Raw genomic sequence first — 57,671 nt, forward strand, 5'->3', positions numbered from 1 at the left:
GCTAGTAGTGGAAGTCAAAAGTAGTTTAAGTGTAGATGATGTCAAAGAATTAATCAAGAATCTAACAGAATTTAGGCAATTTTTTCCCGAATATAACCACAAACAATTATATGGGGCAGTAGCAGGCATTGAAATCGAAGAAGGAGCGGATAAATATGCTTATCGTCAAGGTTTATTTGTCTTGGCACAAAGGGGGGAAAATGTAGCGATTCTTAACGATACTGAGTTTCAACCAAAAACATGGTATAATCCTTAAACTTGTCTTTGGGAAAGTCCAGTGCAATTCTGGTACTGTGCCGCAGCTGTAATCAAGTAAAAAGTAAAAAGAGTACATCTTCCCTTTTTCCTTGCGAGTCAGAATACCAATTACAAGCTTTTGATCGGTAGTATAGACAACTAATTTTCTAACTACTTCTCTGCGTCGCATGGAGAACAAACAACGGTGAATTGGTTAGTTAAAGCAAATGCTTGTCCCGGTTTATTTTATGGAACTGCTGCCCAGGATGGGTTTTTAATTCGTCTCCGCACCCCCGGTGGATGGCTCAATTCTCCACAGGGAAAAGCGATCGCCACTTGGCTCGAACAATGGCAGAGTACAATACAAGTTACCAATCGGGCAAATCTGCAAATTCGCGGACTGCAAAAATCCCCCAGTTTAGAAGAATTTCAAACCCTGCAAAAATTAGGGTTAGCTGCCCATAATCCCAGTATCGATCATCTGCGTAATATAATGTCCAGTCCCACGGCTGGAATTGACTGCCAAGAATTGATCGATACTCGTCCATTAGTCCAAGAATTAGATAATTTTATCCAAAATTATCCATCAATTGCCCAACTAAGTCCTAAATTTAGTATCGGGATCGATGGCGGTGGTGCAGTGGGAATTGGCACTGGTTCAACTATGGCCTGGCAACACCGCTATAACGAGATTCATCTATCAGCAATTGCCCTCAATAATCCGACAAATTTAACTTCTATTGTTTGCTTTCGATTAGCACTTGCAGGAGATAAACAGTTATATGAAACGGACTTATTAATTGAGCCAGAAAACTGTTTAGCTGTGGTCAAAGCTTTAGTAACGGTTTATCTCGATTATGTTCAACAAACCCCTAACATCAAGGGGAAAAAACCGCGGATGAAACACCTACTCAAAGATTGGGGATTGACAAAATATCTCGAACAAGTTAACTCCCAATTACATCGGAATTATACTGGAATAATAGACTGGCAAGAATGCCAGCAAACTGCCCATTCTACTCAACCCTATTTTCATCTGGGAATTCATCCTCAAAAGCAACCCGGATTGTCTTATATTGGTCTATCATTAAGATTAGGACAATTGACGGCTAATCAACTATGGGGATTAGCGACACTATCAGAAACTTTTGGCAGTGGTCAGTTACGATTAACCCCTTGGCAGACTGTTATATTACCCGATATTCCCGATGAAAAAGTGTCAGAATTGTTGCCAAAACTGGCATCACTAGGATTATCCGCTTCTCCCGGATGGGATGCGGGGATAGTTGCCTGTAGCGGTAAACCGGGTTGTGCAGCAGCGGCCACTGCAACTCAAATTCATGCTTCTCTCCTAGCAGATTATTTGCAGGAACACTTAACCTGCAATTCTCCTGTTAATATTCACTTGACAGGTTGTGCTAAATCCTGCGCTCAACCAGGTCCAGCCGAAATTACCCTTTTAGGAACTACCATCGAGGAAAATGGCCAAATAATGGAAGCTTATCAAGTCTATATGGGTGATAGTCAAAAATTATTAGAAACACCCATATTTGAGGGAGAATTTACCAAGATTACCCCGCTCATAGCCCAAATTTTAAGCTCCCAAAAATCGAAAAATTTAGATGAATAGAATGGAATACATTAAGAATGGTGAAGAAATTTACCGCAAATCTTTTGCTATTATTCGGGCTGAAACTAACTGGAAAAATCTCCCCGATGATTTAGCTCATGTGGCAGTTCGTCTAATTCATTCCTGCGGGATGACAGACATAACAGAAGATTTAGAAGCATCACCAGACGCGGTTAAAATCGGACGAAATGCCCTCGCTGGGGGTGCAGCAATTCTCTGTGATTCTCAAATGGTCGCTAATGGCATTACCAAAGCCCGTTTACCTAAAAATAATCCGATTATTTGTACCCTCAATCATCCAGAAGTAACCCAGTTAGCACGGCAAATTAATAATACCCGGTCCGCTGCCGCTTTAGAACTTTGGCGACCTCATTTAACTGGAGCAGTGGTAGCCATTGGTAATGCACCGACCGCACTTTTTCACCTACTAGAATTGCTCGATCAAAATGTAGATAAACCGGCTTTGATTTTAGGCTTTCCCGTGGGATTTGTAGGAGCGGCAGAGTCGAAATTAGAATTAGCAACTAATAGTCGTGGCGTGCCATTTATTACCCTGCACGGACGTAGGGGAGGCAGCGCAATCGCAGCAGCAGCAGTCAATGCTTTAGCAAAAGAGAACGAATTATGAATAAATTAGGCAAACTTTATGGATTAGGAATCGGTCCCGGTGATCCCGAATTGTTGACGCTAAAAGCACACCGGATTCTCACAACTGTTCCAGTAATTGCTTATCCTACCTTAGAAAGTGGCAAAGTTTTGGCACGGGCAATTGTCTCGGATTTTATCCGTCCCGAGCAGATAGAAATTCCCATGCCTTTGCCTTTTAGTGTCGAGCGCAGTTCTCAACCTCATTATGATATTGCCGCCGAAAATATCGCCGAACAGTTAAACTTAGGTCGAGATGTGGCGGTTTTATGTGTGGGCGATCCGATGTTGTATGGCACATTTATGTATATCTTTAATCGCTTGTGCGATCGCTTTTCCATTGAAGTCGTGCCGGGTATTTCTTCAGTGATGGCAAGTGCAGCAATGCTGGGTGTACCTATCACTTATCGAAATGACGTATTTAGTATTATGCCCGCTACTTTAGAGGCGGAAATATTGCGGGATCGCCTAGCATTTATCGATGCAGCAGCGATTATTAAATTAGGCAGACATTTCGCTAAAGTTCGTGATATTCTCCAGGAATTAGGATTATTAGAACGCGCCCTCTACATCGAACGAGCAACCCTACCCAATCAGCAAATTATTCCGATTACCGAAATCGATCCAGAGGCTGTCACCTACTGGTCATTAATTCTGATTCCTAGTAAAACTAAACCCCAATAACTCTATAGACATAGTTAAATCTTCTATCCCCTACCTGACAGAACCCATCGGGTTTAGATGATATGATGAAAATGTCTTTTCTTCATTGCTTTTTTGTTCCACAGGAGGTTATATATCGCGTTTCTCGGATTGATAAGGTAATCTATTTTCTTCTCCCTTCTCTGTCACCTAAAAATAACTACCATGTCCGATTCTCCTGCTTGTAAATTGCGTTACCCAACGTACCTTTTTTTCTGAATTATGATTTTTATAAAAACTCAACATTTTTATACATATAATCAGGCTCTAAACATTCCCAAATTAAAACTAAATCACTAATAATTTTGCCAATAGATTGACGTTGATGTGAATAAATAATCCCCCAATGCTCTAATCCCATTGAAGACAAAACCAGAAAATCATCATCAAAAGTAAAAATGACTCGGCCTTGCGATAAAGCATATGCTAATTGTTCCTCATCGGAAGACCCCATCAGTCCTTTTTCTGGAGAAGTTGTAACATCAATCCCTCGCATTCTTAAACCTTTAGTGATCGCATTAGAGACGCTTTCATCTAGGTTAAACTTAAGCTTATTGGCCATTATTTCCCTTTAAAAGTTTTTCGACCAATGAAGGTTTATCCCCTTGTAACTGTTTAGCAAAATTTTCGCTGGATTCAATATCTTGGCGAATTTCTTCTCGATGCTCATGGTAATAAGCTAAAGCTGCATAAACATCAGCTAAAGTAATCGTTGGATAATTATAAACAATTTCATCAGGACACATCGCCATTCTTTCATGCCAAATAACAATGTCTTGTACCTTAATCCGATGTCCAGCAATACGAGGTTTATCGCCACAAACACCAGGTGTTACTTCAATATGCTGTTTAAGCACTAAAGATGACATAATAACTCATTTACTCTACTTCTAGATATCATAGCATTTTTCTTGAAAAAACGCAACCACCGATCTTTTAGGATACGTTACCTAACGTGCCTTTTAATGTGAAACATTTTATACATTTTCATATTATTATCCGTTACGCTATGCTAACATATTCTACTGTTACTGCTACAATTGGCTCCAAAGACCACTATAACCAACTAAAACCATGACTCAAGCCACTTTTGCAGAAATACTAGAAGCAACCGAACAACTTACCCCAGAAGATCAAGAACAACTTATTCACCTGTTAAAAAAGTGAAAGACATGGACGAGGCTCAACAATACCTCAACAACTAATGGAAAGTATTCCGGCAAGATTAAAATAAATTAAGGTCATCTGGCCGCAGTCAGTTTTAACCGACTGAAAATATTACTTGGTTTGAGGAGCTTTTTAAATTGACAGACGAGCGCGTTTATTGGTTAGCATGGTCAAGTATTGCTGGAGTTGGGGCAATTTCCCTGAAACGACTCTATCAGCATTTCGGCAGTGTCGCTGTGGCCTGGAATGCCACCGATACTGCGATCGCAGAAGTGGCAGGATTCGGCAAAAAGTCAATGGCAGCGGTACGGGAAGGGCGATCGCAAATTGACCCAGAAGCTCTTTTCGCCGAACATATCCAGAAAAACCCCCTTTTTTGGACTCCTAGCGACCCAGAATATCCCCGCTTTCTCTGGGAAATTCCCAGTCCTCCCCCCTTACTTTACTATCAAGGAAAGGTCAATTTAGAGGAAAATCAGGGAAATATCCCCACCGTCGCCATTGTGGGTACTCGTAACCCCACGGATCACGGCCGGCGCTGGGCGCGGCGCTTAAGTACCCTTTTGGCCCAACAGGGATTTACTATTGTTTCTGGCATGGCCGAAGGAATTGATGGCGAGGCACACCAAAGCTGTTTAAAAGCAGGGGGAAGAACGATAGCCGTCTTGGGAACAGGGGTCGATGTGGTTTATCCTAGTCGTCATCGGCAGCTACAGGCGGACATCCAAAAGCAGGGTTTAGTCATTAGTGAACATCCTGCGGCAACGCAGCCGAATAAAGCCCATTTTCCCAGTCGTAATCGCATTATCGCCGGTTTAAGTCGCGCCACGATTGTTATCGAGGCCCCCGAAAGGTCAGGCTCCCTGATTACGGCCAGTTATGCTAACGAATTTGGCGGCGATATCTATGCTTTACCCAATTCTCCCGATATTGCCGCCGCTAGGGGTTGTTTACAACTGATTCATCAGGGAGCAGAAATTATCGTTTCTGAGGAGAAATTATTAGAAATGTTGGGGGCAATTCCCACCACGAACCAATCCGCACCAGTGAATCCCTCCCCTTCACTCCCTCCAGAGACATCCCCGGTCGTTAATGCTGCTCCTCCAGTCAATCTAGAACCTAGACTAGCACAAGTGTATCAGTTATTTAACCGAGATCCCCTGTTGTTTGACATTATTGTTGAAAAAATGCAAATCCCCACCTCAGAAGTGGCGGGGATATTATTGGAATTAGAATTAATGGGTTTAGTGACTCAGTTACCCGGTATGCGTTACCAGAAAACCTAGTCAACCCCCAAATGCTTATTTAGGGTATTAGCTAAAGTAGTTTTCGGTGCAGCCCCAACCACCAGATCAACTTTTTGACCCCTTTTGCGGATCATCAGATTCCAGGTATTTATTTAAGGTATTGGCTAAAGTGGTTTTAGGTACAGCCCCGACCACCATATCGACTTTTTGACCTCCTTTGAAGATCATCAGAGTAGGAATACTGCGAATCCCGTACTGACTAGCGATATTGGGGTTTTCGTCGGTGTTGAGTTTCACCACCTTGACTTCCCCTTCGAACTGTTTGGCAATTTCCTCGACAACGGGAGCCACCATTCGACAAGGGCCGCACCAAGGAGCCCAGAAATCCACTAGGACAGGGTCGGCACTATCTAAAACTTCGTCTTTAAAGGTGGCATCTGTAACGGCAGTAACCTCTGACATACTTAAGAAATCCTCTAGTAATCACGGTTATCTAGAATACGCAAAAAATCCGTTCTAGAGATTCGTGGTGCGATGTTGACATTCCACTGGTGAAAAGGACGAGAACTAGCTCTAAATCCAATGTAAAGGCCTTAACTTGCATCAGAGGTAGCTTCTTGGATCAATTTCACAAGGGGCATTCTTGTATTTTATAACCCTAGAGGCTCTATTTTGACTTTTTTTTGATAAAGTTTTGTAATATTGCCCGAGTCAAGCATGGGTGATGACAGCCGGATAAAATTTTCTTGAAGAAAAACCCGAAAAGTCAGCGATTTTATCTAGGCTTAACCTGAGTTTGATTATGATCGGCATAGCCCACTTCCTAATTGAGCTTTTTTATGAAAATTCTGGTCTTAAATGCGGGATCGAGCAGTCAAAAAAGTTGTTTATACGATTTAGATTTTTTCCCCTCCCATCCTCCCCAACCAATTTGGGCAGCGGGGATCGATTGGACGGTTAACCCTGATTACGGGGTTTTAACGGTAAAAGCCAAGGGAATTAAACAGGAAATTAATCTTTCTAGTCAGGATCGTCCGGCGGCAATTGCTCGGATGTTAGATACCTTAGTCACTGGCGAAACTAAGGTACTGGCTAATTTCGCCGACATTAGTATCGTCGGTCATCGAGTTGTCCATGGTGGCACGGAATATTCCCAGGCAACTATGATCACTCCCCAAGTCAAAGAAACGATTAAAAAGCTGATTCCCCTTGCTCCTAGCCATAATCCCGCTCATTTAGAAGGAATTGAAGCGATCGAGCAAGTTTTAGGCGATGTTCCTCAAGTAGCAGTGTTTGACACCGCTTTTCATCGTTCTATCCCTCCTGAGTCTTCTCTTTATCCCATTCCCTACCAATGGAGTGAACTGGGAATCCGTCGCTATGGTTTTCATGGCACCAGTCATCAATACTGCTCCCAACGGGCCGCCGAATTGTTAGGAAAACCCCTAGAATCCTTGAAAATGGTCATCTGTCATCTAGGCAATGGCGCTTCCCTATCGGCAGTCAAGGGGGGTAAAAGTATCGATACTACTATGGGATTTACTCCCCTAGAGGGATTGATGATGGGAACCCGCAGCGGTTCGATCGATCCAGGGATTCTGATTTATCTAGAGCGAGAATATCAATATAATCCCGATAGTTTAAATAGCTTACTCAATAAAGAATCGGGTTTAAAGGGAATTTCGGGTATTTCTGGGGATATGCGGGCAATTACCACGGCGATGGCCGAAGGGAACGAGAGGGCAAAATTAGCATTTGAGATGTATATTCATCGCCTGAAAAGTTTAATCGGATCGATGATCGCTTCTCTAGAGGGGTTAGATGTCTTGGTATTTACGGCAGGAATCGGCGAAAATTCAGCTTTAGTACGGGAAAAAGCCAGTCAAGGCTGGTCTTTTTTGGGTTTAGAGTTAGATTTGGCTAAAAATGCCGCTCGTCCCCAGGATGAGGATATCGCCACCGACACATCTAAAGTACGAGTGATGGTAATTGCTACGGCGGAAGATTGGGCGATCGCACGAGAATGCTGGCATTTATCTCCATAGACCTTACCTTTGGCCATTCTCTTTTGGCTGTTCCGTTGTGGGAATCTCCATAATTGGATGGTTAAGAGCAATCATCAAATTGTCTCCCTCTTGGCTAATACTGCTCGGACTGCTCGCCATTTGGGAGAGGGGAGCATTGCGTCCCGAGACGAAGTAGGAGCCAACAGCGATCGCCATAGCGGTGAAAATTGCGCCACCATAAACATAATATTGCCGACGACGCTGACCATCGACTTTTCTGAACACCTGTTCTGCTAATCGGTCGCTGGCCATAGTAGCCGGTACGGGAATTTGCTTTAAATTAGTTTGTAATCCCAAGAGCTGCCGATAGAGTTTTTTAGCGGCAGCATCATGGTCTAACCAATGCTGAACTAGCTTCCTTTCCTCTACCGTTACTTCGTTATCAATATAGGCGCTAATTAAATCGAAACGATGAGCTTCTTCGTTATCCTCATCTAAGAATAAAATATCCTCGGCTGCGGAGTCGGAATCGCTGTCATCGTGACGTAACAAAGACTTTATCCATTGAACATCTTCGGGTTGATAATTATTCATGGTTGACCTCGACCAGAAGCGATCGGTATGCAATCACTTTTCACCAGCACGGAGCTAGTTAAATTTAACGACTCCTCACTTCGGCCGTTAGTGCCGAATCACCACAATATTCTTTAGCCTTCTGTAAAATAGGGCTGTAAAACAGATTGTAATTTAGCGCGAGCGCGAGCAATGCGAGATTTAACAGTTCCTAAAGAAACTCCCGTCATCTCGGCAATTTCTTCGTAGGCCATGCCTTCAATTTCTCGCAGAATAATAGTTGTCCGAAAAGCTTCTGGTAAACCAGCGATCGCCGCCTGCAATTGATCGTAGAATTCGTGGGTGGTGAGATGTTCATCGGGACTGGGGTAATCGGACTCGATATCCCAATCGATTTCGCCATCTTCCACGCGCCGGGGAGCATCGAGAGAAATGGGGTGATTAACCCGCTTGCGTTTCCGCAATTCGTCGTAAAAAAGATTAGTAGCAATGCGACTTAACCAACCGCGAAACTTGAGGGGTTCATGGAGACGGTTAATATTGCGATAGACGCGAATCCAGACCTCTTGAGCCAAATCAGCGCGATCTTGCCAATCGGGAGCCAAATGATAGAGTAATTTATCAATATGAGCTTGATAGCGCCGCAGCAGTTCCGCAAAAGCTGCTCGATCTGGCTGACACCCTTCCTGACAGCGTGCAATTAGATCGTAGTTGGAGAGTTTGTCAGGGGACACGGGGTTTTGAGACTGTTTGGACTCAAGTGACCAAGATGCTGGAATCGATTGACTCATGGGATTTCCTCTAAGGATATAAACTCCTCACTCAGAGCTTGAGGACGGGAGAAGTCAGTAAAGGTTCCCGAAAATAAATAATTTTTTTCCCATATTTTGATTCTAACCGATCGGGGCATTCATCTGGGGGAGCAAGTGGGGTGTCCGGTGTCGGGTGTGGGGAGTATTTTCAGTGAACAGTAAACAGTAAGCCCTAATTAGTGAACTGAAAACTCACATCTGATCAGTGATCACTGATCACTGATACAAGCCTGACTCCTGACGGCTCTGAAGTTAGGTTTTTTCCTTAGCGAGAATAAAGACGCTGCCTTCGCTGCCGCGGCCGATGCGGAGATATTCATCGAGATAGGTGATATCGAGCCAACCTGTTTGTTGGCGATTATTGACAGAAAAATCGAGGGGAGGGAATTTTTGGCCACTCTCGATCGCATCGATAAATTCTTGGGGAGAATGATAATTGAGAAGACGTTGCAGACCGAGGATCGATCGCTCAAATTTGACCATTATCCGACGCTCGGATGTGGGTTCAAAGGTAGCGGAGACGATTACTACCCCTTCTAGCCAAGCTAGGCCGATAATTTCGGCGATATTGTAGAGTTTGGCCTTGTTCAGGTCGAGATATTGATAAATTTGCCCTAATTGAAAAAAAGGTAGGCGATCTATTCCCAGAATGTTGCGGCTGCTGGTGAATAGCAAACGCCAATTGCCCCCTAATAGTTGTTTAACTTCGAGGGGATGGGGATGGGGATTGTGATCCTCCAATTGTTCGATCGCCGCTAAAATCCGCACGCGGTCGCTTTCCGTGGCCAGGAGTCCGCGATTTCTACCAGCGATCAATTCCAGTAATTTCGCTTTGGCATCCATAGAATAGACCTCTTGTAAAAATCAAAAATTGTTGTTAGGGTTAGGAGTCAGTAGCCAGGACAATTAAAAATGAATAATAATCAATTAAATGGTCTATTTACAGATTTTATGCAATTTAATCCTTATTTGTGCCGTTTTTGAACCCTCAAAAATTAATTATGCAAGAGGTTTAATCTCCCTTACTTTTATAAACTGCCTCGATCCGCTAGGTACTCGATCGAGGTTTTTGGTGGTCCCAAGAGGTTTACTTGCGCTGATGATTTGAGAGTTTCAACGGAGTTTTAACCTCGGTGAGCGGCATTTTTAACTGTTGGCCTCACTATTTTAACACAGATTAAATGCCTAGGTTTTAAAACTTTTTCATAACCGTAATTAAGTGATCGAAATAGGGAGTAATTGCGTTTTTTTCTGAGTTGCTAAAATACTCTAAGCTGTATTGTTTTAAGGCTTCTAACCCCGAAATCATTGCCCGATCGTTATCAACGATAAAAGTAGCATTATCCCGCAGTTTTCGAGCTTGTTGACTAGAAACAAGTAAATCAGGCTCTAAATTGACGATAGTATCTAAATCGCTATCACTGAGATAGCAAGTTTGCTCATCCGCTTGTTGCCAAATAGCGATCGCTGCTTGCTGATAGGGCCAATCAGCGAAACTGATGATTTTTGCTTTTGGGATTAATTGCTGGGCGCGCTCACTCAAAGGCATCGATCGCTCTCCTTCGGGTCAGATTAGGCAGTTAAGATCACTTTTAGCATAAGTAGCTGGTTATAATTAAATTAAAAATGGATTTTAGGTTCGATCCCCCCTGCCCCCCTTGATAAGGGGGGTGCCGATAGGCGGGGGGATCTGATAATTTTTAACGCCTACCTACTTAAATAATCGAAAAATTAGCGATAACTCAAGATTTTTTGCAATCTGTTGGGGAGGATCGCTTACAATAAACAAAAGCTAAGTCATTATATTTTGATCATCATGTCAGTTTTAATAGCGATCGGTGTACTTGCCCTATTAATTGTCGTTCACGAATTAGGTCATTTTGCCGCTGCTCGTTGGCAATCTATCCATGTTAATCGCTTCTCCATCGGTTTTGGTCCAGCTTTAGCTAAATATCAAGGCAAAGAAACAGAATACGCCCTCCGCGCCATTCCTTTAGGGGGTTACGTTGGTTTTCCTGATGACGATCCCGATAGTCAAATTCCCAATAACGATCCTGATTTATTACGCAATCGTCCTGTTTTTGATCGAGCTATCGTCATTAGTGCCGGGGTAATTGCTAATTTAATTTTTGCCTATTTTTTGCTTGTTACCCAAGTCGCTACCGTGGGGTTTCCCCAAATTAACTATCAAGAAGGGGTAATTATTCCTGAAGTTTTTACGGCTGAAAATTCTGTCGCTAAACAAGCGGGAATACAAGCAGGGGATATCGTTCTCGCTATCAATGATCAGCCCCTTGGTGCTTCTCAAAATGCCATTATTGACTTCCGTGACATTATTCAATCTTCCCCCGATCAACCCCTAAAATTAACCATCAAACGCCCGACAGAAACTCTCAATTTAATCGTTACTCCTGAATTGGGAAGTGATGGTCAGGGTAAAATTGGGGTTAGATTGGCTCCTAACGGTGAAGAAACTCGCCTGAAAGCCGATAATTTTGGGCAAGCTTTTAGCTTGGGTGCGGGTGAATTTCAACGATTAACCCTATTAACCGTTCAAGGTTTTGGGCAGTTAGTTAGTAACTTTAAAGACAGTGTTCAACAGGTAGCAGGACCGGTTAAAATTGTCGAATACGGAGCAGCGATCGCTCGTAATGATGCGGGTAATCTTTTTCAATTTGCCGCCCTAATTAGTATTAACTTAGCGGTGATTAATATTCTGCCTTTACCTGCTCTTGATGGTGGTCAATTAGTATTTTTATTAATCGAGGCTTTGGTAGGTAAACCTCTCCCAACTAAACTGCAAGATAACATCATGCAAACAGGTCTAGTTTTACTCTTAGGATTGGGAGTTTTCTTAATCGTGCGCGACACGGCTAACCTAGCAGTTTTTCAGGATTTATTCCAGTGATGGCCTCTCGAAAAAAAACTGAAGTTCAACTGCGCGCCCTAGAGATTTTAAGCAACTTAAAGCAATTATATCCAGAGGCAACCTGTAGCTTAAATTATCAAACTCCCGTGCAGTTATTGGTGGCAGTTATTCTCTCGGCACAATGCACTGATGAGCGGGTAAATAAGGTGACTCCTGCTTTATTCGCTCGTTTTCCCGATGCTAAATCCTTAGCTTTTGCCGAGCGAGAGGAGTTAGAAACTCTCATTCGTTCCACGGGATTCTATCGCAATAAAGCTAAAAATATTCAGGGTGCTTGTCAAAAAATCCTCAAGGATTTTCAGGGAGAAGTACCCAAGACAATGGCGGAATTATTAACTTTACCCGGGGTAGCTAGAAAAACCGCTAATGTGGTACTTGCTCACGCTTACGGGATGATTGAGGGGGTGACAGTAGATACCCACGTTAAGCGCTTAAGTAATCGTTTGGGTTTAACTACTAATAACGATCCGGTGAAAATTGAACGGGATTTAATGGCTTTACTACCTCAACCAGATTGGGAAACTTTTTCTATTAGTATTATTTACCACGGCCGGGCGGTTTGTAAAGCGAGAAATCCCGCTTGTTTTTCCTGTCAATTAGCCTCTCTTTGTCCCACAGCAAACAGTAAACAGTAAACTAATAACTCACACCTGATAAGTAGGGAGGCACAATTATTTGTAGGATGGGTTAGCGGTAGCGTAACCCATGCAGGCGTTGGGTTTCATGCTTCAACCCAACCTACGTTTATCTTATATTTAATTCCACCCACCTACTTAACTGGTAACTGAATCACTGATAACTGATAACTGATAACTGATAACTGATAACTGATGTGGGGGGCTATAATGGGAAAAAATAGCTCATCCATCAATCTTATGAGTCAAGGATCACGGCAAGAAATAAAAACCCAAGCAATAATCCTCGCTACCTTTGTGGCGATTTTTTGGCTGTTAGAGATTTTAGATCAATTTGTTTTTCGGGGCAGTTTAGACTATTTCGGGATTATTCCCCATCAAGTCATCGGATTGCGGGGTATTCTTTTCGCACCTTTCCTACACGGTGACTTTCCCCATCTTATCGCTAATACGGTTCCTTTCCTGATTCTCGGTTGGTTGGTGATGTTACAGGAAACCAGTGACTTTTTTATTGTGACTGGGTTAACTATGCTGGTGGGGGGGTTAGGAGTCTGGTTATTTGCTACTCCTGGATCCATCCATATCGGGGCAAGTATCTTGATTTTTGGCTATTTAGGTTTTTTATTACTGCGAGGCTATTTCCAGAGAAATATTCCTTCTATACTCTTGTCAATTCTAGTCTTCTTACTCTACGGTGGCACAATTTGGGGCGTTTTGCCTTCCCGTCCGGGGATTTCTTGGCAAGGACATTTATTTGGCTTTCTAGGCGGGGTTTTAGCCGCCAAATTAATCGCCACCGAAAAGAAACATTATCCCTAAATGGGGGAACCTTCTATCTCGCTACATACTTCGTAAAAATCGGTGACAGGAGGTTTCGCAAACAGAGGAGCCATGGATTTCAGCAATAATTCATGGGCTTCGCTTTTATTTGCCTCCATATCATCGATTTTATCCCAGATGATTACGGCAATTCCTTCGTCGGTTCCGGGTTTTTGCAACAGAAAAGCCCCCTGGAATCCCGTAGAATAGGTGGAAACGGCCTTTTCGTAGAGTTTTTGGGCCTCGGAAAAACACCCCGGTTTAAATTCACCAATAGCCACATAGGCGTATTTATGTTTGAGAAAATCGAGAAATTCTGGCATGGCAATCAGGGGAAATGGAATAAATCTTTCTTTCTATTCTCATTAAAACTTAGATCGATCGCTCCCCCCGCCCCATCGACATATTTTTTTAACTAAGCTTCCCCAATTGTCTCTTTTTTTGTTAGCTTATATGTAGTCGTTATGAGTTCGTATAAATTCTATGATCAAAATTGTTGGTATTAATGGCAGTTTACGCCCGGGATCCTATAGTGCGATGGCGTTAGAAGTTGCTATCAGTCGAGTAGGGGCGTTAGGAGTAGAAACGGAGATAATTGACCTGAGAAAACTCTCTTTACCCTTCTGTAACGGGGGAGATGACTATTCTGACTATCCCGATGTGGCCAAAATGCAGCAAACGGTTAAATCGGCAGCGGGATTAATTTTGGCGACACCAGAGTATCATGGCAGTGTCAGTGGTGTGATGAAGAATGCCCTAGATTTAATGAGTTTTGAGGAGTTATCGGGAAAGGTTGCTGGGTTAATCAGTGTTTTAGGCGGCCAATCCAATAGTAACGCCCTAAATGACTTAAGAATCATTCTCCGTTGGGTTCACGCTTGGGTAATTCCGGAACAAATTGGCTTAGGACAAGCGTGGAAAGTCTTCAACGAAGAAGGAGAAATCCTTGACGAGAAGCTTTCCCAACGTTTTGACGCTTTTGCGCGAAGTTTAGTCGATAATACCCGTAAACTCAACGATATCTAGTAATATCGATGGTGATTTTACCGGTGAAATGGGGAATTGGGGCGGCAGGTTTCGATAATTGTACTCTTACCTGTCGCACTCGATCGAGTTGTAGGATATCCTCAGCGATAACCGTGGCCAATTTTTCCACTAGGGCAAATTTGCTGGTTTCAATCTGGTGTTTGACAATTTCGATCGCCTGTCGATAATCTAGAGTATCTTCAATTGCGTCACTTTTGCCAGCAATGCTGATATCAACTTCTAGGGATAAATCCACCTCAAACCATTGACCTAAAACCTGTTCTTCGGCCAGATATCCTGTGTAACCGTAGGCACGAATTCCTGTAACATGAATAGTATCCATAGATAGTTAATTTTTAAAACTGGTAGCGTTGGTCACAAAAATGAAGTGTAACCTAATTTGGTATCGACATAAGATAACTGCTATAAATTATAGTTTATACAGATCTCACCTGTTCGGCGTAATCTTTGGGGCGTAGTTGACGGAAACCTTGAAAAGCTAATTGTCTCAAGTTCAGAGGTAAATAGGAAAGCAGTAAACCTAGTCTGGCCCGTCGGGATTTTCCTGACAATTGCGAGGCTTTTTCTATTAAAACTCGCCCAGCTTCGGTTTCTCCCTTTTCAATTAACTTTATTCCCAAAGATTCCTGTAAAAAAGCCGCCTTTTTCACTCTTTCTTCCTCTAATTTTACATCATTAAATTGATAACTTTCTGTACAAAACAATTTTGCTTGCAAAAAGTGAACTGCTTGTTTTAAGCTAGTTTGACCGCCATGGAAACGATATTCCATTAATAATTCTGGCAGAAAATAAGCTTGTTTTCCCGCTAAAGCTAAACGCACTAATAAATCAAAATCTTCACAACCATCCGCTTGAGAGCGCATATAATCCACATCGACTAAAGATTGATAACGAAAAAGAGTCGAACCCACCTGTAAACTTTGATAGGAAAAAGTTTGTCTTTGTAAATCAGGAATAATCCCTTGTTGTAATCTGTCTTTGCCCCATTTAGCTGAATTTGCTTGGGTTGCTGAGGCAACTTTTTGTCCAAATTTATCAATAATCCAGTGATCGGTACAGACAAAATCAACGTTTTTTTCTTGATCTAAAATAGGGACAGTTTTCGCTAAAAATTCAGGAGTTAGTCCATCATCATCATCGAATTTAATAAAATATTCTCCCCGAGCAGCCGTAAAACCCGATCGCATATTTAAACTTCTACCAAGATTTTGGGGATGACGCAGATAAATTATTCTCGAATCCAGAAATGCTGCCACCACTTCTGGGGTATGATCAGAAGAACCATCATCACAAACAATTAACTCAAAATCTTCATAAGTCTGCCGCAAGACACTATTAATCGAATAGCTGAGATAATCGGCGCGGTTATAGGTGGGAATACAAATAGTTACTTTCGGCATAATATTTTCAGTTATCAGTTATCAGTTATCAGTTATCAGTGGAGAGTGTTATAGCAGTTATCTTCATGGTGAGATAGGAAGTTTTCCTTTTGGGGAGTCGGTCGTCAATACCAAATTAGGTTATACTTCATCTTGACGAGAAACTCTATAAGTAAAAAGCAATCTCCTGTCTCCTGTGTCCTGTCTCGGAGTCTCCTCAAGCATTTTTACATTTTTGCAAAGGAATGTTAAGTTTTAGGGTATTGAATGAGTAACCTTGATAGCCATGGCTCCTAAAATAGCAGGGATTATCTGTACCCACAACCGCGATCACTACCTAGCAGCAGCGATCGATAGTCTTTTAGCGCAAACCTGCCCAGATTGTGAGATTTTAGTCGTTGATAACGCATCCACCGATAAAACCCGTCAAGTGGCCGAGTCACGTCTGGGAGATGGGCGGCTAAAATACGTTTACGAACCTATTTTAGGGCTATCTACCGCCAGAAATCGCGGGGCGAAGGAAACTAGAGCGCCGATTTTAGCTTATTTGGATGACGATGCGATCGCTAGTCCTCAATGGTTGCAAATTCTGTTAAATGCTTACGAAAATAACGAAAAACTGGCAGTAGCAGGGGGAAAAGTCACCTTAATTTGGCCGCAAGGCTACAGTCAACCCAATTGGTTATCCGATGAGTTAGCAGGGGGTTTAGGGGCTTTCGATTTGGGCGACAATGTGGTATATATCAGCCAAGCGAATTTAACTCCGCGAGGGGTTAATTACTCAATTCGGCGAGATTTCTTGGAGAAGATTGGCGGTTTTGACCCTAATTTGGGAAGAATTGGCAAAAAACTTCTATCTAACGAGGAATTATACACCACAGAACTGGCACTGGCCCAGGGATGGCAAGTGGGCTATTTTCCCGCAGCACTGGTGGAACACAATGTTGCCCCAGAAAGAATCAATCGTCAATGGTTTATGCGTCGCAGTTGGTGGCAAGGCATCAGCGAACACTACCGGGAAGAAGTGGCAGGAAAGACGGGATTGGCTCAATTTGGGCGAGGAGGTGAGCGTTTAGTGAGAGGATTGATTAAATCTGTCAAATTTATCAATGATCCTGCTAAAAGCTTTGATAATCTGCTCTATGCCTATGGACAAATCGGTTATTTAAGCGAAGCCGCCAAGGCGATGTTAAACCCTCAAAAGTAAATTATTGTAAATAAATGAGTAAAAAAGCGTTAATTTGTGGTATATCGGGGCAGGATGGAGCCTACCTAGCCGAATTACTGTTAAAAGCAGGCTATACAGTTTGTGGCACCTCCCGGGATGCCCAAATGTCATCTTTTAGTAACCTGAAACGTTTGGGAATCAAGGAACAGGTAAAACTAGAATCGATGGCACTGAACGACTTTCGCAGTGTCCTACAGGTCTTAATTAAAATTCAGCCCGATGAGGTCTATAATTTGGCTGGACAAAGTTCTGTGGGTTTATCCTTCGAGCAGCCAGTGGAAACCTTAGAAAGTATTGCCACGGGAACCTTAAATCTCTTAGAAGCAATTCGATTTACCAGAGCAAAAATTAAATTATATAATGCAGGATCGAGTGAATGTTTCGGGGATATCGGCGATAATTCTGCCGACGAAAATACCCCTTTTCGTCCTCGCAGTCCCTACGCTGTGGCCAAATCGGCGGCTTTTTGGGAAGTGGCTAATTATCGAGAAGCCTACGGAATTTTTGCCTGTTCAGGCATACTTTTCAATCATGAATCTCCCCTGCGTCCCGAGCGCTTTGTTACCCAAAAAATTATTGCTGCCGTGGCTAGAATTGCCCAAGGAAGTCCCGAGAATTTACACTTAGGAAATATGGATATTCAAAGGGATTGGGGTTGGGCACCGGAGTACGTTGAAGCGATGTATTTAATGCTGCAACAGGAGCAACCCGATGATTACGTCATTGCCACGGGAGAAAGTTCAAAACTGGAGGATTTTGTGGCCACAGCTTTTGCTACTGTTGGCTTAAATTGGCAAGATCATGTAATTTCCGATCGAAGTTTATTAAGACCAACAGATTTAGCCATTAGTCGCGGCAATCCCAACAAAGCTAAGGAAAAATTAGGTTGGCAAGCACAATACAAAATGACTGATATTGTCCGCATGATGGTAGAAAATCGTTTAGAGAAATAGCCATGAATATCTTAATGATTAGTTCCACCTTTCCCTATCCACCCAGCAAAGGAGGAACTCAGGGCAGAACTTTTAATTTACTCAAGTATCTCAGCAAAAATCATGATATTACTCTCATCGGTCAGCGTACTGCTGATGTCAGCGATGAGGAGGTAGAAAAGTTAGGTAACTTTGTTAGTGAATTGGTAGTTTTTCCCCGTCCTCAAGATGCCACAACTGGAATAATTGCTAAACTGCAAAGATTAGCTCAATTCCTGAAAACGGGAACCCCTCCCAATGTACTTTTTGGCTATTCTCAAGAGATGCAGAACTGGATAGATAGGGCAGTTAAGAGTCAAAAATTCTCAGTCATTACCAGTGAACATAGCGTTAATGAAATTTATATTCGTTCCGAATGGCAACGGCAAATTAGGACAGTAATTGATGTGCATAGTTCCCTCTATCAAACCTGCAAAAGTCAATTAGAAATTGGGATTTCTAGTCAAAAATTACGGGATCGTCTCTACCTTCCTCTCCTGCGTCGCTACGAACAAAAAACTGTGCAGAAATTCTCAAAAATTGTCGTCACCACCGATGATGATCAAAAACAAATGCGAGAATTCGCTCCTAAGAAAGAGATTTATTTAATTCCTAATGCAGTCGATTTAGATTTATTTCCCTATCGTACCGAGGAGCCTGCTGGACATAATTTAGTGTTTATCGGTGGGTTAGATTATTGGGTTAATATCGATGCGGCCTGTTTTTTAGCTAGGGAAATTTTACCTCGTATTCAAATTACTTACCCCGATACTACTTTAACTCTAGTCGGTGCTAATCCATCCCTAGAAGTGCAAGAATTAACTAAGTTAAAAGGAGTGATTGTGACGGGACGAGTACCATCAATGACCACCTATCTTCATCAGGCAACTGTGGCAGTTATTCCCCTAAGAACGGGTTTTGGAATGAAGTTTAAAACCCTAGAATCTATGGCTGCGGGAGTGCCGGTGGTGGCCAGCGATCGAGGTTTAGAAGGGTTAACAGTGGAAGGAAATAATGTTCCTTTAGCAGCCTTAAGGGCTAATAGTATTGAGGAATATTGTACGGCGATTAGTAGTCTTTTTGAATCGGCAGAGTTACGAGAAAAATTATCTAGAAACGCTCGCAAGTTAATCGAAGATAATTATACTTGGCAGCAAGCATCCACTAAGTACGAACAAGTTTTGACTGCTGATATTTGTTAGACAATTTCTCTAGTTTTTTGTCAATTAATATGCTATCAAATCAAATACCGGTGAAAATCTCTGTTGTTGTTCCTCTGTATAACGAAGAAGAAAATATCGATGCTCTCTTTAGGCGACTTTTAGCGGTTTTAGAGACAGTAAATACCAGTTATGAGGTCGTTTGCGTCAATGATGGTAGTCGTGACAATACTCTCAAAAATCTCCTGGAATATCATCAACTTTACCGACAAATTAAAGTGGTTAATTTATCCCGTAATTTTGGTAAAGATATTGCCATGTCAGCAGGAATTGATTACAGTCAAGGGATGGCAGTAATTCCTATTGATGCTGATTTACAAGATCCCCCCGAATTAATTGCCGAAATGATCGAAAAATGGCAGCAGGGTTATGATGTGGTTTATGCGTCCCGTCGGGTTAGAATTGGCGAAAGTTGGTTGAAACGTTTTACAGCAGAAGGTTTCTATCAAGTCATTAATAAATTAAGTCGGGTTCCTATTCCCCCTAATACGGGAGATTTTCGCTTGATTGATCGCCGAGTGGTAGAATCAATTAAAAAGATGCCCGAACGTCAAAGATTTATGAAAGGAATATTTGCTTGGGTGGGATATAAACAGACATCAATTTTATTCGATCGAGAACCCCGGTATCAAGGACAAACTAAATGGAATTACTGGAAATTATGGAATTTTGCCATCGATGGTATTACCTCTTTTAGTTTTTTACCTCTAAAAGTCTGGACCTATGTAGGATTTATCATTGCACTTGTTAGTCTTGTTTATGCTAGTTTTTTAATGCTCAGGACTATTATTTTAGGAATCGATGTACCCGGGTACGCTTCTCTGATGGTTGCTATCTTATTTTTAGGAGGAATTCAATTACTGACTCTTGGTATTATTGGCGAATATATTGGCAGGGTTTATGAGGAAGTAAAGGGCCGGCCACTTTATCTTGTTCGAGATTGTTATGGTTTTGAAAATCGGGAACAAGTTACTGATAAAATAACTCAAAATTAAAATACTGACAAGAGGAGAATTAAGTCTATGAATCCTGAAGTTTTTCAGCAATTTTTTGTCTATTGTGTCGGTAGTTGGCAAACGGAAAGAACCTATCATTATCTAGCTGCTCAAGAAGTGGAACGTTCCCGTACTGAATTCCTCATTCAACCCCTGACTAGGGAGATTAAACAGAAAGTTCTGACAGATAATAACTATCCTGATATTGCGGATTTAGAAAGTATCCCCGGGTTTAATTTAGGTTTCTATACCATCTCGGAAAAAGGGGAAGAAGTGCGACAAAATCTTAATCTTTTATTTGTGGTTAAAGCAGAAAATAACGGTTATTTAGAAGGGGATTATCTTCGTGATCGCGCCTACGAAGAAGCAAGACCAATTATCTCCGCTTTTCGCTTTGATTCCACTACCAGAGAGTTATTAATGACCACCAATTATACTCGCAGTGTTTCCGTGGATTCAATTACTTTAATCAATCCAGACCTGCGAATTCGCAAAATTATTAACTATCAACGTCCCAAGGAGGGGGAACCCTTGGAAAAAGTTCTCTTGGTCGGTTTTGGAGTTGAGTGTAAAGTCAGTTAAAAAAATATTTCTTTCCCCCCCCCTTGATTCTCCAGTCAGGGGGAGATTTTATAATAGGGTAACGATAGGATTAAGTAGCAAAAATAATGCTCAGAATCGGTCAACTTTCCCTAGAAAGTGGTGTTTCGATTAAAACGATTCGTTATTATGAGGAATTAGGACTAATTCAGTCCCCTGAGAGAACAGAGGGAAAATTTCGCCTATTTACTCCCGATACTGTCCATCGCTTGCTATTTGTCAAGAGATTACAATCTTTGGGTTTAAGTCTGCAAGAAATCCGCGAATGTTTAATAATTCATGACCATGGTGAGTTACCCTGTGGAGATATTCAGGAAAAATTAATTAAACATATTGCTGAGATCGATCAACAAGTGGAACAATTGCTTTTATTGCGTCAACAATTAACCGAAACCCTGCAAGAATGGACGGATACACCTGTAAAAGACGATCAATTTATTTGCCCTAATCTCAAGGTTTAACTATCATGAAAAAGTTGATTTTATTGGTAACTGTAGCACTGATTTCTACTCCTGTAATTGCTCAACATTTACATCTTGATTTACCTCAAACTCAGACTTTACAAGCAATTACTGACAATATACCAGCTTGGATGTATAACAAGCAACGTAATCATATTTATCCCCAAAGAGGGGTTTATAACAATGCAATTTATAATGTCAGAGATTTAGCTTTAGACTTGAATGCGATCGCTGTTGGTCATGCCTTTGCTTACGAAGATATCGTAACGGGAAAAGCGAAAGATTTAGAAACTAAGACATACCAAAAAATTAATTGGGTTTTAAAAAATCCGCCTAAATTTATGCCCGACGAGGGTAATATTTCCCCAACTTTTGGCAGAAAATACGGTGTTTTAGAACAGGTTTTCGAGTGGGCGCATATTTTCCATGCTCAAACCGTTGATGTTTTAGCCAGCAGCAAATTAACCAACAAGGAAAAAGAGGCGGAAATTGAAAAATTATATCAATTTTACTTGACAAAAGTTCCCTATGCGATTACGGGATTACCGATGAATATGGGTTATCTGGATTCCCAGCCTTATTCTAAAGCCTTTCGCCAGAAATATCCGAAAGTTAATGGCTTATTTTGGGGCTACCATTGGTTACAAGGAACAATGTATGACTTGCTCTATGAGAAGACGCTAGAAGAACAAAAACAAGCTTATAAACAGGTAGGAAAACAATACCATAGTCAGGAATTGTATCGCACCGATCGAGCTTTTATGCCGATGTTTGCCGAACTTAGTCCCAAGTTTGCCCGACGTTTTCCCGAAATATCTAACACCTTCGATAACCTGCATATGTTGCACGATATGGTTAATGATATTCTGGCATCAGCTTGGCTAACTCCCCAACAAAAAGACGAACAAATTACCCGCGCTATTTGGTTAGTAATGGCCGCTAATCATCAAGGAATGGCAGCAGGAAAAAATTATGGTGGTGAAGGACTACATGATCATCGTTTTGAGTCAGGAATTCCGGGGATGGGATTAATGCCAGCAGATATTTCTCACGAAGGTCATAATCACGACAATCCTCATAATTCTGAGAAAAAACCTGATAATTCTCAGGGAGATGAGGGGGGAGATCACCAACACCATAATCACGAAAATTACTCTCCAGAAAACCCTCCTAATACAGAGAAAAAACCTGACGACAGCAATGATCAAGAGGAACTGAAAAAATGAGAAGATTTTTATTAATTGCTGTGGGTTTAGTTGCCAGTTTTACTAATCCAGTTTTTGCCAACGATCATAACAATCTTGATTCCGGTCGTCCCCTTTCTTTTGATGATGCTGAAAGTCTTGGTTTTGGGGAAAAATCGATAGAATTTGGAGGAAGTCTAGTCTTTCCTGAAAATAGTAATCTTGGGGGTGATTTTGATATTGAATACCTCAACGGTATTATTCGCAATGGTCATATTATTATCGGCATCGATCCGCAGGTGGGAGGTCGAGTTAATAGTGATGATACGGATTTTGATGTGGGAAATTTATCTGTAGGTTTTTTCTATAATTTCAATCGTGAATACGATAATGTTCCCGCTTTTGCCATTCGTACCGATTTAGGATTACCGACGGGAAATAATGCTAGGGGATTAGATTTTCGTCTGCGGGGAATTGCCAGTAAAACTGTTGGTCAATTCCATCGCTTGCATCTTAATCTCGATTTAAACATAAAAACCGATCCCGATGACGGCGATCAATCTTTTTTACCGGCAGCAATTCTCGGTTACTCGCGACCAATTGGTTATCCGAAACGTTTTGATCGCACTTTTTTAGCAGAATTGGGCGTAATTACCAGCGATAATAGTCATGGTGGGGTTTTAATTCGCACTGGTATGGGAATTCGTCAGCAAATTAATCGCCAAGGTGTGATCGATTGGGGTATCGAGGGATATATTGCCACTAATGGCCATGCTCAAAGTCAATTAAAGTTAAAAATCGGTTATTCTTTCGGATTTTAGGATTTTTCCCTAGCCTGCTATTAAAAGCTAAAATAGATGAAGTATAACTTAAATTTTGGTTTGACTGGGAGTATGAGGGGGTTTGGAAGTCCACATCTTCTCATCCCTGAAAACAACAGGGATATCTTACCAGTTGTCCGCAGGTAGCGACTCCCTATCCTCAGTTTCGTACCTCATCATTAAGATAACTGCTATAGGAGAAAGGCTGTAAATCTGTTCTCATCCCCTTTTAAGCCGCAAAAAAGCTCTTTAACCGTTGTCGCAGCCAAGAGACGGGATTTTTCAGGTCTTCCGAGTCTAAAAGCCCCATTTCTCGCAATTTCTGCTGACATTCGCCCAATTCCTCCTGACGTTGGGCGATTGCCTGAGTGAATTCCTCCGCTAGAGCCGGATAAGTAGTGATAAGATGCTGAAACCCCTGACGATCGAGCAAAAATAACAAGGTTTCCCCCACTGCTTGCATAGTGGTGGGATAGGGAACCTCTAACATTAACGGTAATTCCCCAAAATATTGACCTTTATTAAAAGTAAAAATCTTACGACTGATTTTATCGTTTTCATAAAAAGCATCCATTTGTCCCTGCAAAACAATACAGAAATAATTAGTTCTTTCTCCCTGTCTAATTAAAATATCCCCGTCATGCAGATGTTTACGACAACCCATTTCAATTAATACACGCAATTGCAGATCGTTAAAATGTTTAAAGTAACTCACCTCCAATAACATTTCTTTTAACGATAGCGGTTTTGAAGGTTTAACTATCTCCTGATCCTGTTCCTTAACTGCCTCAAAACTGTCGGTATTATGCAACCATAACTCTCGCTGGGGAAAAGGAATCGTTATGCCCCGATGACGCAGATTATGCTCGATAATGAAGTGTAGGGAACTTCTCATAAAAACGGCCCGTTCGACTTTTTCCACCCATACCCACAACTCAAAATTTAAAGCACTATCACCAAAACCGTTAAAAATCACCTTGGGAAGCGGATTAAAGGCAATTTCTACCGACATATAGGCTGATTGCAGCAGAATTTCCGTCACTATCAAAGGATCTGTACCGTAGGCAACTCCCACCGGCACAATGACTCGAATGCGCGAGTCGGGATAATGCCAATTCTGGACGCGATTGCTAGTTAAGATTGTGTTAGGAACGATTAACTCTGCACCATCAACAGTGCGAATGGTGGTAGAACGAATCGATATTTCCCGGATATAACCCTTTGTTTGCTCAAATTCGATAAAATCGCCCACTTTTAACTTGCGTTCCACCAACAAAGTTAAACCACTGGTGAGATTTTTGGTTAACTCCTGCAAACCGAAACCGATACCCACCCCCAAACCACCGGCTAAAACAGCGATCGAAGCGAGATTGAATCCAGTCAATTGTAGGGCGATAATATAACCAAAAGCCCCAAAAGCGAAACTAGCCAGAGTTGCGATCGCTTCTCGATTACCTTCATCAAAACCGATACTTTTCAGCAGACGATTTTTTAGTAAACTTTTAAAAGCGATCGTCAGACAGGTGACAAGAACAAACAGTACAAGAATACCAATAGTCCAACCAAGAGTGATCGACACTCCCCCAGCGCGCCAAAGGGGAGTGTTAAAAAAGGGCGTTAACCAAGCTGAGGGAGAGAAAGTCATCGCTAAAGTTTAGATTTGATAGGGATTACCCAAGCGATCCACAAAAACATTGTAATCTAAGGGTAAACGCCCCGGATTAAGCCGTGGTTCCGCCGCGTAACCGATGGGAACGACAACAGCGATCGCCAGATCGGGATGATCGGCAGCACCAATCACAGCTTTTACCTTGTCCTCGATCCAACCGTTGAGAAAACAACTAGATAAACCGAGACTTTCGGCAGCTAAAACCAGATGAGTGGCGGCGATCATGGCATCTTTAATCGCGTATTCCCGGGTTTTTTCGCCTAAATTCTTTTGAAATCCCGGGATTGCCTGTTGAAAATATTTTACCGTGCCTTCGCCCCAGGCACCTGTACTGAGAGCCTGTTCATAGATGGGAGTTAGATCTCCCCCTCCTGCGGCAGCATCGGCAGCGAAAACAAAAGTAACCGGCGCTTGGATAATTTGCTTTTGTCCCCAAGCGGCCTCGGCTAAAGCGGCCTTTTGTGCCTCATCTTGTACTAAAATAATTCGCCAATCTTGGATGTTGAAACTACTAGGTGCGGCAACGGTTAATTCTACTAGGGTTTTCAGCAGTTCCGGGGCGATGGGATCGGTGGTAAAAGTTTTAATGGAACGACGTTGATTAATCGCCGTGGGAACATCGAGAGGCAAGGTCATAAAGTCAATGGATTGAGTTACATATTCCTAACTATTATAAGGTCAAGCTATCAGCCTCAGACTTCGGTGTGACAAAACAGAAATGGGGTGCATCTCACATTTGCAGAAATACCGACAATCAGCAATTATCAGTGACTTTTAAATGATGACAAATGTATCAGCAGCTGTCTGTAAGCATCCCACCGAAAAACTAATGCGCTCCAGGGTTTGGGGGGTAGAACCCCCCAAAAGCTGGGATTGAGTGATAAAATCGAAAGTAATGCCCAATTTTAAAAGAGAGTTTCCCCTGAAAAATCCCAACTTAGTAGATTGACAAAAATGAGATGCACCCACAGAAATAGTAAAACATCAGGGTTAAATTGTGGCAGTCAGGAAAAGATCCACTATACTGTTAGACTTAAACAGGTCATAACCCAATGACCATCTAGCTATAATCATGTCACCGCCACAAAAATCATTTTATGCTTTCTGAGCCGGAACCGAGCGACACTCTCACCACTGCCACCGTCAATATGGGCGATCAAAATACCGATATCAAGCCAATTTTAGCTTTAAAAGAGTTGGTAGCCAGTTTATATCGTGAACAAAACAAAGTTCAAAATCTTTTAAGTTCCCTCGGTTTTGCCCTGCGGAGTTTCAATAATTTAAACCAATTCCTCGATCTTACCCCCTTGATGGCCGCACGAGTGGCAGATGCAGAAGGAGGGGCGTTGATTTTGAGCAAAAATAACGGTCAAGTGGCGCTCGATCAACTCCATTGCCAAGATAATCAAATTAATGGGGAACTACGCCGACAATTAGAGGCAATTATCCGACAATTAAACCAAGAAGCGGCACTTGAGAATAAAAATAATCGATCGCTTCTCGATAGTCTCGACCATAAAATCCGGCAAACTCTCGGACAGGGTACGCAGGTTTATAGTACACCTGTTTTGGTAAAAAATAGTGAGCGGGGACGTTTATACGTTTTCAGTCGCGATCCCGATTATGGTTGGACCCCCACCCGTCGTAAACTGCTGCAGCTAGTGGCCGATCAAACGGCGGTGGCTATAGCTAATAATGAATTAACGATCGAATTACGGGCCAAGGAACGTCAGGATCGAGAGTTAGAAATCGCTTCCGAAATCCAAAATCGTCTTTTACCCCGGCAATGTCCGAAAATTCAGGGGGTAGAATTGGCAGCCCACTGCAAAACGGCTAATCGCGTTGGTGGCGACTATTATGATTTTATCCCCTGCAACTACGATCAATTTAAACCGGCAACGGAGGCGGAAAGGGAAGCCAGTACCGCTCCTTGGAGTATAGTGATCGGTGATGTCATGGGTAAAGGTGTCCCGGCAGGATTATTGATGACCATGACCCGGGGAATGTTGCGAGCGGAAGTGTTAAATCGTCACTCCCCGGCCCAGATTTTGCGTCATCTCAATCGGGTTATGTATGCCGATCTCGATAATTCTCATCGTTTCGTGACATTATTTTATTCCGAGTATGATCCCCTGACGCGCCGTCTTGGCTACAGTAATGCTGCCCATTATCCCACCCTCTGGTGGCGGGCTAAAACGGGAGAGTTAGAGCCTCTCGACACGGAAGGGACATTAGTTGGTTTAGAGGCCGATTCTATCTATGATGATGCCCAAGTGCAATTAGAAGCGGGAGATACGCTGATTTATTATACCGATGGCTTTACCGATGCAGTTAACTCGCAAGGGGAAAGATTTGATCAGAAAAATTGGCTATCGGCAGTTAAAGAAGCCTGTCAACAGTACACCGATCCCGAACAGATTCTAGAATATTTATTTGGAAAAGTGGCCGCTTTTACCGGGTTGGGAAATGACAGTAGCGACGATATGACTTTAGTAGTTATGCGAGTGAAATCGGAAGAATAAATCATCAATTAGCTCAATTCTCCTCTTGCCAAGGAGCAAATAAAGGCAATAAAGCTAACCCGGGTAAAGCGGCAATTACCGTGATTAAAAAGAACCACTGCCAACCGATTGCCTCGGCTAAAACTCCGGAGGGAGCCACCAAAATATCGCGACTAAAGGCCATTAAACTCGATAAAAGGGCGAACTGAGTAGCGGTAAAACGAGCATTGCAAAGACTCATTAAAAAAGCCACAAAAGCGGCAGTGCCTAAGCCGCCGCAGAAGTTTTCAATATTAATAGCTAAGACCATAAAAGGATAATTTTGCCCTAAATTTGCTAAAATAAAATAGGCTAAATTACTAATAGCTTGCAAGCCGCCAAAAATCCAGAGTGATCGATTAATTCCCCAACGACTTAACAGGGAACCACCTAATAAAACTCCCACCATAGTTGCTATCATGCCCAGGCCCCCTTGGATCGCTCCGATATCGGTTTGACTGAAACCAGTTTTTAAGAGAAAAGGAGTCACCATATTATTAACTAAAGCATCCCCTAAACGATAGAGAACAATAAAGGCGAGAATGCCGATTCCTTGACCGAATCGATAGCGTTGAAAAAACTCTTGGAAAGGCAACCAAACCGCCTCTAAAAGGGTTTGGGGAGTATCATCCCTAGGGGGAGTAGCCGGGGCGAAAAAAGACCAAATAATCGTTAAAGCCATCAGTGCAGCTAGGAAAAGATAGACGAGGGGCCAGGGAAAGTGATCGGCTAAAATTAAAGCGATCGAACCAGTTAAAATTAAAGCCAAACGATAACCTAAAACCCCGATCGCTACCCCAGCACCCATCTCCCATTTTTCTAAAATATCTGTGCGATAGGCATCGTAGGCAATATCTTGAGTGGCACTAAAAAAAGCGATCAGTAGAGCATTAATTGCCAATAATTCCAAAGATTGTTTTGGTTGTTGAAAAGCCATGAAACCAATCGCTAAAGTTAAACAAATTTGAGCGATTAAAATCCAACCGCGACGACGACCAAGAAAAGGAGGAACATAGCGATCGAGTAAGGGAGACCAAAGAAATTTGAGAGAGTAGGGGAGAGCGACTAAACTAAATAAACCGATCGATTTCAGATCAACTCCTTCGGTGGTCATCCAAGCTTGCAGGGTGCGACTGGTGAGAAATAAGGGTAATCCAGAAGCGAAACCTAAGAATAACAAAGCCGCCATTTTTTGACTGCGGAACACTTGCAAATAAGCGGAAATTTCTTTGATCATAGAGGGGGATAGGAGGATAGATTAGATTAAAGAATATAGTTAATTGACCCAAAAAGAAAGAAATTAGTTCTGACTGGCATCGTCCCATCTTAACCATGGCCCAGCGATCAAAAAAAATTCCCGAAAAATAGCGGTCTTTCCCCCAACTGGGGCTATAGGCAGTAGAATGGATGAGATTTTGATTCAGTAGTCTTGAAAAATTGCGGTCTTCTCCCTAAGATAGATGCTTGATTCTCCCAACTAGCTCCCACCCCTATTTACCTTTCCCGGATAAGGACTGCCATCCCCACCTTCCCTGCCGACTCCTGTGATTAAAGTGGACTCCTGTTTTATCTCATACCTATTGTCTAATCCCTCCGACTCGGAAGCGACCGGTGACACTGCCGCCATTACCATCGAGGTGCGTTTGGCCCAAAGCCAAGATCTCAAAAGCTTGGCGGAAATTCTCACCGATAGTTTTTTCCCCACGGCCAATTATTGGTCTTTTCTGCGTCCTATCTTTAAATTGGGCATTTACGAGGACTTACGGGGACGATTGCGCGCCGATACCCCCTACTATCACTGTCTGGTAGTCAGTCAAACCAGCGTCACCGCCACGGGTCCTCAGGAAGTTATTGTCGCTACCGCGGAAATCTGCTTAAAATCCAGTTCTTTTTTAGCCGTTCCCATTCCTTATATCTCTAATTTAGCCGTTAGTCCCGATCGCCGGCGTGCCGGTCTGGCCCGGAGATTGCTGCTCAAGTGTGAACAGATCGCTAGAGAATGGGGTTTTGAGGAACTTTCCCTCCATGTTCTCGATAATAATCTAGCGGCCCAGTCACTCTACTTAAGTAGCGGTTATCGTCTGCAAAAAACCGACGGTTGGTTGAGCAATTGGTTATTTAATCGACCACAAAAGTTATTTCTGCACAAGAAAATCAGCCAATGAGGAGATAGGAGATAGGAGATAGGAGACTCCGAGACAGGTTTTAGGTGTTGGGGGTTGGAGTTTTGGGGTTTTGGGGTTTTGGGGTTTTAGTTCAATTTCCCCACTTCCCCACTTCCCCACTTCCCCACTTCCCCACTTCCCCACTTCCCCATTCCCCACTTCCCCACCAGCAAACCCTAGATATTTCGACAAAATTGCGATGCAGAACAATTATAAGGAAAAATTCTGCTATATTATCTGCTAACTCTCTAGAAAACCCGATTAGTTTCATAATCTTTTCCGGGTATCTGAGAAAAAAAATAGTTCATCTCTTTAAAATATGGTTTTAGGGAGATATTTAGTGACCGTGTGAGGCAATTTGTGGTTAATAAGACAAAATCAAGGCTTAAAAGCGGAAAATCAAGCAAATTAGCGGCTAAACCTGTTAAAAAGCGGCGATTGTCCGGTAAATGGTTCCTGACAGCCCTAGGCTTAACCGGCTGCGCCCTAGTTTCCGCTACGGCGGGCGCTATGTTGGCTGTGTCTCTCTCCTCCACACCTTTGCGACAAGCTGCTCTTAGTCCCGAAGAAGCCGCCGCTTTTAACAATCAGCAGGCCATATCCTATCAAAATCTGCAACTTCCCGCCCTCAACCGTCCCGTTAATATTCTGGTAGTTGGGGCTAAAGTGTTGACATCCGATGTCAAGGAGGCACAAACCCCAGATTTGGGTTATCATGCCCCGGTTAATTCCTTAGATGGTTTAACCGATACCATGCTGTTACTGCGTTTTGACCCCCAAAGACAGAAGTTAACCATGCTTTCCATCCCCCGGGATACCCGCACCGATATCGAGGGTTATGGGGAGAAAAAAATCAATGAAGCTAACGCCCTCGGTGGACCTGCTTTAACGGCGGAAACGGTTAGTCATCTTTTGGACGGAGTCGCTATCGATCGCTATATTCGCATTAATGTGCAGGGTGTGGAAAAATTAATTGATGCTTTGGGGGGGGTGACGGTATATGTTCCCAAAGACATGAAGTATAAAGATTTTAGTCAACACCTCTACATTGACCTGAAAAAAGGGGAACAACACCTCAACGGCGAGAAATTCCTCCAGTTTGCCCGTTTTCGTTACGATGCTAACGGCGATATCGGTCGTATCCAACGACAACAGCAATTAATGCGGTCTTTAGTGGAACAAACCCTAAAACCAGCAACTTTATTGAAAATTCCCGATATTATTAAGGTTATCCGCACTCATATCGATACTAATCTCAGTTTAGAGGAGTTACTCGCCCTAGCCGGTTTTGCCTCCAAAACTCAGCGCGCTGATGTGCAAATGCTACTGCTACCCGGAGACTTTAATGGTGATGGTCGGCAAGGGATCAGTTATTGGCTACCCAATCAAAGTAAAATTCAAGAGCTAGTGGCTCAACATTTTAACCACGGCTCTTTTATGGCTGACATCGAAGAAACCACGCAACCGACTCGCATAGCTGTGGAAGATAGCACCGATAATCCAGAAGCGGTGCAAACTCTAGTCAGATATCTGCGCTCATTGGGTTATGAAAATGTTTTTGTCTCTAAGTCTTCATCGCCAATTCTAGAAACTACCAAAATTATTGCTCAAAAAGGGGATAATTCCCTCGCTGCTGCCCTGCATAATAGCCTTGGTGTCGGGGAAGTTTTGGTGGAAAGTACGGGTAATCTCGCTTCTGATGTGACGATTAAAATCGGTCAAGATTGGCAAGAAAAATCAGCTAATCTTTCTGAGCCATCTCTGGGCAACTAAGAAAAAAATCAAGTTTATCTGGGTTATTTATTAGCGTTGGGTTTCCTGCTGCAACCCAACCTACGTTCTCAGAGAAAAATCAAGTTTATCTGGGTTATTTATTAGCCAAAGTTTGACAAAAATCTTGGTGTTCTTGACTAACTATTCCTTGCTGTAACATTGCCAAAACTTCGGCTAAATTACCCGATAATAAAGCATTTTTATCTAGCCATAATCCAGGGAAGACTTGGGAGCAAAAGATGTTATTTTGATTAGATTCTAGGGGCAAATATTCCCCATCAGTTAAGCGAAACCAATCCAATTGAACATCATAAACTCGCCAGATAATATACTCTTGCACTTCATGGCGACGATAAACTTTGAGTTTTTCGTGTAAATCGTAGGAAGCAGTAGAAGCGGCAATTTCTACGATTAATTCCGGCGCGCCTTCTACATAATCATCTTCACTAATGCTTGATTGTCCACTGGTTTCTATTCTTAATAAAGCATCTGGTTGTGGTTGATTATCCCCATCCAGTCGCACAGTAGTATTATCCAGTGTTTCTACTCCCGGTGTCGCCACTTCGTAGGCAGTTAACCAACCGATAATATTAGCGTGGGGTTTACCGTGGTTTTTGGCTCTCACCGCGGCTGCCATATAAACAACTCCTGCGATTAATTCAGCTTTTTTTAGCTGTGTCATTGCTTGATAACGGCGCTCGAATTCGGGACGAGTTAATCTATCGCCATTTTCGAGAGGGGGAATAATATGGGGGGAAACTGTGTTAGTCGATAGCATAATTTTTGGCTCATCAAGAAACTACTATCAAGGCTTAAGTTTTCTTACCAAACTCAGTTAATTTATCGATTAGGTTAAGCTGGGTATCGAGAGCATCGAAGATATCCTATACTTATTTTACAGCGTTTCTCATCATTTACCTGGAACCTTGCGCCATGTTTGCCTTAGTTTCACCAGATAAAATCGAGCTACCAGCGGGAGCCTTAGTGAGATTACCTGCCACTTGGCTAGATTATCAAACTTTGTCTCGGCAAAGGGGCGACAATTCTCGACCTAAAATCAAATATCACAATGGAGAAGTCTTGCTTATGTCTCCACTTCCCAAGCATGGACGTGATGCCCATTTAATTGCTAATATCATCACCACCTTATTGGATTATCTGGGGCGTGAGTACGAGGCTTTTACTCCCGTAACCATGGCATTACCAGAAACAAGTGGTATTGAACCAGATTATAGTTTTTATATTGACCATTGGCCAGCTATAGCAGGGAAAGCCAGAATTGACTGGGTAAATGATCCTCCCCCCGATTTAGTATTAGAAATTGATGTCACCAGTTACTCGAATGTGGATGATTATCTGCCTTATAAAGTGCCTGAAATTTGGTTGTATCGTCAGAAAAATCTCTATATTTATTGGCTAGATAATCAAGAGTATATCCCGCGCCATCAAAGTCAATATTTTCCTAACTTTAACCTACAAAATTTAGTTTCTTTCTGTGGAGAAATTGCCGACAATCGCAATAGTAGTATGGCAATTCGTCAACTAAAACAACATCTCGAAGATTTTTATAAGTAGGGAGGCACAATTATTTGTAGGATGGGTTAGCGGTAGCGTAACATGAGCGGGCGTTGGGTTTCATGCTTCAACCCAACCTACGTTCATCTTATATTTAATTCCACTTTGTACCTCATCATTAAGATAACTGCTATAACCATGAATAATTTTAAAATACTGCTCATCGGCTACGGTAATACTTTAAGAAATGATGACGGAGTGGGAGTGAGAATAGCCGAAATTATTGCCGGGGAGAATTGGCCTCATGTGCAAGTTATCGCTACCCATCAATTGACTCCTGAGTTAGCAGCCGATATAGCTGATGCTTCCCTAGTTATTTTTGTTGATGCGGTCTTATCTAGTCAAACCGATATCCGGATAGAAAAATTAGCGGCAGTTACCGAATGGAATAATTTCGGTCATGCAGAAAGTCCCGCTTCTTTATTAGCATTAACTCAAGCAATTTATCAACAAACTCCCAGGGCCTGGGGAATATTTATTCCTGCTATTAACTGTGAATTTGGTGAAGAATTATCAACAATAACTCAAAAGGGCTTGACAAAAGCGATTAAAGCTATTAGGAAAATTATTACTTCTGAGGATTTGACTGAATACCAAAAGCAGGACTTTGATAATCTTCCGGCAGATAATTTTCAGGAATAGTGCTGTGATTGCCATCCCGGAGAGCCTTGTAGTGAGGAGACATAATTTCGATACCGACTTCGTTACATTTATCCTGAACATTTTGATGTAATTCAGAATAAATATACACCATTTTGTTAGGATGATCGGTGTAGGCATTTAGCTGATAGCTGACATAAAAATCATCGAGACTGGTTTGCAAGACAAAAGGAGCAGGTTCTGAGACAATAAATTGGGTTGCTAAGGCTGCTTCTTTCAGGGTTGCGTGAACCTTACGCCAAGGTAAATCATAACCGAGAGTGACCGTGGTTTGCAAAATTAAAGGCTCTTTGAATTCCCTTTGAGAGACGCTAAAGTTAATCACATTGGTGTTTAACAGCGATGAATTAGGAATCGTGATAATTTTATTAGCCGGTGTGCGAATACGGGTGACTAATAATCCTTTTTCAATCACATCCCCAATAACATCACCAATAGAAATTTTATCTCCTAGTTGAAAAGAGCGGGTATAGATGAGGATAATTCCCCCCACCACGTTAGCAATAGCAGAGGTAGAACCCAAGGAAAATAGTACCCCTAAAAATACCGACACCCCCTGAAAAGCAGGAGAATTAAATCCGGGTAGATAGGGAAAAGCGATGACTATAGCTAAGGCAATTATCAGCAGTGACAGTAAATTATAGGTTGGTTTTGCCCAATCGGGATAGAAACCATGAATTACTAAATTTTCTCTTTCCAATGCCGTGAAAAATGGTCTAATTGCCCTCAACAGATAGTGAGTTATAAAAACAACTAGCAGTATGATAAAAATATTGGGTAAATATTTTGCTATCTCTTGGGAAAAAACTTCTAAAGCACTAAAAAAGTATTGCAGAAAACCATCACCAAATTTTCTAGTCCAGGGAAAAAGACGAAGGATAAAAGTTAAATAAAAATAGAGAATAGTTAAAATAATCAGAGTGCGGATAAATTGCAAAACTCTTAGGGAAAAAATTCCTATTGTCCTGGAACTAATAATCTCAAAATTTTGGAATCCAACCCCAGGAACTAGGGAGGTGATTAATCTCTGAATCTGGGGAAAAACCCGCGAAGATATAAAAATCATCGCCCAGAAAATTAAAACCGTGGACAAGGTGGCACTTACCGTCAAAGCTGCATCTTTTAAGAGTTTATCTGGTTGACGTTCTTGACGATAACGGACAATGGCTGCTTTAATCTTTGCTAAAGCTCGTTCGGCTAATACTTCTTGACTCACTGCGTGTAATTTAGCATCTCTAGAAGTAATAGTAGCGATAACCGTATCTCCCAAAATAATCGAAGGGTTTTTGTCTTCAGGATCGATTTTTATGGTTAAATCTTCAGGAGAAAGAGCATCGTCATCGGCAATTTTTTCGATTCTAGCTGTAATTGATTTCGCTCTTTCTTGCGCTGAAAAAGAACCTATTCCTTGCCGAATCTTAAAAAGTTCTTGATTATCAAGCATTACGGGAAAAACTTCTCCCAAAGTTTCCAGGGGTATTTCCTGTCCCTGTTTAGCAGGATTATTCTGGGCTGCTATCCTCAAGATAGGGGATAGAGTCAGTAACAAAACTAAACAAAACAGTCCTAGGTAACGCCAGATTTTTTTCATCTTCTAAGCTACAATTTCACAGGAGCGATCGAGTTTAATACCTCTTTTTTTCATCGTAGCATGGAATAGTTCTGTGGATAACACTTGTTCCACGGGATAAATCCCAGCTTTTTGGAGTTTTGCCCCTAAGATTAATTCTGCCACGCTGCCAGTTCCCCAGCCAGCTGCTTGAGCAGTGTTCTCGTGAACCATAGTTGCTTGATAAACTGCTTTTTGCTGCCCTTGCCATCCGGCGACTTTTGCTAACATTGCTACCCCAATTCCCGAAAATTTATCGGTTACTTCTGTCATGCGATAACTAACTTGGGAAAAAAACTCAATTCCCCGAGAACTTTCTACCCAAGCATCGGGAAAAATATGGGCAGTAATCCAGGTTAAGTGATTATAAAAATCGGGAATAGAACCAAATTTTGTGATCACATTTTGCACTGGAAAAGATTCGGCAAAAGTATAGGTTTCTGGCATATCAAACCAATAAACACCAGTTTTACCCAAAGGAGCGGGAAAGTCAATTACTTCTCTAGCAGTATAGGGTTTAATCTCTTGCCATTTTCCCTCAATCCAAGCTAAAAAAGGCTTTTTTAAGCCGAGAAAAGTTGTCCGCATCACAGTTAATCCCGCACCTCCTGAACCGGCTACGGCATAATTTAAACGGATCGTTTCTACCCTATCTAACTGTTCCACTCCCTCCCGCACTATACTATTAGAAATACCGGGAAAAATTCCCGTATTAACCACGGCAGTTATTCCCGCTTTTATCGCTAATTCTCGATAGGGTATTAACTTTTGATAAAAAGAACGATGATCACTAACATCAATATAATTGACTTTTTCTTCAATGCAAATTTTTACTACCCTGCCATCGCGATAATGAAAGGGACCGGCACAATGAATAACTAAATCACTCTTTTTAATTGCCTGTCTAAGCTTGTCTATTTCTTCTAAATCTAAAGCCAAAAACTGCATTCTTGGCAGTAATTTAATCGCTTTTTTCTTCCGTCCGGTGACAATAATTTTAGCTGCAGTATGATTAATAATATCTAGGGCGACACTTTGACCAATGCGACCAGTGCCACCTAAAATTAAAACAGTTTTTTCCATGGCAACTATCAATAATATTTGTTGCCCTAGTATAGCATACTCTTGGCAAATTTGCCTATTTTCCAAGATGAAAATTTTAGAATAATCCCAACTTATTTAATGCGTCCGAGGGGCAAGAAAATAGTTAAAATCTCACCTTCTTCGGGTTTTTCACGCACAATAAATTTACCTCCCAAAGCTTGAAAAAGGTTTTTAGTTACCTTCATATTCAGACTTAAACTACCCGTCTCTGGTTGAAACATTAAGACTTTTCCCAAAGCTTTGAGGGTAAGATTAGGCGATTTTACCTGAGTTTGGAACTGCATTTTTAATTGATTTCCTGCCGTTGATATATGTACTTGCAACAGGCCACCACTAGCCATACTGCGAGTACATTTTTCCACGACTCCATTTAACATTTGATCCAATAAATTCGGGTCGCTAATTACCGAAGGCAATTTTTTCGGTACATTAACTTCTAAATTGACATTGCGCCGTTTAGCTTGTTTTTGCCACCGGGGAATACTATCTTGAAAGACTTTTTCTAGGGCAATTGGAATTAATTGAATCGGTTTATCTCCCAGAGGATTAATCCCCAATTCTGCCGCTCGGAAAATTAATTCCATGCGCTGAATTTGTTCACTACATTCTAAATCAATTGTTTCTAAATATTTTTCCACATCTTCCGTTACTTTTGCCCGTTTTAATAATAATCGGGTAATGGTGCGAATGGTGGTTAAAGGAGTGCGAATTTCGTGGGTTAAAGCGCGCAATAATTCCAAATCACAACCCGATTCTAAATTAGAATTATCTTCCTTTGGGGGAGTGATTTCGCTATTGATAGACGATTTCGTTTTTTTCAGGTCTAAGTTAGACTGGTCGGGTAAATTTTGCAGTAATTGGCGACTAAATTGGCTAACTAGACGATAATCCGGCGAGGGACTGCCATTAGCCTCGATAATTGCCTCTAAAGTCTCGATTTGCGGATAACGCAGATTAACTAATCGTTGCCGCAACTGCTGCCAAGCTTGCTGAGTGAGGACGGGATCAAAGGAAAATTGAAAAGAGGATAAACCCCACTGATCTTCGCCTAAAACCAGCAAAAGAGCGAAACTTTCGCTAAAAACCAGACAAAATCTTTCATTAGCAATCGGATCCGTTGGCAAGAGAGGCAATTCATGAATCTCTGTCGGGGAAATATCGGCGGCGGATTTTTCCTGAGAAGGCAATTGCAAACCCAGCCATTGTAAATGTTTTAAAGCTTTAACGGTGAAAACACCGAATTTAAAACCCGTTAAAGCCTTGCTTTCTCTGACTAAGGCCGTCGGACCGGAGAGAATTAAACCCCGACTGGCAGCATTATTTGGGTTTTGTAATAAGATATTTTCTAAAGATGCGATCGCTGCGAACCATTCACTTTCCGCTTTCAGTTGCGATCGCTTGAGCCATTCTGATAAATTAGGATAAAAAGCATTGGGAGTGAAAGTTTCCCGGTCCTGATGGTCAGTCGGTGGGAAAATATCGCTTAATTTCGGTAAAGACCCCTCTAACATCGTCTTCATCACTGACTAGATACAAATTCCTTACCTAGAATATTACCCCCGTCAATGCTCATCCCATAACGGTAAAACCGAACTCTATTGGCAGTGATATCCGCGTTTTGATAGCAGTTATCTTAATAGTGAGGTACAAAGTTTTCGTTTTGGGGAGTCGGTAGTCGATAGCAAATTAGGTTACACTTCATCGAGGATGATGAGAAAGGCTGTCAGTCGGCTTAATGATTTGTAATATAGGTTAGTCCAGTTGATTACCTATGCTGGTTGTGGGTTTAGTAGCTCAATTCAACCTCGATAAATCTGATATTTAATTACACCTCCCGACTTATGTGTTTTTTTGTTACATTTAAGTATTTTTTTTGTTTATCTATGGTTATCATAGGGCAAGTTAAATTGTTCCCAAATTATTTCCCTAACTAACCAATCTTTGATCCCAAACCCTTTTGCCTTGACATTACGTCAATGGGAGGAACCATCGGCTCTTGGTTTGCCTGTTTAAGTGTTGCTTTCAAGCTAGGTAAACAGTTGAGTGGTGGTAACTTTCGAGCAATAGTTGGGGTCGGTTATTGACTATATTTTGCCGTGAGCAAATTCTGAGAATTAATCAGAACTAAGTGCGCTTGAGGACGTGGAGTTATTCCCTGTTCCTGCTGCCCTTTGTCTGTCTTCCGAAACCCTCAGTGCTGCGGATTTCAGGTTCATTTATCTTTTGTCTGAGAGAGAGTAAAAAATATGCTGCACATTCATATTCTTCAGGATACGTTTTTCAAGTCTTCCACAGCTTTTTCCGAAACCCTCAATAGTGGGCAAAAATCCTTAATCAAAGCAGGAACTAAACTGCCAATTAAGTCCTATTCTCGCCAAAATAATCATTATTCTGTCAAGTTAGCCGCAGAACAAGGTTCAGTGGGAAAAGCGGGATTTTTCTTTGATGATCATGTACAAGTAGAAGAAATACGGGGCGTTTGGCTCACCAATGTTGACAGTGATATTCTCAAGTCTAAAGATAACCTAAAAGCTGGGTTGGAAAAACTTAAAAATTTAGGTTTTAATACTCTTTATCTAGTAGTTTGGAACAAAGGCTATGTGTTTTTTCAATCACAAATTGCTGATAATGTCTTCACTGCCGATAAGGAAAAACTCAAAAAAGTCAACCTTGAAAAAGAGTTAGTCGGTAGAGATCTACTAGCAGAAATCATTGAGATTAATCAGACAGAAAAGTATAACTTTCGGATTATTGCTTGGTTTGAATATGGTTTAATGGTTCCTCCAGCTGCTCCCTTATTTGCCCAAAAACCAGATTGGTTTATGCTTACTCATCAACAGAAAAATACAGTTGATGGTGATGGGAATTGCCGATTAAATCCCGCTCATCCTGAGGTTAAAGATTTTTGGGTTAGTCTTATTCGTGAAGTGGTTAAAAACTATGAAATTGATGGTATTCAATTAGATGATCACTTCGCTATTCATCACGCAAAACTCTTGCCTAATGGTACTAAAATTTTTGATTTTAGCATGGGGTTTGAATCCTTTACTATCAAACTTTTTCAAAAGGAAACTGGTTCAGTTAGTCCCTTAAGCAATCCCCAATTAGCGAAATTTAAAGATTGGCGTAAGGAGAAGTTAACTCAATTAGTGCGATTGATTTTTAAAACCATTAAAGCGGAAAAAGACGATTGTATTCTCTCCATTTCTCCTAATCCTTTACGATTTTCTGTTGATCATGCTTTAGCTGATTGGGAAGCATGGGAAAAGGAAGGATTAATTGAAGAACTAGCATTACAAGTTTATCGTCCAACTGTCCCTATTTTTGAAGGCGAAATCGATAAATCAGAGGTAAAAGCAGCGCGGGAGCATATTCCCACCGTCATCGGTATTCTCACTGGTTTAAGACCCAGTGATAGACGAGTAAATTTCCAATTAATTCAAGCACAAACTCAGGAGACTCGTGAGCGAGATTTTGCTGGTTTTGCCTATTTTTTCTATAGCAGTTTATTAGACCATATTCCCACCACAGAAACCGTGGCTGACAGGGAGAAAAAATTGGCTCAAATTCTTGCTACAGATCAATTTGTTTAATTTATTCTTTGAGATTCAAAATTATCCATAAAAGGAGATAAATTCATGACTCAATCTTCTCTTTCAAAAACTGAAAAGTTGGACGAATGATCCTTGAAATGCAGTTTTGTCAGCCTTGGGTATTGCCACAGGAACTAAGCTATTTCATGGCTTGCCCGCTTTAGTCTCTGATCCCCTAAAAGCTACAAGGGTCAAGTTAATGGTTAAGAAAAATAATTGATTGTAATGCTATTCTAAAGCTTAATTTAGAATAGCATTATTGATGCCAAACTTTCTAGTAAAAATTACCATAAAACAATAGTAAACTTTTGTAAAAATATGATTTTTATTAGTTTAATTAAGGTAGAGTATATCCAGAGGAATTAACCAATCAATAAATATTGAATAAACTGGAGCTATACAGATGAAATTTGGGATTGATATGGGTCATAATTGCCCACCTCATGACGTTGGCGCATCGGGAGTTAGACAGGAAGATGTTGTTATTAAAGAGGTGGGTACTCGCCTAATTGCTAAATTAGCCGCAGCGGGTCATTCAGTAATTAACTGTACCCCGACCAGTGCCGTTAGTGTTAATGATTCTTTGCGAAAAAGAGCCAATAAAGCTAATAGTAACAACGTTGATATTTTTGTTTCTATTCACTTTAATGCCTTTAAACCCACCACAAACGCAATGGGAGCGGAGGTTTATGGTATTAGTAAAACTTCTCAAGCGATCGCTAAATCAGTTTTGACGGAAATTGTCAAGCTAGGATTTAAAAATAGAGGGGTAAAAAATACCCGTTTTTCTGTGTTAGTAAATACTTCAATGCCAGCGATTTTAATTGAATGTTGCTTTGTGGATTCCCAAGCAGACATGGCTCTTTTTGATGCAGAAAAGATGGCAGAAGCGATTAAAGTTGGTTTAATTGGGGACGCTGATGACAACTCCACACCGGAACCAGCTACCTTAAGAATTACTCAAAAAACTGTTCTTAAACCCTCCACAAATCAAGCCTCTGAATTAGAGGCAAGTACCTTAGTTGAGATTGAACCGGGAGATTATGCCGTGTTGGATGTGCGCTTAGAAGAAAGACATTTTTGGGTGAAATGGCCTGATAAAAGTCAGGCTAATCGAGATGAACATTTCATTTTTGAGGAATTTGCCAAAATCCTTCAATAGACAAAAATTTCTCGATATATTTCCCAAAATAAAGGGAAATATATCAGGAAAATAATTGATTCTCTACCGCTCACAGGAGACAGCAATGGCTTTACTAGATGACTTAGTTCAACGATATGCTCAAACTGATTTGTCCATAATTTTTCGAGAAGTTGACGCTACCGATAATCGGCAAGTGAACTTAACTGCAATTCCTGCCGATCATTTTAGTCATTTAAAAGAAGTTTCTCTGGCTCAATGGCTATTAGAGTCCGCCAGAGCCACCAGTAAACTAGCCAAGGAACAGAAAAACTTCGCTGGTTTAAAATGGCGCAACGAAATGACTCCCTTTGCTACTCCTAAATCGATTCAAGTACCTTCTGAATCGGAAGCGGTGGACTTTTGCTTATTCACGGATATTGACAAATTTCTGCGAGGTTATTGGAAATTTTTAACCCGTGAACCCTATAAAAGATTAGAAGAAAATACTCAAACTCCTGAAAACTTTATCGGTTTTATTCAAAGTAAAGGCTTTGCTGCCGATATAAGTTATATCAGCAAAGTGTTAAAACTTGTTCCCGAAGCGAGGACTTTACTAGCAAAAGCCAACGGAATTGTTATTCCACCACCCCCCGATACCTTACAAGTAACCAGTTTTCCCAAGGAAGTGGAGGTGGGACAAAGTTTTCGGATTGAAGGAACCGCAGCTGCTGCCGATAAGGGCAAAAAACTAACCGTTTTAATTGATAATAAATTCCCCCTAGATGATATTGAAATAGGAGAAGGAGGGGAATGGAAAGCCGAATTTGTCTTCTTACAAGCTGGCGATCGCATTGTTAAAATAGCCATTAATAATCAAAGTGTAGAAATCAAAATCAAGGCTTCTCCACCCCAGACAACAGGTGCAGTTAACCTGAATTTAACAGGAAGTGTCGGATTAGGAGGAATCAACCGAACAGCCGATAAGATTGCGGTTAAACAGCGATTACATTCCCTCGGCTATACTTTTGTCGGTGATCCTAATAGTGCAGCCTTGAATACAGGTTTTACTAATGCCATTAAACTATTTCAGTCGATTATTGCCGGTGCAGAAGTAATCAGAGGCGATGGTCGGGTGGATGTGGACGGAATCACCCATCGCTGGTTAGAAGCGGCCAATGCAGCCCGTTGGCAAACCATGCCAGATAGCAATGATTCTATCAGTCTCCGGAATCATGAAAAAGCCCAAACTAATGATGATCATGATTTTGGAACAAGTTGGTTAGCAGAAGTGATCTTAGAAATTGCTGTCAGTTACCATAATAATTTCCGCGCTTCTCATCCTAATGCCGCACCTTTTAGTATTAACGATGTCAGTCGGCCGCAAGGGGGTGATACTCAGGAACACGCAGGACATGAAACTGGCTTGATGTGTGATGTCCAATTGCCGAGAAAAGATGGTGGATTAGGGGGAATTGTTTGGTCAGATAATAGTTTTGATCGAGAAGCTACCAGAGAAATAATTAAAGCCATGCGACGACAAAAACTGGTTAGTCAAGTGTTTTTTAATGACACAACCCTGAGAGGTGAAACTTTTTTGGGACAAAAACTATGCAATTTTGCTCCTGGTCATGATAACCACATTCACTTTGCTATTCGCCCTCCCGTGAGAGCTTAGTTTAATTGATTAAATAACCAGATAATTCAATAATTGAGAGGTAAAAACTATGGGAATTGTACCGACAGCATGGATGCCTAACTGTTCGATGAAAAGAATCATTATTCACTGGACGGCAGGGGGACATAAAGCATCTAGCAACGATAAATCTCATTATCATATTTTAATCGAGGATGATGGTAAGTTAGTGCGAGGAACTCACTCAATTAAAGATAATGTTTCCACCGCAGATAATGTTTATGCGGCTCATACGGCACTGTTTGGTACGGGTTCAATCGGAGTTAGCGTCTGTTGTATGAGTGGTGCAGTGGAAAACCCATTTAAAGCAGGAAGTTTTCCGATGACGCAAACCCAATGGGGAACCATGGCGCAGGTAGTAGCAGAACTCTGTGATTTTTACGATATTGAAGTAACAGCTAAAACCGTTTTAGGTCATGGAGAAGTAGAACGTGAGTTTCCTAATAAACCCCAACGCGGAAAATGGGATCCGATGGTTTTACCCTGGGATACATCTTTAAGTAAAAGACAGGTGGGAGATCAATTTAGAACCCTAGTCAAAACGAAATTAACGGGCGTTTCTGGTTTAGTGGAAACTCCGGCTAGTATCACAGCAGTTGTTCAAGGAAAACCCTTCCGAGAAGCGCAGATATTTAATGAAAAAAGTATCGTCAAGATTCGTCCTTTGCTAGATACTTTTAATTGGAAAATTATGACTGCCAATGATCAAGAAGTGATGGAATTAAAATTTGCTGATGGAGAAGAAGCAAAATCCTTAAAATTTTTGCTGATTGAACACAGCAATAAACCGATGGATATTCCCGATGGAACTAGCCAACAAGAAATCATCAAGAAAATTGAACAATTCGGCTTTGTGAAAATAGTAGATTTGGCACAAGCACTGAATCTTTCTGTAACTTGGGATGGCACAACTCGGACAGTAACAATTGAGTAAAGATCGACAACATCAGGAGATGATTTTATGCAAACCTACACGATTAAATCTGGAGATACCCTCAGAGGAATTGCTTTAAAATTTTATGGTGATGCTTCAAAGTTTGTGGTAATTCAAGAAGCCAACGATATTGCCAATCCTAATCAAATTTCCGTGGGACAAGTTTTAGAAATTCCCGATCTTGCCGATGACAATGACAATAATCCCCTAGAAGATTTTCATCGGGCTTTTCCTAATAGTGTACGCTGGCGATTGGCAGAAGATGGAGTGGAAATTGAAGGTAGCGGCATTGAGCGAACCAGTGGTCAACCAGCGACTACTACTAAAATTTGGAATAATTTTTCTGATGAAATTAATCAATGGTCAAAACATTTTAATGTGCCGGCAGTAATTATTATTGCCACCATCGCCACCGAATCGAATGGAAAAGCAGACGCTATCCGCAAAGAACCGGGTTATGGATCTGATTCTATCACCCCTCATTTGATCAGTGTTGGCTTAATGCAAACATTAATTTCTACGGCCAGAGGTACATTACATGATTCAACCATCGATCGAGATGACTTAAAAAATGCCAGTATTTCTATTAAAGCAGGAACGTCATTTATTGCTGATCAACGCTTGAAAACTTTGTTAGATCCCCCCAAAGTTGCCTGTGCTTATAATGCTGGTTCTCTATTTGAAAACAAAAACCCCAATAATCGTTGGCGAATGCGTCAATTTCCCATTGGTACTTCCGCACACTGCGATCGCTTTATTAAATTCTTTAACGATGCAGTCTTTGTTTTGCAAGGAACCACAACAACTGTTAGCGTCGGCTATCAACAATTTTATCTAGCTTGATTTCCTTGGCTTTCTTGGGGTTCTGATCATCAATTCAGTTTGCAGCTCTCAAGCATCAATTTTAGTCAGTCATGTCCAGTTATCTAGTTAGAAGAAATTTGTCTTTCTATTTATTTCAAGATTTCAAGGAGTGGTAAAGCCGTGTTATTCAAGCTTTTTCAGCGATTCATTATCTTTGGATTTACTTTAGTAATAATCTTAATTTTTCTAAAACCTGTGTATGCAGCAGAGCCTTGTCAAATAGTGCCGACTTCTCAGATTTCTTCTATCGATCAGGCTAAATGTTTATTGCGTCAACCCAAGATTTTTGGGAATGTAGGACCAACTTTAACCAGTTTACCTGCTCCGTTCGATCAACTCTTAACTAGACCCACCATCGAGATCAGTAAAGAGCAATTAAGACGATATCTACAAGCTCAAAGAATTAACGAAGCAAACATTGGCGGTTCCTTAGATAACCCTGTCTCACGAACTAATAATAATAATCCCAGTGCAGAATTGGCTCGTTATTTTATTATTCATGATACCAGTACCCCTAATTTTGTAAATGATCCCTTTCCTAATAATATTAATGAAGCTAGTTGGAAGTTTAACAACTTCAATCAATATGGTAGTGGCGACAATTCTCCCGCCCATATCATTATTAATCGAGTAGGAGATTCCGTCACTCGTAAGGATTTTAATACCCCTTGGCGTTCTACAAAACGAGAATCAGATCAATTTTGTGGGGTGAATAAATGTAAGGGTTTATTCTTAGCAGTTGAATTAGTTCAACCTAGAAGATGTCAACCAAACCCTGGTCAAACACAGTGTTCTCCACCCAGAAAAAATGATGCTAAATCGCCCGATCCCGGCTTTACCAAAGCCCAATTAGATCGCCTAGCAGTTGTTTATATTGCGGCCAGTGTACGGCGCGGAAAATGGTTAATTCCAGCCTTTCATGTTGTTCTCGATCAAATTGTACCAGGTGGACATGATGACCCTCAGAATTTTAACCTAGATCAATGGTCAAAACAACTTAATGACATTCTAACTGAAATTCGCTAATTCGTTTTTAGGAGTTAATTATGAACAAATATTTGAGACAGTTACTGTTAACAATTGCAGGAATTTACCTCATTCTAATGGGCAGTTTTCTCTCTCCTGCCTTCGCACAAGTTAGCTATACTCCCCCTACTCAATCGGCGAGTGTTCTACAAGATATTCCATTTAATCAAGCTGTTCCAGTCGATGAAGCCTATCGCAAAGAATTTGAAAAATGCGATAAAAATGATACTTTTCGAGGATTTTCTTTACCAATTATTAGAAGATGTAAGAACGATCCTAATAATGTTAAGGCCCTGTTAAAATTCTCAGACGGAACAATTTTTATCGAATCGAAATTGAGTTTAGATATTGATGGTTCATGGTTAGCTTGTAAAGGACAAGGTGCGCCAACTTCTCAATGTCCAACTTCCTTTAATTGGCCAACAGAAACCCAAGAACCTAATAAATTCGTTGATCCCGATAACTTTGCTTATATCGTCAATCCAGTATCTAATTTTCAAAAAAGTAATGATCCCGGTGGAAATCAATTATTTGAAAAGAAAACAGGGGTTAAGTTAGGAGATTTAGGAGTAGTCGTTTACAAAGATAAGGTGGTTCCTGTATTCGTCGCTGATAGCGGCCCTTATAATAAATTAGGCGAAGGTTCATCCTTACTTCATCAATTGATTGGTGAAGATAAATGCAAACCAGGTAAACGGAGAACCGATGGAAAAACTCGCACGGATAAGCGATGGACAAGTGACGTTTATTGTACTGACTACAAGAATGTTAGTGTGGAAGATAAAGTTCTCTTTTTTATCTTTCCCAACTCTAAAATTCCGAATTTGAGTCCAAGTAATGCAGTTGCAAAAATCAACGCTGAAGCTTTGAAACGCTTTGAAAAACTCAAAAATAATCGTGGTGCGGTTATCCAACTGAATCAACCCACATCTGGACAAAGTTTTCCTGCTAACACTAACGTAAACTTTTCAGGTACAGCTAATCCAGAAGTAACCCGAATTAAAGTTAGTATTGGTCCGGGAGGTTCTTTTGAAATTGCCGATTTAAAAGGGGTTAAAGATAATTGGAATTTTACCAAAAGTTTCAATACTAAAGGTATCAACAGACCTGTTATTATTCAACCTTTTGATGCTGCTGATCAACCGTTAAAAACCCTCACTTTTTCTCTAACCATTAACTAATAATCTGAGTTTGAGTCGTCCTTCAACTGTTGTGACTATTCAATACTGCAATTGTTATAATGTTTCACGATTCCTTCACCAAAACTTTCTGATTAACTTAGGAAAAATCACCATGGCTAACTTAAATTTTGTCATCATCCAAGAACTAAAGCATCAAGAAATTTGTGATGCGTCTGCTTCAATTCCTTTAGGACAAGATCAGTTTATTGTTGGCAATGATGAGGATAACATTTTGCGGTTTTATTCGTCTCAACAATCAGGAGAGCAGATTATTCCTCATCTAGATATTAACGATTATTTTCCCAATAACCCTAAACGAAAAGAAGTCGATATTGAGGGAGTCACAGAAGTTGATGGAGTTATTTATTGGATAACATCTCATGGTCGTAATAAAGATGCTGAAAGAAAGCCACTACGTCATCAATTCTTCGCCAATAAAATCACAAACGCTAACCCTCCTACTCTTGAACAAGTGGGAAAATCTTATACTCAACTACTCCTACGGGATATGATAGAAGACCCTAAACTAGCTTTCTTGGATCTTCAAACCGCAGAAACAATTGCACCCGAAAAAGAAGGAGGATTGAATATTGAAGGTTTAACCGCAACACCTCAAGGAGAATTACTGATCGGATTTCGTAATCCTGTTCGAGACGGAAAAGCTATTTTAATTCCGTTCAAGAATCCCCAGGATGTGATTCAAGAAAATCAAGACATTAAAGCAGAATTTGGTGATCCTATTCTGTTGGATTTAGGAGGATTAGGAATTCGTAGTATCGAATATTGGTCAGCAATTGATGCTTATTTAATTATTGGAGGTGATTCTGGTACAGGAAGTCAATTTACCCTCTATACTTGGTCTGGTAAGATAGCAGATAAACCTAATCCAATTTCTCTCGAATTTCCCCCAGATTTTCGTCCTGAATCTATTCTGATTTACCCTCATTTGAATGATCAATTTCAGATTTTAAGTGATGATGGAGGAGTCATTAGAGTTGATGGACAAGAATGTAAAAAAATTCCTTCTGACAATCCAGATAAATTCTTTAGAAGTGTTTGGGTTAAAATTAATAAACTTTCTGCGGAAGTCAAAGAATAGGGAACGCTCAGAGAAATTAATAATTAACTTACTGACTTTTTCTCTAATTGATTCACTTCTACTCTGTAAAATTCAAGGACAAAATTATGGCTACCTTAAAAGACATTATCAACGATAATAAAACCCTAAGCCGTTCTCAACTAAAAGCGGATCAAGGATTAGTAAGAGAAATTCAAACCAAACTAGCTAACTTAGGATTATATCCGGGTGGACAATGGATTGATGGTGATTTAGGCACTGGAGATACTTTTACTTGGCGAGGACTTAAAGAATTTTGTCAAGCCTTGAATTTATCTGGAATCCCTTCTGAAACAGTGGCAATTAATCTCAGTATTGCTACTAATTTACTTGACACAAAACAGCTACCTTTTATCTTAGATCAAGCCAAAGATACTCAATTTATACTTAACAAATTAACCACCATCCAAGATAATTCAATCGCACCGGTCAATATTGGGGTAACTCAGTCATTCGTCGCTAGAACACTGCGGAATTCGCCTTTTGCGATGGAAGTGGACGACTATCCTGAACACTTAAAACAGAAACCAGACGGGACTAATTTAGTTTCCTACGGAACTAATTTTACTCTCGTAGGATCAGGGAAAACTATTACTTTTAGAGATTATCCCCAACGGGGAAACTTACCCAATATTGACACAAATGGCTTAAATTTTCTGGCCAGTAACATCTCTCATGCCTGTGTATGTGTGGGAAGTTTTGGCGATGGCAGCAGTCCAATCAAAACCCATTGGTTAGGGAAAGATGCCTTTAATCCAGAACAATTACTCAGTGCCACTAAATTCATTGGAGTTCTTAACGCAATTGAACAAATTAATGGGAAATTCCCTACAGTTGATGTTGATAATTGTGTGATTGAACCAGCTAATTCTCCCAAACCTAAATTTTTTGATCTGGTGGTTGATATGGTTTCCTATAGAAAAGATGCTGATGGTTCTCTGGGACGCTCGAATCAAATTGGAGCCTTATTTAAACGCTTTACTAAACGAGCGGATTTGGAAGCTTGGCTAAAAGCTCAAACGGGAAATACCAGTTGTAAATTTACTGGGGGATATTTTAATCCTTCTCTGATTAAAGATCCAATTATCAAAGATTTAAGTAGCAGTGCCACCGTCTTAAGATCACCAGTAGATAATACCACGGGAATAAATGATGTATCGACTTATGATTTAGTGCGTTTAATTACGATGTTAGGGTGGCATCTACATTTAACTACTAATACTCGTTTTATCGGCAGTCAATGGAATAGTTTAGAAACCGTTGTTCGTGCTATGGGAACCGATGCAGCACGATATATTGATGTTGCTTTAGAAACTTTAGGTGTGATAAATGTGATTAGTCAACCTGTGGTAATTTCTAAAGTTGGCTTCGGTCCTAGTTCCTTTGCTTATGTAGCTTTCGTCAAATTTGTTGATAATCGTGTGCAACCAGCTAAACTGAGAACTTTTTCCTTAGCTCTTCGTACTCCCAACGGTTCCGACAGGGAAAGAGATACCAATTTAGCCGCCGCTGTCACCGAAATTGTCCGCCGCATTTTAACCGAAGAATTGGCTTAATTTGCTTTGGTCATAACTAAAAACAAAAACTTGTAAAATCAATAGTGAGGTCTTAAAAATGAACCTAGGAACCCTTCTCGAAATTATTGTTGCTCTAATTTTTATCTACTTAGCTTCCAGCCTTATTATCTCCGAATTACAGGAACAATTGGCTGCCTTGCTAGAATTTCGGGCTAAAAATTTAAAACAAGCCCTAGAAATATTCTTGGGAAAAAAGACGATCAAATCTTTGTACAACAATGACTCGTTATTATCAAGTTTCAATCAATACACTAATCCTATAACTGGAAACTCAGCAGGTCCTTCCTATGTTGAACCAAAGGTTTTGGCAGAGTCTCTAATTAGTCTAGTTAATAGTCAACTTTCAGATAATGAAAAATTATTGAAAGCGGATTTTTTAGGAAAAAATCTTGTTGAAGAAAAAACAGGAATTTTTAAGAAATTAGCTAGTATTTCCGATTTCTCTAAAATAGACGAATTAGCTATTGACAGATTGATAGAAATAGGTTATAGCACCAAACTCAAACATGACAATCCAACTCTGGAGAATTTTGTTGATGAAATAGCCAACACTTTTACTCAAATTATGGAGCGAACATCGGGAGTATATAAAAGAAATGCCAAGGGGGTATCTTTTGCTTTTGGTTTCTTAGCGGCTGCTTTGCTCAATATTGACAGTTTTTATGTCATTGAGCAATTATCCAAAAATCCCAATTTAAGACAGGGAATTAATCAGTTAGCAACAGAAGTTGTTAAAACTAATGAATCTTGTTTTAAAGATGCTAAAGGTGATCCTAACAAAGTGGCTGAATGTACAGAAAAATTACAAGCCAGTGTCAAGGACTTAGAAAAAATTAATCAACCTTTGCCGCTTGGTTGGAATGAAAAAGGATGGTTTAATGGTGAACAAATAAAAGAACAAAATGGCTGGCAAGCTATCTTTGGCTGGCTAATGACAGGAGTAGCCGTGGCGATGGGCGCACCTTTTTGGTTTGATGTTTTAGGGAAGCTTATCAATGTGCGTAATACGGGTAAACCCATATCACCTAATACTAAGAAATAAATAATTAGGTACACCATCTTACCATGTTTTAGCCGATTCTAAAACAAGTTATTTCTTACTTTTCTTCTAGTAATTTCTTGTCTTTTTGTCTTTTATTGCCGACAATTTTCCCAATCCTCACTTTTCCAGTTAATAAGGAGAATACAATCATGCAATCTCTCAAATTTTCTATTGTCCAAGAAATCAAACATCAAGGAATTTGTGATGCTTCTGCGGCCATTGCTTTAGGAGAAAATAAATTTGTTGTTGGTAATGATGAGACGGATCCAGAATTAGGTAATTTTCTCTGGATTTATTCCTCTCAAGAGTCGGGAAAAGTGCTGGAAACCATTGACATTAATAGTTGGCTAAAAAACAATCCTAAAAACAGAGAAATTGACTTAGAAGGGGTAACTGTACTCAATGACATAATCTATTGGATTACTTCCCACGGTCGCAATAAAAGTGCTGAACGAAAACTCCCTCGTCATCAATTTTTTGCTAGTAAAATTACCGATGACGGCTCTAGTATAGTTCAAGTGGGTGAGTCTTATACTCAGTTAGTATTGCGCGATATCATCGAAGACTCTCAATTGGCTAAAATATTTGACTTCAAAACAGCAGAAACCAAAGCTCCCAAAGCTGAAGGAGGATTAAATATTGAAGGTTTAACGGCAACTCCAGACGGGAATATCTTAATTGGTTTTCGTAATCCTGTCCCCAACGGTAAAGCTCTTTTATTACCCCTAAAAAATCCCAAGAGTTTAGTTACTAATTCAACCACGGCTAAAGCTGAATTTGGTGATCCTATCCTGCTAGATTTGGGAGGATTAGGAATTCGTAGCATTGAATTTTGGCCAGCTTTAGAAGTATATTTAATTATTGCCGGAGAATTTCATGGAGGCGATCAATTTGTTGTATATACTTGGTCAGGAAAAAAAGAAGATGCACCAGAAAAGATAGAATCACTGCAATTCCCTGACGGTTTTCGTCCAGAAGCTTTGTTGTTTGATCCCCATTTCCAAGATCGCTTTCAGATTTTAAGCGATGATGGTACAATCAGGCGAGTTGGTGATACTCCCTGTAAAGATATTATCGATAAAAATAGTCCCGAAAAATATTTCCGCAGTATTTGGGTAAAAGTGAATTAATACCAATTCTCAACCATAAAAACTACAGATCGAATTATCGAATTTAAGTTCCCCTTTTCCCCTTTTTCCCATTTTAAGGGAGACGAAGGCAGGGGGATCGAACTTCTGTAGCCAGATTTTGGGGAATTGCTATAATTAGCCATCCTTCTTAGTGGAACCTCAACAAAACCTAGAACAAAAATAGCTTTAAACCCATATAGGGATAAGCTTTAAGCTCAAAAAACCGCCGATCACGTCTTCTCAATGGTTTTTTGTCCTAGAAGCGCTATTAACCTTTTTCTCTTATCCAGAGGACTTTTGGGTTCCCAAAGGGATAAAAATAAGAAAGTGTCGAGAATCCTCCCATAATCGCTACAATTTTTCTAGAGGCTAAATGTTGCCCTCATTTAAGTTCTTTTGTACTTATTAAAAACCATGAAAATTCTTCACGGTACTTGGATTCCTCAATCAACGGACGAATTTATTCAGAAGGGTAGCTTTTATCTTTGGGGAGAAACTAGCACCCCGAAAAAGAGTCGCACCACTGCTGATAATTATCATCCTTTTCAGTTAAGCAAAGAAGAATTAACTAGCTTTCTCACCGGAGAATTAGGAATAGTTCAATCGAATTATAATCCTCTTAGTCGGCAATTTGTCCCCCGCTACTTTCTTTTACCTAGCCTGGATAATCAACCTTTACCCTCCTTAGAATTACTGCGTTATCTAGAAAAAGAACCCCCAGAAAATAGCCAATGGCAATCTTGGCAAATTGATTGTTATCCCCTTAATCCTGTACTTAAACTGCTCAATGATCTGCATTTTATCTGTCTTTACAACTCCTCAGAGATTCAGTTAGGTGCAGATTTACTTTTTTGGTATCACTACAGTCAAGCTTTTAAAGAAATAATTCTCAAAGATAACTATATTCCTGCCTTTAAATATCGAGAATTAGCCAAAAATAACCAGAAAACCGCTAACTTTGCTATCTATCCTCTTTGGGAAATTATATCAGCAACCTACGAAACCAATCTCGATCGCTATCTCGAATATCTTCCCCGCATTTGTCTTGCTGGTGCTGAAAATCCCCATGCTTCACCACAATTATACGATCCCAAAACCCTACTCCGGCACTTCTCCGAATGTCTCCTCAATGAAATTGTCACTAATACGGCAATTCCTGCCAGTTTTGATAAAAAAATTAGCGAAACAATTATAGGTGATTGCTTCTCTGTGACTAAAACTGCCGGATTTCTGCAAACTGCTGCCGCTTTAGAAAAATATCAACAGTGGCAAACTTGGAGACAGCAATTACTAGGAGACCAAAATATATCTAGTTTTAGCCTTGGTTTTAAACTAACGGAGGCCCCAGAAAATAATATTGAACAGTGGCAAATTACTTTTATCCTCATCTCTAAACAAGACCCCTCCCTGCGATTAGAATTAGACGAATATTGGTATGCAGTACCCGAAACTAGAACAAGCATACGAGCGCATTTTGGTCAAGATTTAGACAAAAATATTTTACTAAGTTTGGGTTATGCTGCCCGTATTTATCCCCCCATTTGGCAAGGATTAGAAACGGATAAACCGACGGGATTTTATCTCAACCTTACAGAAGCTTTTACTTTCTTAAAAGAAACTGCTTGGATTTTAGAAGATGCGGGATATAAGGTAATTATTCCCGCTTGGTGGACTCCCGAAGGCCGTCAACGGGCGAAAGTTCGGCTAAAAACTACGTCTAAATCAGGCAAATCTACCCCCGTTAGTAAAGGGATTTTTAGCCTCGAAAACATCATTGAATATCAATATGAATTAGCCATCGGTGAAGAAACTATTAGTCAAGAGGAATGGCAACAATTAATTAACACCAAAACACCCTTAGTTAAATTTCGAGGTCAATGGGTAGAATTAGAACAAAATAAAATGCAGCAAATGCTGGATTTTTGGCAGAAATATCAGCAGGAAAATCCTGAGATGAATCTGATTGAATTAATTAAAAAAGCTGCCGAATACCCAGAAGAAATTATTGTTGAAACCGATGATTTTTTGGGTTCTATGCTAGAGAAATTACAAAATCCTAGTCAACTAGAACCGATCGAAAATCCTCCCCAATTACAAGGAACGCTGCGGGAGTACCAAAAGCGCGGAGTTGCCTGGATTCAATACCTAGAACAATTGGGGTTAAATGGTTGTCTTGCTGACGATATGGGACTGGGAAAAACCCTACAAGTAATTGCTAGATTGATTGGGGAAAGAGAGGGAGATAATAATGTTTTACCAACTCTGCTAGTTGCACCCACTTCCGTGGTGGGAAATTGGGCAAAAGAAATTGAAAAATTTGCCCCCCATCTTCAGGTTTTAATTCACCATGGTAGTAAGCGCTATCAAGATGAGAACGAATTTCAGACAGTAGCTAGTCACAAGGATATCGTCATTACTTCTTTTACCTTAGTTCGCAAGGACTTGAAATTATTTAACTCGCAATCTTGGCAACGTTTAGTAATTGATGAAGCACAAAATATCAAAAATCCTAAAGCGGCACAAACTAAAGCAATCTTGAGTTTATCTGCACAACATCGTCTCGCATTAACGGGAACTCCAGTAGAAAATAGACTGCTTGATTTATGGTCAATTTTTAACTTCCTTAACCCTGATTATTTAGGTAAAGAAACTCAATTTCGTAAAGCTTTTGAAGTGCCAATCCAAAAACAAAATGATCGTCTCCAGTCCACGGTTCTCAAAAAATTAGTGGAACCTTTTATTCTGCGTCGGGTAAAAACCGATAAGCAGATAATTAAAGATTTGCCTGATAAAGTGGAAAACAAACAGTATTGTAATTTAACTAAAGAACAAGCTTCTCTCTACGAAGTTGTTATCAAAGAAGTGGAAAAACAATTAGAAGAAGCAGAGGGAATAAAACGCAAGGGATTAATTTTATCTACCCTGATGCGCTTGAAACAAATTTGTAATCATCCCCGTCAATTTTTACAGGATAACAGCGCTTTTACCCCTGAGCGATCGCATAAGTTAGAGCGTTTGGGAGAAATGCTAGAAGAAGTAATTTTAGAGGGAGATAGTCTGCTAATTTTCACTCAATTTACTGAAATCGGTGACTCCTTACAAAAGTACCTCAAACAAACTTTTCGCTATAATACTTATTATCTTCACGGGGGGACTTCTCAACCAAAACGAGAACAAATGATCGAAGAATTTCAACATCCCGAAACAGAACCTTCCGTATTTATTTTATCCCTAAAAGCTGGGGGAGTTGGGATTACTTTAACCAAAGCAAATCATGTTTTTCACTTTGATCGTTGGTGGAATCCTGCGGTGGAAAATCAAGCCACCGATCGCGCTTTTAGAATTGGTCAACAGAAAAATGTTTTCGTGCATAAATTTGTCACTTTGGGAACCTTAGAGGAAAGAATTGATGAAATGATCGAGGAAAAGAAAAAGGTAGCTAATGCTATTGTTAGTAATGATGAATCCTGGTTAACGGAATTAGATAACGAAAGTTTTCGTCAGTTAATCGCATTGAATAAACAGACAATTATTTAATCGAGGTAAACCTATGAATAAATTTAGTAAAACTTGGTGGGGACAACGCTTTATAGAAGCATTAGAGGAATTTACCGACTCAGCGCGTTTGAGTCGAGGACGTTCCTACGCTAAAAATGATAAAGTCAAGAATTACGAAATTGACGGTAATTTAATTACTGCTCAGGTGCGAGGTTCCATTAATCCCTACTTTGGAGTTTATAAAGAACCTTTGTATAAGGTGAGTATCGAGATTAAACCAATTACTAAAGCAGAGTGGTCACAAGCTTTATATAATCTTGGTTCAAGAGCGAGTATGATCTCTAAACTGCTGCTCAAAGAAGTTCCCGATAATATTGATGAAGCATTTAGCGATCTGAATCTGCACTTATTACCCCACAATCAAAAGGATTTTATCACCAATTGTTCCTGTCCCGATTGGGAAAATCCCTGTAAACATATTGCTGGAGTTTATTACCTCGTTGCTTCCCAATTAGATCAGGATCCTTTCCTCTTATTTGAATTACGGGGTATCTCTCGTCAAAAATTACTGCAAGAGTTAGCAAAAACTCCCCTCGGTAAGCTGCTTTCCTCCTCCATCCAAGAGGAAAAAATTCCTCTTAACCCCGTTACCTCCTATCACACTAAACCCGAAACTATACCAGCAGCAGAAACAATTGATCTCAAAGAATTTTGGCACTCTCATCACCGTTTACCAGAAAATCCTCAGTTAGTTAAATCCGCAACTATTCCCGCAATTGTTATTAAAAAAGCTGGTGATTATCCTGCATTTTGGGATAAGGATACCTCCTTTATCGAAGTAATGGAAGAAATGTATCAACGGGTACGCAATAAAAATGCAGGGATACTTTAAAAAAATATAAGTTTTCCCTTTGGGGAGTCAGGAGTCAGTCCCGATGCCAAATTAGGTTACACTTTATCTTGATCAGAAACGCTGTAGCTAAATTGCTGACTTTTTGACTTAGGTATCTATCCATAGGAGGGTAGATTAGAATAAACAGGTTAACAACTGACAGTAATTGAAAATCTACCCCTAACCTGCTAGTATTGTTATGAGACTGGACATAAGAGAGACACAATGGAATCCTTAACTATTGAAAATTTTCTGATTATTAAGTATGCGGAAATAGAGATTAAAAAAATTAATGTTATCATCGGTGAACAGTCCACCGGTAAAAGTATTATTGCTAAATTAGTTTTTTTATTTCAGACATTTTTGTTTTATCAAGTTAAATTATTAGTCACTAATCTTCAAGATCAGCAAGGACTCAAAAGGCACATACAGAAGCGATTTGAGGAATTATTTCCTAAATACGCATGGAAAGAGCAAGTATTTAAAATAGTTTATCGTTTGGATAACATGAACTTTTTTATTGAAAGATATAAGGACAAATCTGGCTATTTAAAACTACAATTTACCTATTCAGATAATTTTAAAAAGTTTTACAATACAACAATTAGACAAGTGAGTAAAATTGCCAAAAGCAATAACAATATAGTCACTCAAGATATTTATTCATATATGAATGATTGTGTGGCCAGAAATATTGCTGATTTTTTTCAAGGCAATGAAAATTTTTTTTCTACAAAGATTTTATTTGTACCAGCTAGTCGCACTCTGTTTGTTAAATACTTTACCAATAATATTTTTGCCTTTTTAGCTAATAATTTTGATCTTGATCCTCTCATTATTAACTTTGGTTCTAATTATGAAAATGCTCAACGCCTATACAGAATAATTAATGAATCAGAAAGTTTATTCCAAGATAAAAAAGATGATAAAAAACTTTATGATCAAATTAAATTAATTAGCGAAAAGATTCTATCAGGCAGCTATGCGCGCGAGAAAGATCAAGATTGGCTTTATCATGCCGATGGGAGAAAGATTAACTTAATTGATGCTTCAAGCGGACAACAAGAAGCCTTACCAATGTTATTAATTCTCTTAGTTTTCCCCTTTTTTGCCCCTCACGAATCTAATCAATTCTTTATTGAGGAACCCGAAACCCATCTTTTTCCCTCCGCTCAAAGAGATATGGTAGAACTATTTACCCTACTTTATGCTAATAAAAATTGTCGTTTTTTTCTTACTACCCATAGTCCCTACATTCTCACAGCTTTGAATAATAAAATCATGGCGGCTAACGTTGAGCCTGTCAAAGCGGAAAAATCTTTAGGTTATAAAAATACTATTCAATTCCAAGATGTGTCAGCCTACACAATTAGCAACGGACAAACTCAAAGTATCTTAGATACAGAGGTGAACTTGATTGGTATCAATAACCTCGATGCTGTCTCCGATGAACTTAGTCAAGAGTTTGAAGAAATCTTAGAAAGAAAGGCTCAACAATAATGGATATTAGTCACTGTTCTGAATGCAATAAGAATAAAATAGTCAAAGTTAAGGAAAATGGGAAAGAATTCATCGTCAATAATAATAGTCAGAAATTA

56 protein-coding genes, 1 pseudogene and 1 riboswitch (1 of these 58 running past the window's edge) are annotated in these 57,671 nt (G+C 40.4%); of the genes and pseudogenes, 38 read left to right on the top strand and 19 right to left on the bottom strand.

The features are described from left to right. From O9324_RS14095 to cobI, 4 genes and pseudogenes are all read left to right on the top strand, one after another. A pseudogene (locus O9324_RS14095) lies at positions 1-256 on the top strand (DUF3782 domain-containing protein); the annotation flags it as partial. Next, a riboswitch (cobalamin riboswitch) is annotated at positions 227-385 on the top strand. Its footprint overlaps the pseudogene before it by 30 nt. Before the next feature lie 57 nt (positions 386-442). After that, positions 443-1,867, top strand: a complete 1,425-nt coding sequence (gene cobG, locus O9324_RS14100; RefSeq protein ID WP_288140500.1) for a precorrin-3B synthase — start codon at positions 443-445, stop codon at positions 1,865-1,867. A gap of 1 nt (position 1,868) precedes the next feature. Beyond that, positions 1,869-2,495 (top strand): precorrin-8X methylmutase, encoded by a 627-nt coding sequence (locus tag O9324_RS14105; RefSeq protein ID WP_288140532.1) that lies wholly within the window; start codon positions 1,869-1,871, stop codon positions 2,493-2,495. Next, the gene (gene cobI, locus O9324_RS14110; protein ID WP_002788284.1) at positions 2,492-3,196 is read left to right on the top strand and encodes a precorrin-2 C(20)-methyltransferase; all 705 of its coding nucleotides are present in this window, start codon (positions 2,492-2,494) and stop codon (positions 3,194-3,196) included. Before O9324_RS14105 ends, cobI begins: the two co-directional genes overlap by 4 nt. Before the next feature lie 247 nt (positions 3,197-3,443). On the opposite strand, the gene O9324_RS14115 is transcribed toward cobI, so the two are convergent. Both O9324_RS14115 and O9324_RS14120 read right to left on the bottom strand, forming a co-directional pair. Continuing rightward, positions 3,444-3,776, bottom strand: coding sequence for a DUF5615 family PIN-like protein (locus O9324_RS14115; protein WP_002765819.1), 333 nt, complete (start codon positions 3,774-3,776; stop codon positions 3,444-3,446). Next, a complete protein-coding gene (locus O9324_RS14120; protein ID WP_002788280.1) occupies positions 3,766-4,083 on the bottom strand; it encodes a DUF433 domain-containing protein in 318 nt (105 codons plus the stop codon). Before O9324_RS14120 ends, O9324_RS14115 begins: the two co-directional genes overlap by 11 nt. Before the next feature lie 435 nt (positions 4,084-4,518). On the opposite strand from O9324_RS14120, the gene dprA reads away from it, so the two are divergent. Next, the gene (gene dprA, locus O9324_RS14125) at positions 4,519-5,667 is read left to right on the top strand and encodes a DNA-processing protein DprA (RefSeq protein ID WP_287628750.1); all 1,149 of its coding nucleotides are present in this window, start codon (positions 4,519-4,521) and stop codon (positions 5,665-5,667) included. A 66-nt stretch (positions 5,668-5,733) separates the two neighbouring features. Here dprA and trxA read toward each other — a convergent pair whose 3' ends face one another. Then, the gene (trxA, locus tag O9324_RS14135) at positions 5,734-6,090 is read right to left on the bottom strand and encodes a thioredoxin (protein ID WP_002765822.1); all 357 of its coding nucleotides are present in this window, start codon (positions 6,088-6,090) and stop codon (positions 5,734-5,736) included. A gap of 377 nt (positions 6,091-6,467) precedes the next feature. On the opposite strand from trxA, the gene O9324_RS14140 reads away from it, so the two are divergent. Next, complete coding sequence (locus O9324_RS14140) at positions 6,468-7,673, top strand: acetate kinase (RefSeq protein ID WP_002765823.1); 1,206 nt, start codon at positions 6,468-6,470, stop codon at positions 7,671-7,673. A 3-nt stretch (positions 7,674-7,676) separates the two neighbouring features. Here the strand turns inward: O9324_RS14140 and O9324_RS14145 are convergent, their stop codons facing one another. The 4 genes from O9324_RS14145 to O9324_RS14160 form a co-directional block, all read right to left on the bottom strand. Next, positions 7,677-8,228, bottom strand: a complete 552-nt coding sequence (locus tag O9324_RS14145) for an anti-sigma factor family protein (protein WP_288140501.1) — start codon at positions 8,226-8,228, stop codon at positions 7,677-7,679. Between the two features lie 113 nt (positions 8,229-8,341). Beyond that, a complete protein-coding gene (locus O9324_RS14150; RefSeq protein WP_002765828.1) occupies positions 8,342-8,998 on the bottom strand; it encodes a sigma-70 family RNA polymerase sigma factor in 657 nt (218 codons plus the stop codon). A 273-nt stretch (positions 8,999-9,271) separates the two neighbouring features. Then, on the bottom strand, positions 9,272-9,862 hold the full coding sequence (locus O9324_RS14155; protein WP_288140502.1) for a PAP/fibrillin family protein: 591 nt from the start codon (positions 9,860-9,862) through the stop codon (positions 9,272-9,274). 349 nt (positions 9,863-10,211) lie between these two features. Beyond that, positions 10,212-10,568 carry a globin family protein gene (locus tag O9324_RS14160; protein ID WP_287628747.1) on the bottom strand — a complete coding sequence of 119 codons (357 nt, stop codon included), beginning with the start codon at positions 10,566-10,568 and terminating at the stop codon, positions 10,212-10,214. Positions 10,569-10,835: 267 nt separating this feature from the next. On the opposite strand from O9324_RS14160, the gene rseP reads away from it, so the two are divergent. The 3 genes from rseP to O9324_RS14175 all read left to right on the top strand — a co-directional run bounded on the left by rseP (position 10,836) and on the right by O9324_RS14175 (position 13,402). Continuing rightward, on the top strand, positions 10,836-11,927 hold the full coding sequence (rseP, locus tag O9324_RS14165) for an RIP metalloprotease RseP (RefSeq protein ID WP_288140503.1): 1,092 nt from the start codon (positions 10,836-10,838) through the stop codon (positions 11,925-11,927). After that, positions 11,927-12,583: an endonuclease III gene (gene nth / locus O9324_RS14170; RefSeq protein WP_043996909.1), complete on the top strand. Its 657-nt coding sequence runs from the start codon at positions 11,927-11,929 to the stop codon at positions 12,581-12,583. The genes rseP and nth overlap by 1 nt, the downstream gene beginning before the upstream one ends. A 210-nt stretch (positions 12,584-12,793) precedes the next feature. Then, on the top strand, positions 12,794-13,402 hold the full coding sequence (locus tag O9324_RS14175) for a rhomboid family intramembrane serine protease (RefSeq protein ID WP_288140533.1): 609 nt from the start codon (positions 12,794-12,796) through the stop codon (positions 13,400-13,402). Here O9324_RS14175 and O9324_RS14180 read toward each other — a convergent pair. After that, the gene (locus O9324_RS14180) at positions 13,399-13,725 is read right to left on the bottom strand and encodes an antibiotic biosynthesis monooxygenase family protein (RefSeq protein ID WP_002759792.1); all 327 of its coding nucleotides are present in this window, start codon (positions 13,723-13,725) and stop codon (positions 13,399-13,401) included. The two genes, O9324_RS14175 and O9324_RS14180, sit on opposite strands and share 4 nt — an antisense overlap. 160 nt (positions 13,726-13,885) lie before the next feature. On the opposite strand from O9324_RS14180, the gene O9324_RS14185 reads away from it, so the two are divergent. Beyond that, positions 13,886-14,428, top strand: a complete 543-nt coding sequence (locus O9324_RS14185) for an NADPH-dependent FMN reductase (protein ID WP_288140504.1) — start codon at positions 13,886-13,888, stop codon at positions 14,426-14,428. Here O9324_RS14185 and folB read toward each other — a convergent pair. Then, the gene (gene folB, locus O9324_RS14190; RefSeq protein WP_288140505.1) at positions 14,415-14,771 is read right to left on the bottom strand and encodes a dihydroneopterin aldolase; all 357 of its coding nucleotides are present in this window, start codon (positions 14,769-14,771) and stop codon (positions 14,415-14,417) included. The genes O9324_RS14185 and folB overlap by 14 nt on opposite strands. 94 nt (positions 14,772-14,865) lie before the next feature. Continuing rightward, a complete protein-coding gene (locus tag O9324_RS14195) occupies positions 14,866-15,849 on the bottom strand; it encodes a glycosyltransferase family 2 protein (protein ID WP_288140506.1) in 984 nt (327 codons plus the stop codon). A gap of 265 nt (positions 15,850-16,114) precedes the next feature. On the opposite strand from O9324_RS14195, the gene O9324_RS14200 reads away from it, so the two are divergent. From O9324_RS14200 to O9324_RS14235, 8 genes are all read left to right on the top strand, one after another. Beyond that, on the top strand, positions 16,115-17,035 hold the full coding sequence (locus O9324_RS14200; protein WP_288140507.1) for a glycosyltransferase family 2 protein: 921 nt from the start codon (positions 16,115-16,117) through the stop codon (positions 17,033-17,035). Between the two features lie 14 nt (positions 17,036-17,049). After that, the gene (locus tag O9324_RS14205) at positions 17,050-18,009 is read left to right on the top strand and encodes a GDP-mannose 4,6-dehydratase (RefSeq protein WP_287730168.1); all 960 of its coding nucleotides are present in this window, start codon (positions 17,050-17,052) and stop codon (positions 18,007-18,009) included. A gap of 2 nt (positions 18,010-18,011) precedes the next feature. Further along, positions 18,012-19,229, top strand: a complete 1,218-nt coding sequence (locus O9324_RS14210; RefSeq protein WP_288140508.1) for a glycosyltransferase family 4 protein — start codon at positions 18,012-18,014, stop codon at positions 19,227-19,229. 29 nt (positions 19,230-19,258) lie between these two features. Beyond that, a complete protein-coding gene (locus O9324_RS14215; protein ID WP_288140509.1) occupies positions 19,259-20,242 on the top strand; it encodes a glycosyltransferase family 2 protein in 984 nt (327 codons plus the stop codon). Positions 20,243-20,269: 27 nt separating this feature from the next. After that, positions 20,270-20,824, top strand: a complete 555-nt coding sequence (locus tag O9324_RS14220) for a phycobiliprotein lyase (RefSeq protein WP_288140510.1) — start codon at positions 20,270-20,272, stop codon at positions 20,822-20,824. A gap of 86 nt (positions 20,825-20,910) precedes the next feature. Beyond that, positions 20,911-21,303, top strand: coding sequence for a MerR family transcriptional regulator (locus O9324_RS14225; protein ID WP_288140511.1), 393 nt, complete (start codon positions 20,911-20,913; stop codon positions 21,301-21,303). A 5-nt stretch (positions 21,304-21,308) separates the two neighbouring features. After that, positions 21,309-22,529 carry a hypothetical protein gene (locus tag O9324_RS14230; protein ID WP_287730176.1) on the top strand — a complete coding sequence of 407 codons (1,221 nt, stop codon included), beginning with the start codon at positions 21,309-21,311 and terminating at the stop codon, positions 22,527-22,529. Then, positions 22,526-23,308: a hypothetical protein gene (locus O9324_RS14235; protein ID WP_147069990.1), complete on the top strand. Its 783-nt coding sequence runs from the start codon at positions 22,526-22,528 to the stop codon at positions 23,306-23,308. The genes O9324_RS14230 and O9324_RS14235 overlap by 4 nt, the downstream gene beginning before the upstream one ends. Positions 23,309-23,537: 229 nt before the next feature. Here the strand turns inward: O9324_RS14235 and O9324_RS14240 are convergent, their stop codons facing one another. After that, positions 23,538-24,953, bottom strand: a complete 1,416-nt coding sequence (locus O9324_RS14240) for a mechanosensitive ion channel domain-containing protein (protein ID WP_147069992.1) — start codon at positions 24,951-24,953, stop codon at positions 23,538-23,540. 9 nt (positions 24,954-24,962) lie between these two features. Next, complete coding sequence (locus O9324_RS14245; protein ID WP_288140512.1) at positions 24,963-25,613, bottom strand: nitroreductase family protein; 651 nt, start codon at positions 25,611-25,613, stop codon at positions 24,963-24,965. Between the two features lie 461 nt (positions 25,614-26,074). Between O9324_RS14245 and O9324_RS14250 the strand changes: the two genes are divergently transcribed. Continuing rightward, the gene (locus O9324_RS14250) at positions 26,075-27,499 is read left to right on the top strand and encodes a PP2C family protein-serine/threonine phosphatase (protein WP_002770587.1); all 1,425 of its coding nucleotides are present in this window, start codon (positions 26,075-26,077) and stop codon (positions 27,497-27,499) included. Positions 27,500-27,512: 13 nt separating this feature from the next. Here O9324_RS14250 and O9324_RS14255 read toward each other — a convergent pair whose 3' ends face one another. Continuing rightward, a complete protein-coding gene (locus O9324_RS14255) occupies positions 27,513-28,754 on the bottom strand; it encodes an AmpG family muropeptide MFS transporter (RefSeq protein ID WP_288140513.1) in 1,242 nt (413 codons plus the stop codon). Between the two features lie 307 nt (positions 28,755-29,061). Here O9324_RS14255 and O9324_RS14260 point away from each other — a divergent pair, with 307 nt between their 5' ends. Next, positions 29,062-29,682 carry a GNAT family N-acetyltransferase gene (locus O9324_RS14260; protein ID WP_287628729.1) on the top strand — a complete coding sequence of 207 codons (621 nt, stop codon included), beginning with the start codon at positions 29,062-29,064 and terminating at the stop codon, positions 29,680-29,682. Here O9324_RS14260 and O9324_RS14265 read toward each other — a convergent pair. Continuing rightward, positions 29,653-29,841: a hypothetical protein gene (locus O9324_RS14265; RefSeq protein WP_287633172.1), complete on the bottom strand. Its 189-nt coding sequence runs from the start codon at positions 29,839-29,841 to the stop codon at positions 29,653-29,655. The two genes, O9324_RS14260 and O9324_RS14265, sit on opposite strands and share 30 nt — an antisense overlap. Further along, positions 29,774-29,953 (bottom strand): hypothetical protein, encoded by a 180-nt coding sequence (locus O9324_RS14270; RefSeq protein ID WP_287628728.1) that lies wholly within the window; start codon positions 29,951-29,953, stop codon positions 29,774-29,776. Before O9324_RS14270 ends, O9324_RS14265 begins: the two co-directional genes overlap by 68 nt. 89 nt (positions 29,954-30,042) lie before the next feature. Here O9324_RS14270 and O9324_RS14275 point away from each other — a divergent pair, with 89 nt between their 5' ends. Beyond that, a complete protein-coding gene (locus O9324_RS14275) occupies positions 30,043-31,455 on the top strand; it encodes an LCP family protein (protein WP_287628727.1) in 1,413 nt (470 codons plus the stop codon). A gap of 94 nt (positions 31,456-31,549) precedes the next feature. Here O9324_RS14275 and O9324_RS14280 read toward each other — a convergent pair whose 3' ends face one another. Next, complete coding sequence (locus O9324_RS14280) at positions 31,550-32,233, bottom strand: Uma2 family endonuclease (RefSeq protein WP_002770580.1); 684 nt, start codon at positions 32,231-32,233, stop codon at positions 31,550-31,552. A 155-nt stretch (positions 32,234-32,388) separates the two neighbouring features. Between O9324_RS14280 and O9324_RS14285 the strand changes: the two genes are divergently transcribed. Together O9324_RS14285 and O9324_RS14290 are read left to right on the top strand one after the other, a co-directional pair. After that, positions 32,389-33,030, top strand: coding sequence for a Uma2 family endonuclease (locus O9324_RS14285; protein WP_288140514.1), 642 nt, complete (start codon positions 32,389-32,391; stop codon positions 33,028-33,030). A 138-nt stretch (positions 33,031-33,168) separates the two neighbouring features. Next, positions 33,169-33,672, top strand: a complete 504-nt coding sequence (locus O9324_RS14290) for a hydrogenase maturation protease (protein WP_002788240.1) — start codon at positions 33,169-33,171, stop codon at positions 33,670-33,672. Here the strand turns inward: O9324_RS14290 and O9324_RS14295 are convergent. The 3 genes from O9324_RS14295 to O9324_RS14305 form a co-directional block, all read right to left on the bottom strand. Further along, on the bottom strand, positions 33,599-35,281 hold the full coding sequence (locus O9324_RS14295) for a mechanosensitive ion channel family protein (RefSeq protein ID WP_288140515.1): 1,683 nt from the start codon (positions 35,279-35,281) through the stop codon (positions 33,599-33,601). The two genes, O9324_RS14290 and O9324_RS14295, sit on opposite strands and share 74 nt — an antisense overlap. A 3-nt stretch (positions 35,282-35,284) precedes the next feature. Then, a complete protein-coding gene (locus O9324_RS14300) occupies positions 35,285-36,382 on the bottom strand; it encodes a saccharopine dehydrogenase family protein (RefSeq protein ID WP_288140516.1) in 1,098 nt (365 codons plus the stop codon). Between the two features lie 92 nt (positions 36,383-36,474). Then, on the bottom strand, positions 36,475-37,914 hold the full coding sequence (locus O9324_RS14305) for a sensor histidine kinase (protein ID WP_288140517.1): 1,440 nt from the start codon (positions 37,912-37,914) through the stop codon (positions 36,475-36,477). Between the two features lie 735 nt (positions 37,915-38,649). On the opposite strand from O9324_RS14305, the gene O9324_RS14310 reads away from it, so the two are divergent. The 15 genes from O9324_RS14310 to O9324_RS14380 form a co-directional block, all read left to right on the top strand. After that, positions 38,650-39,996, top strand: coding sequence for a glycoside hydrolase family 10-like protein (locus O9324_RS14310; protein WP_287628721.1), 1,347 nt, complete (start codon positions 38,650-38,652; stop codon positions 39,994-39,996). A 403-nt stretch (positions 39,997-40,399) separates the two neighbouring features. Beyond that, the gene (locus tag O9324_RS14315; protein WP_287628720.1) at positions 40,400-41,158 is read left to right on the top strand and encodes an N-acetylmuramoyl-L-alanine amidase; all 759 of its coding nucleotides are present in this window, start codon (positions 40,400-40,402) and stop codon (positions 41,156-41,158) included. 85 nt (positions 41,159-41,243) lie between these two features. After that, positions 41,244-42,794, top strand: coding sequence for a glucosaminidase domain-containing protein (locus tag O9324_RS14320; RefSeq protein WP_287628719.1), 1,551 nt, complete (start codon positions 41,244-41,246; stop codon positions 42,792-42,794). A gap of 49 nt (positions 42,795-42,843) precedes the next feature. Beyond that, entirely contained in the window at positions 42,844-43,746 is a 903-nt protein-coding gene (locus O9324_RS14325) for an N-acetylmuramoyl-L-alanine amidase (protein WP_287628718.1), read from the top strand. Between the two features lie 27 nt (positions 43,747-43,773). Beyond that, complete coding sequence (locus tag O9324_RS14330) at positions 43,774-44,589, top strand: LysM peptidoglycan-binding domain-containing protein (RefSeq protein ID WP_287628717.1); 816 nt, start codon at positions 43,774-43,776, stop codon at positions 44,587-44,589. Between the two features lie 216 nt (positions 44,590-44,805). Further along, the gene (locus O9324_RS14335; protein ID WP_288140518.1) at positions 44,806-45,636 is read left to right on the top strand and encodes a hypothetical protein; all 831 of its coding nucleotides are present in this window, start codon (positions 44,806-44,808) and stop codon (positions 45,634-45,636) included. A 20-nt stretch (positions 45,637-45,656) separates the two neighbouring features. Then, entirely contained in the window at positions 45,657-46,817 is a 1,161-nt protein-coding gene (locus tag O9324_RS14340; protein WP_288140519.1) for a glycoside hydrolase family 75 protein, read from the top strand. A gap of 112 nt (positions 46,818-46,929) precedes the next feature. Continuing rightward, entirely contained in the window at positions 46,930-47,916 is a 987-nt protein-coding gene (locus O9324_RS14345) for a DUF3616 domain-containing protein (RefSeq protein ID WP_193958655.1), read from the top strand. An 86-nt stretch (positions 47,917-48,002) separates the two neighbouring features. Then, positions 48,003-49,490 (top strand): hypothetical protein, encoded by a 1,488-nt coding sequence (locus O9324_RS14350; RefSeq protein WP_288140520.1) that lies wholly within the window; start codon positions 48,003-48,005, stop codon positions 49,488-49,490. 58 nt (positions 49,491-49,548) lie between these two features. After that, the gene (locus O9324_RS14355) at positions 49,549-50,553 is read left to right on the top strand and encodes a hypothetical protein (RefSeq protein ID WP_288140521.1); all 1,005 of its coding nucleotides are present in this window, start codon (positions 49,549-49,551) and stop codon (positions 50,551-50,553) included. A gap of 149 nt (positions 50,554-50,702) precedes the next feature. Next, positions 50,703-51,683: a DUF3616 domain-containing protein gene (locus tag O9324_RS14360; protein ID WP_288140522.1), complete on the top strand. Its 981-nt coding sequence runs from the start codon at positions 50,703-50,705 to the stop codon at positions 51,681-51,683. Positions 51,684-52,097: 414 nt separating this feature from the next. After that, the gene (locus O9324_RS14365) at positions 52,098-55,220 is read left to right on the top strand and encodes a DEAD/DEAH box helicase (RefSeq protein ID WP_288140523.1); all 3,123 of its coding nucleotides are present in this window, start codon (positions 52,098-52,100) and stop codon (positions 55,218-55,220) included. A 13-nt stretch (positions 55,221-55,233) separates the two neighbouring features. Then, complete coding sequence (locus O9324_RS14370; RefSeq protein WP_288140524.1) at positions 55,234-56,073, top strand: SWIM zinc finger family protein; 840 nt, start codon at positions 55,234-55,236, stop codon at positions 56,071-56,073. A 225-nt stretch (positions 56,074-56,298) separates the two neighbouring features. Beyond that, positions 56,299-57,573, top strand: coding sequence for an AAA family ATPase (locus tag O9324_RS14375; protein ID WP_288140525.1), 1,275 nt, complete (start codon positions 56,299-56,301; stop codon positions 57,571-57,573). Then, positions 57,573-57,671, top strand: partial view of a hypothetical protein gene (locus tag O9324_RS14380; RefSeq protein WP_287628707.1) — the beginning only. 327 nt of this gene lie beyond the right edge of the window; the window shows 99 of its 426 coding nt (coding positions 1-99); its start codon is at positions 57,573-57,575; its stop codon lies off the right edge, out of view. Before O9324_RS14375 ends, O9324_RS14380 begins: the two co-directional genes overlap by 1 nt.

Source organism: Microcystis sp. LE19-84.1B (genome assembly GCF_027531875.1).
Classification (GTDB): Bacteria; Cyanobacteriota; Cyanobacteriia; order Cyanobacteriales; family Microcystaceae; genus Microcystis; species Microcystis panniformis.

Excerpts from the sequence above, each read along its gene's own strand:
- rseP (WP_288140503.1), top strand. The coding sequence starts at position 10,836 with ATGTCAGTTTTAATAGCGATCGGTGTACTTGCCCTATTAATTGTCGTT.
- O9324_RS14140 (WP_002765823.1), top strand. The coding sequence starts at position 6,468 with ATGAAAATTCTGGTCTTAAATGCGGGATCGAGCAGTCAAAAAAGTTGT.
- cobI (WP_002788284.1), top strand. The coding sequence starts at position 2,492 with ATGAATAAATTAGGCAAACTTTATGGATTAGGAATCGGTCCCGGTGAT.
- O9324_RS14270 (WP_287628728.1), bottom strand. The coding sequence starts at position 29,953 with ATGAAACTAATCGGGTTTTCTAGAGAGTTAGCAGATAATATAGCAGAA.
- O9324_RS14195 (WP_288140506.1), bottom strand. The coding sequence starts at position 15,849 with ATGCCGAAAGTAACTATTTGTATTCCCACCTATAACCGCGCCGATTAT.
- O9324_RS14120 (WP_002788280.1), bottom strand. The coding sequence starts at position 4,083 with ATGTCATCTTTAGTGCTTAAACAGCATATTGAAGTAACACCTGGTGTT.
- O9324_RS14285 (WP_288140514.1), top strand. The coding sequence starts at position 32,389 with ATGTTTGCCTTAGTTTCACCAGATAAAATCGAGCTACCAGCGGGAGCC.
- O9324_RS14205 (WP_287730168.1), top strand. The coding sequence starts at position 17,050 with ATGAGTAAAAAAGCGTTAATTTGTGGTATATCGGGGCAGGATGGAGCC.
- O9324_RS14315 (WP_287628720.1), top strand. The coding sequence starts at position 40,400 with ATGAAATTTGGGATTGATATGGGTCATAATTGCCCACCTCATGACGTT.
- O9324_RS14355 (WP_288140521.1), top strand. The coding sequence starts at position 49,549 with ATGAACCTAGGAACCCTTCTCGAAATTATTGTTGCTCTAATTTTTATC.
- O9324_RS14175 (WP_288140533.1), top strand. The coding sequence starts at position 12,794 with ATGGGAAAAAATAGCTCATCCATCAATCTTATGAGTCAAGGATCACGG.
- folB (WP_288140505.1), bottom strand. The coding sequence starts at position 14,771 with ATGGATACTATTCATGTTACAGGAATTCGTGCCTACGGTTACACAGGA.
- O9324_RS14115 (WP_002765819.1), bottom strand. The coding sequence starts at position 3,776 with ATGGCCAATAAGCTTAAGTTTAACCTAGATGAAAGCGTCTCTAATGCG.
- O9324_RS14300 (WP_288140516.1), bottom strand. The coding sequence starts at position 36,382 with ATGGAAAAAACTGTTTTAATTTTAGGTGGCACTGGTCGCATTGGTCAA.
- nth (WP_043996909.1), top strand. The coding sequence starts at position 11,927 with ATGGCCTCTCGAAAAAAAACTGAAGTTCAACTGCGCGCCCTAGAGATT.
- O9324_RS14310 (WP_287628721.1), top strand. The coding sequence starts at position 38,650 with ATGCTGCACATTCATATTCTTCAGGATACGTTTTTCAAGTCTTCCACA.
- O9324_RS14255 (WP_288140513.1), bottom strand. The coding sequence starts at position 28,754 with ATGATCAAAGAAATTTCCGCTTATTTGCAAGTGTTCCGCAGTCAAAAA.
- O9324_RS14250 (WP_002770587.1), top strand. The coding sequence starts at position 26,075 with ATGCTTTCTGAGCCGGAACCGAGCGACACTCTCACCACTGCCACCGTC.
- O9324_RS14340 (WP_288140519.1), top strand. The coding sequence starts at position 45,657 with ATGAACAAATATTTGAGACAGTTACTGTTAACAATTGCAGGAATTTAC.
- O9324_RS14105 (WP_288140532.1), top strand. The coding sequence starts at position 1,869 with ATGGAATACATTAAGAATGGTGAAGAAATTTACCGCAAATCTTTTGCT.
- O9324_RS14225 (WP_288140511.1), top strand. The coding sequence starts at position 20,911 with ATGCTCAGAATCGGTCAACTTTCCCTAGAAAGTGGTGTTTCGATTAAA.
- O9324_RS14160 (WP_287628747.1), bottom strand. The coding sequence starts at position 10,568 with ATGCCTTTGAGTGAGCGCGCCCAGCAATTAATCCCAAAAGCAAAAATC.
- O9324_RS14280 (WP_002770580.1), bottom strand. The coding sequence starts at position 32,233 with ATGCTATCGACTAACACAGTTTCCCCCCATATTATTCCCCCTCTCGAA.
- O9324_RS14325 (WP_287628718.1), top strand. The coding sequence starts at position 42,844 with ATGGGAATTGTACCGACAGCATGGATGCCTAACTGTTCGATGAAAAGA.
- O9324_RS14185 (WP_288140504.1), top strand. The coding sequence starts at position 13,886 with ATGATCAAAATTGTTGGTATTAATGGCAGTTTACGCCCGGGATCCTAT.
- O9324_RS14155 (WP_288140502.1), bottom strand. The coding sequence starts at position 9,862 with ATGGATGCCAAAGCGAAATTACTGGAATTGATCGCTGGTAGAAATCGC.
- O9324_RS14375 (WP_288140525.1), top strand. The coding sequence starts at position 56,299 with ATGGAATCCTTAACTATTGAAAATTTTCTGATTATTAAGTATGCGGAA.
- O9324_RS14230 (WP_287730176.1), top strand. The coding sequence starts at position 21,309 with ATGAAAAAGTTGATTTTATTGGTAACTGTAGCACTGATTTCTACTCCT.
- O9324_RS14245 (WP_288140512.1), bottom strand. The coding sequence starts at position 25,613 with ATGACCTTGCCTCTCGATGTTCCCACGGCGATTAATCAACGTCGTTCC.
- O9324_RS14295 (WP_288140515.1), bottom strand. The coding sequence starts at position 35,281 with ATGAAAAAAATCTGGCGTTACCTAGGACTGTTTTGTTTAGTTTTGTTA.
- O9324_RS14370 (WP_288140524.1), top strand. The coding sequence starts at position 55,234 with ATGAATAAATTTAGTAAAACTTGGTGGGGACAACGCTTTATAGAAGCA.
- O9324_RS14330 (WP_287628717.1), top strand. The coding sequence starts at position 43,774 with ATGCAAACCTACACGATTAAATCTGGAGATACCCTCAGAGGAATTGCT.
- O9324_RS14220 (WP_288140510.1), top strand. The coding sequence starts at position 20,270 with ATGAATCCTGAAGTTTTTCAGCAATTTTTTGTCTATTGTGTCGGTAGT.
- O9324_RS14240 (WP_147069992.1), bottom strand. The coding sequence starts at position 24,953 with ATGACTTTCTCTCCCTCAGCTTGGTTAACGCCCTTTTTTAACACTCCC.
- O9324_RS14180 (WP_002759792.1), bottom strand. The coding sequence starts at position 13,725 with ATGCCAGAATTTCTCGATTTTCTCAAACATAAATACGCCTATGTGGCT.
- O9324_RS14235 (WP_147069990.1), top strand. The coding sequence starts at position 22,526 with ATGAGAAGATTTTTATTAATTGCTGTGGGTTTAGTTGCCAGTTTTACT.
- O9324_RS14360 (WP_288140522.1), top strand. The coding sequence starts at position 50,703 with ATGCAATCTCTCAAATTTTCTATTGTCCAAGAAATCAAACATCAAGGA.
- O9324_RS14215 (WP_288140509.1), top strand. The coding sequence starts at position 19,259 with ATGCTATCAAATCAAATACCGGTGAAAATCTCTGTTGTTGTTCCTCTG.
- O9324_RS14290 (WP_002788240.1), top strand. The coding sequence starts at position 33,169 with ATGAATAATTTTAAAATACTGCTCATCGGCTACGGTAATACTTTAAGA.
- O9324_RS14365 (WP_288140523.1), top strand. The coding sequence starts at position 52,098 with ATGAAAATTCTTCACGGTACTTGGATTCCTCAATCAACGGACGAATTT.
- O9324_RS14350 (WP_288140520.1), top strand. The coding sequence starts at position 48,003 with ATGGCTACCTTAAAAGACATTATCAACGATAATAAAACCCTAAGCCGT.
- O9324_RS14210 (WP_288140508.1), top strand. The coding sequence starts at position 18,012 with ATGAATATCTTAATGATTAGTTCCACCTTTCCCTATCCACCCAGCAAA.
- O9324_RS14345 (WP_193958655.1), top strand. The coding sequence starts at position 46,930 with ATGGCTAACTTAAATTTTGTCATCATCCAAGAACTAAAGCATCAAGAA.
- O9324_RS14320 (WP_287628719.1), top strand. The coding sequence starts at position 41,244 with ATGGCTTTACTAGATGACTTAGTTCAACGATATGCTCAAACTGATTTG.
- O9324_RS14150 (WP_002765828.1), bottom strand. The coding sequence starts at position 8,998 with ATGAGTCAATCGATTCCAGCATCTTGGTCACTTGAGTCCAAACAGTCT.
- O9324_RS14200 (WP_288140507.1), top strand. The coding sequence starts at position 16,115 with ATGGCTCCTAAAATAGCAGGGATTATCTGTACCCACAACCGCGATCAC.
- O9324_RS14305 (WP_288140517.1), bottom strand. The coding sequence starts at position 37,914 with ATGTTAGAGGGGTCTTTACCGAAATTAAGCGATATTTTCCCACCGACT.
- trxA (WP_002765822.1), bottom strand. The coding sequence starts at position 6,090 with ATGTCAGAGGTTACTGCCGTTACAGATGCCACCTTTAAAGACGAAGTT.
- O9324_RS14145 (WP_288140501.1), bottom strand. The coding sequence starts at position 8,228 with ATGAATAATTATCAACCCGAAGATGTTCAATGGATAAAGTCTTTGTTA.